Source organism: Naasia sp. SYSU D00948 (assembly GCF_017916515.1).
Classification (GTDB): Bacteria; Actinomycetota; Actinomycetes; order Actinomycetales; family Microbacteriaceae; genus Naasia.
On record NZ_JAFMTA010000001.1, the window covers coordinates 1,182,512 to 1,238,189 of the forward strand.

Annotated in this window: 55 protein-coding genes and 2 tRNA genes (2 of these 57 cut by a window edge); 22 read left to right on the forward strand and 35 right to left on the reverse strand. The window is 70.4% G+C overall.

Annotation, left to right across the window (positions count from 1 at the left end):
* The 5 genes from J3P30_RS05645 to J3P30_RS05665 all read right to left on the reverse strand — a co-directional run.
* On the reverse strand, positions 1-773 hold the 5' portion of the coding sequence (locus J3P30_RS05645; RefSeq protein WP_210479971.1) for a metal ABC transporter solute-binding protein, Zn/Mn family. The gene continues 190 nt to the left of window position 1, outside the view; 773 of the gene's 963 nt are visible here — the first part of the coding sequence; the start codon lies at positions 771-773; its stop codon lies beyond the left edge, outside the window.
* 74 nt (positions 774-847) lie between these two features.
* Positions 848-2,146, reverse strand: coding sequence for a dihydrolipoamide acetyltransferase family protein (locus J3P30_RS05650; protein WP_210479972.1), 1,299 nt, complete (start codon positions 2,144-2,146; stop codon positions 848-850).
* 11 nt (positions 2,147-2,157) lie between these two features.
* Positions 2,158-3,138: an alpha-ketoacid dehydrogenase subunit beta gene (locus J3P30_RS05655; protein WP_210479973.1), complete on the reverse strand. Its 981-nt coding sequence runs from the start codon at positions 3,136-3,138 to the stop codon at positions 2,158-2,160.
* On the reverse strand, positions 3,135-4,271 hold the full coding sequence (locus J3P30_RS05660) for a thiamine pyrophosphate-dependent dehydrogenase E1 component subunit alpha (RefSeq protein ID WP_210479974.1): 1,137 nt from the start codon (positions 4,269-4,271) through the stop codon (positions 3,135-3,137). The genes J3P30_RS05655 and J3P30_RS05660 overlap by 4 nt, the downstream gene beginning before the upstream one ends.
* Before the next feature lie 68 nt (positions 4,272-4,339).
* Entirely contained in the window at positions 4,340-5,446 is a 1,107-nt protein-coding gene (locus J3P30_RS05665) for a histidinol-phosphate transaminase (RefSeq protein ID WP_307807410.1), read from the reverse strand.
* A 49-nt stretch (positions 5,447-5,495) separates the two neighbouring features.
* Between J3P30_RS05665 and J3P30_RS05670 the strand changes: the two genes are divergently transcribed.
* Positions 5,496-5,894, forward strand: a complete 399-nt coding sequence (locus J3P30_RS05670) for a phage holin family protein (RefSeq protein ID WP_210479976.1) — start codon at positions 5,496-5,498, stop codon at positions 5,892-5,894.
* Between the two features lie 20 nt (positions 5,895-5,914).
* On the opposite strand, the gene J3P30_RS05675 is transcribed toward J3P30_RS05670, so the two are convergent.
* On the reverse strand, positions 5,915-7,240 hold the full coding sequence (locus J3P30_RS05675; protein ID WP_210479977.1) for an alpha/beta fold hydrolase: 1,326 nt from the start codon (positions 7,238-7,240) through the stop codon (positions 5,915-5,917).
* Complete coding sequence (locus J3P30_RS05680; RefSeq protein ID WP_210479978.1) at positions 7,237-7,443, reverse strand: hypothetical protein; 207 nt, start codon at positions 7,441-7,443, stop codon at positions 7,237-7,239. Before J3P30_RS05680 ends, J3P30_RS05675 begins: the two co-directional genes overlap by 4 nt.
* A gap of 142 nt (positions 7,444-7,585) precedes the next feature.
* Here J3P30_RS05680 and purB point away from each other — a divergent pair, with 142 nt between their 5' ends.
* Complete coding sequence (gene purB, locus J3P30_RS05685) at positions 7,586-8,971, forward strand: adenylosuccinate lyase (protein WP_210479979.1); 1,386 nt, start codon at positions 7,586-7,588, stop codon at positions 8,969-8,971.
* On the opposite strand, the gene J3P30_RS05690 is transcribed toward purB, so the two are convergent.
* From J3P30_RS05690 to J3P30_RS05725, 8 genes are all read right to left on the reverse strand, one after another.
* Positions 8,968-9,216, reverse strand: coding sequence for a hypothetical protein (locus J3P30_RS05690; RefSeq protein WP_210479980.1), 249 nt, complete (start codon positions 9,214-9,216; stop codon positions 8,968-8,970). The genes purB and J3P30_RS05690 overlap by 4 nt on opposite strands.
* The gene (locus J3P30_RS05695; protein WP_210479981.1) at positions 9,213-9,809 is read right to left on the reverse strand and encodes a hypothetical protein; all 597 of its coding nucleotides are present in this window, start codon (positions 9,807-9,809) and stop codon (positions 9,213-9,215) included. The genes J3P30_RS05690 and J3P30_RS05695 overlap by 4 nt, the downstream gene beginning before the upstream one ends.
* 205 nt (positions 9,810-10,014) lie before the next feature.
* Complete coding sequence (gene dnaB / locus J3P30_RS05700) at positions 10,015-11,388, reverse strand: replicative DNA helicase (protein ID WP_210479982.1); 1,374 nt, start codon at positions 11,386-11,388, stop codon at positions 10,015-10,017.
* A gap of 377 nt (positions 11,389-11,765) precedes the next feature.
* Positions 11,766-12,218: a 50S ribosomal protein L9 gene (gene rplI / locus J3P30_RS05705; protein ID WP_210479983.1), complete on the reverse strand. Its 453-nt coding sequence runs from the start codon at positions 12,216-12,218 to the stop codon at positions 11,766-11,768.
* 8 nt (positions 12,219-12,226) lie between these two features.
* Positions 12,227-12,484, reverse strand: coding sequence for a 30S ribosomal protein S18 (rpsR, locus tag J3P30_RS05710; RefSeq protein ID WP_210479984.1), 258 nt, complete (start codon positions 12,482-12,484; stop codon positions 12,227-12,229).
* A gap of 53 nt (positions 12,485-12,537) precedes the next feature.
* On the reverse strand, positions 12,538-13,035 hold the full coding sequence (locus tag J3P30_RS05715; RefSeq protein ID WP_210479985.1) for a single-stranded DNA-binding protein: 498 nt from the start codon (positions 13,033-13,035) through the stop codon (positions 12,538-12,540).
* Positions 13,036-13,037: 2 nt separating this feature from the next.
* A complete protein-coding gene (rpsF, locus tag J3P30_RS05720) occupies positions 13,038-13,358 on the reverse strand; it encodes a 30S ribosomal protein S6 (RefSeq protein ID WP_246853049.1) in 321 nt (106 codons plus the stop codon).
* 161 nt (positions 13,359-13,519) lie between these two features.
* On the reverse strand, positions 13,520-14,959 hold the full coding sequence (locus tag J3P30_RS05725; protein ID WP_210479987.1) for a CCA tRNA nucleotidyltransferase: 1,440 nt from the start codon (positions 14,957-14,959) through the stop codon (positions 13,520-13,522).
* Positions 14,960-15,057: 98 nt separating this feature from the next.
* On the opposite strand from J3P30_RS05725, the gene J3P30_RS05730 reads away from it, so the two are divergent.
* The 6 genes from J3P30_RS05730 (at position 15,058) to J3P30_RS05755 (ending at position 22,599) form a co-directional block, all read left to right on the forward strand.
* A complete protein-coding gene (locus J3P30_RS05730) occupies positions 15,058-17,103 on the forward strand; it encodes a DUF6049 family protein (RefSeq protein ID WP_210479988.1) in 2,046 nt (681 codons plus the stop codon).
* A complete protein-coding gene (gene murJ, locus J3P30_RS05735) occupies positions 17,100-18,689 on the forward strand; it encodes a murein biosynthesis integral membrane protein MurJ (RefSeq protein WP_210479989.1) in 1,590 nt (529 codons plus the stop codon). The genes J3P30_RS05730 and murJ overlap by 4 nt, the downstream gene beginning before the upstream one ends.
* A gap of 94 nt (positions 18,690-18,783) precedes the next feature.
* The gene (gene trxB, locus J3P30_RS05740; RefSeq protein ID WP_210479990.1) at positions 18,784-19,806 is read left to right on the forward strand and encodes a thioredoxin-disulfide reductase; all 1,023 of its coding nucleotides are present in this window, start codon (positions 18,784-18,786) and stop codon (positions 19,804-19,806) included.
* A 65-nt stretch (positions 19,807-19,871) separates the two neighbouring features.
* Positions 19,872-20,198 carry a thioredoxin gene (gene trxA / locus J3P30_RS05745; protein WP_210479991.1) on the forward strand — a complete coding sequence of 109 codons (327 nt, stop codon included), beginning with the start codon at positions 19,872-19,874 and terminating at the stop codon, positions 20,196-20,198.
* 106 nt (positions 20,199-20,304) lie between these two features.
* Positions 20,305-21,618 carry a PLP-dependent aminotransferase family protein gene (locus J3P30_RS05750; protein ID WP_210479992.1) on the forward strand — a complete coding sequence of 438 codons (1,314 nt, stop codon included), beginning with the start codon at positions 20,305-20,307 and terminating at the stop codon, positions 21,616-21,618.
* A 15-nt stretch (positions 21,619-21,633) separates the two neighbouring features.
* The gene (locus J3P30_RS05755) at positions 21,634-22,599 is read left to right on the forward strand and encodes a D-alanine--D-alanine ligase (protein ID WP_210479993.1); all 966 of its coding nucleotides are present in this window, start codon (positions 21,634-21,636) and stop codon (positions 22,597-22,599) included.
* 697 nt (positions 22,600-23,296) lie between these two features.
* On the opposite strand, the gene J3P30_RS05760 is transcribed toward J3P30_RS05755, so the two are convergent.
* The 8 genes from J3P30_RS05760 to rpmH are packed head-to-tail and all read right to left on the reverse strand — an operon-like array spanning position 23,297 to position 28,099.
* Positions 23,297-24,241, reverse strand: a complete 945-nt coding sequence (locus J3P30_RS05760; RefSeq protein ID WP_210479994.1) for a ParB/RepB/Spo0J family partition protein — start codon at positions 24,239-24,241, stop codon at positions 23,297-23,299.
* Positions 24,241-25,143, reverse strand: coding sequence for a ParA family protein (locus J3P30_RS05765; protein ID WP_307807411.1), 903 nt, complete (start codon positions 25,141-25,143; stop codon positions 24,241-24,243). The genes J3P30_RS05760 and J3P30_RS05765 overlap by 1 nt, the downstream gene beginning before the upstream one ends.
* Positions 25,144-25,202: 59 nt before the next feature.
* A complete protein-coding gene (gene rsmG, locus J3P30_RS05770; RefSeq protein ID WP_210479995.1) occupies positions 25,203-25,838 on the reverse strand; it encodes a 16S rRNA (guanine(527)-N(7))-methyltransferase RsmG in 636 nt (211 codons plus the stop codon).
* Positions 25,838-26,317 (reverse strand): R3H domain-containing nucleic acid-binding protein, encoded by a 480-nt coding sequence (locus tag J3P30_RS05775; protein ID WP_307807412.1) that lies wholly within the window; start codon positions 26,315-26,317, stop codon positions 25,838-25,840. Before J3P30_RS05775 ends, rsmG begins: the two co-directional genes overlap by 1 nt.
* A complete protein-coding gene (yidC, locus tag J3P30_RS05780; protein ID WP_307807413.1) occupies positions 26,314-27,294 on the reverse strand; it encodes a membrane protein insertase YidC in 981 nt (326 codons plus the stop codon). Before yidC ends, J3P30_RS05775 begins: the two co-directional genes overlap by 4 nt.
* Positions 27,295-27,298: 4 nt before the next feature.
* Positions 27,299-27,634 (reverse strand): membrane protein insertion efficiency factor YidD, encoded by a 336-nt coding sequence (yidD, locus tag J3P30_RS05785; protein ID WP_210479997.1) that lies wholly within the window; start codon positions 27,632-27,634, stop codon positions 27,299-27,301.
* Positions 27,634-27,960, reverse strand: a complete 327-nt coding sequence (gene rnpA / locus J3P30_RS05790; RefSeq protein WP_210479998.1) for a ribonuclease P protein component — start codon at positions 27,958-27,960, stop codon at positions 27,634-27,636. The genes yidD and rnpA overlap by 1 nt, the downstream gene beginning before the upstream one ends.
* 1 nt (position 27,961) lies before the next feature.
* Positions 27,962-28,099 (reverse strand): 50S ribosomal protein L34, encoded by a 138-nt coding sequence (gene rpmH, locus J3P30_RS05795; RefSeq protein WP_210479999.1) that lies wholly within the window; start codon positions 28,097-28,099, stop codon positions 27,962-27,964.
* 299 nt (positions 28,100-28,398) lie between these two features.
* Here rpmH and dnaA point away from each other — a divergent pair, with 299 nt between their 5' ends.
* The 10 genes from dnaA (at position 28,399) to J3P30_RS05845 (ending at position 40,350) form a co-directional block, all read left to right on the forward strand.
* Positions 28,399-29,814, forward strand: a complete 1,416-nt coding sequence (dnaA, locus tag J3P30_RS05800; RefSeq protein ID WP_210480000.1) for a chromosomal replication initiator protein DnaA — start codon at positions 28,399-28,401, stop codon at positions 29,812-29,814.
* A gap of 1,279 nt (positions 29,815-31,093) precedes the next feature.
* Positions 31,094-32,242: a DNA polymerase III subunit beta gene (gene dnaN / locus J3P30_RS05805; RefSeq protein WP_210480001.1), complete on the forward strand. Its 1,149-nt coding sequence runs from the start codon at positions 31,094-31,096 to the stop codon at positions 32,240-32,242.
* A 13-nt stretch (positions 32,243-32,255) separates the two neighbouring features.
* Entirely contained in the window at positions 32,256-33,149 is an 894-nt protein-coding gene (gene gnd, locus J3P30_RS05810; protein ID WP_210480002.1) for a phosphogluconate dehydrogenase (NAD(+)-dependent, decarboxylating), read from the forward strand.
* A 12-nt stretch (positions 33,150-33,161) separates the two neighbouring features.
* On the forward strand, positions 33,162-34,328 hold the full coding sequence (gene recF / locus J3P30_RS05815; RefSeq protein ID WP_210480003.1) for a DNA replication/repair protein RecF: 1,167 nt from the start codon (positions 33,162-33,164) through the stop codon (positions 34,326-34,328).
* Entirely contained in the window at positions 34,325-34,828 is a 504-nt protein-coding gene (locus J3P30_RS05820) for a DUF721 domain-containing protein (protein ID WP_210480004.1), read from the forward strand. The genes recF and J3P30_RS05820 overlap by 4 nt, the downstream gene beginning before the upstream one ends.
* A 105-nt stretch (positions 34,829-34,933) precedes the next feature.
* Complete coding sequence (gene gyrB / locus J3P30_RS05825; protein ID WP_210480005.1) at positions 34,934-36,946, forward strand: DNA topoisomerase (ATP-hydrolyzing) subunit B; 2,013 nt, start codon at positions 34,934-34,936, stop codon at positions 36,944-36,946.
* Positions 36,947-37,052: 106 nt separating this feature from the next.
* On the forward strand, positions 37,053-39,575 hold the full coding sequence (gene gyrA / locus J3P30_RS05830; protein ID WP_210480006.1) for a DNA gyrase subunit A: 2,523 nt from the start codon (positions 37,053-37,055) through the stop codon (positions 39,573-39,575).
* Positions 39,568-39,993, forward strand: a complete 426-nt coding sequence (locus J3P30_RS05835) for a DUF3566 domain-containing protein (protein WP_210480007.1) — start codon at positions 39,568-39,570, stop codon at positions 39,991-39,993. Before gyrA ends, J3P30_RS05835 begins: the two co-directional genes overlap by 8 nt.
* A 61-nt stretch (positions 39,994-40,054) precedes the next feature.
* Positions 40,055-40,128 (forward strand) — tRNA-Ile (locus J3P30_RS05840).
* 146 nt (positions 40,129-40,274) lie between these two features.
* Positions 40,275-40,350: transfer RNA gene (locus tag J3P30_RS05845), tRNA-Ala, on the forward strand.
* 72 nt (positions 40,351-40,422) lie between these two features.
* Here the strand turns inward: J3P30_RS05845 and J3P30_RS05850 are convergent.
* The 4 genes from J3P30_RS05850 to J3P30_RS05865 form a co-directional block, all read right to left on the reverse strand.
* Positions 40,423-41,253, reverse strand: coding sequence for an ABC transporter permease (locus J3P30_RS05850; RefSeq protein ID WP_210480008.1), 831 nt, complete (start codon positions 41,251-41,253; stop codon positions 40,423-40,425).
* Entirely contained in the window at positions 41,240-42,184 is a 945-nt protein-coding gene (locus J3P30_RS05855) for an ABC transporter ATP-binding protein (protein ID WP_210480009.1), read from the reverse strand. The genes J3P30_RS05850 and J3P30_RS05855 overlap by 14 nt, the downstream gene beginning before the upstream one ends.
* On the reverse strand, positions 42,181-43,212 hold the full coding sequence (locus J3P30_RS05860; RefSeq protein WP_210480010.1) for a sigma-E factor regulatory protein RseB domain-containing protein: 1,032 nt from the start codon (positions 43,210-43,212) through the stop codon (positions 42,181-42,183). Before J3P30_RS05860 ends, J3P30_RS05855 begins: the two co-directional genes overlap by 4 nt.
* 111 nt (positions 43,213-43,323) lie before the next feature.
* A complete protein-coding gene (locus J3P30_RS05865; RefSeq protein ID WP_210480011.1) occupies positions 43,324-43,935 on the reverse strand; it encodes a hypothetical protein in 612 nt (203 codons plus the stop codon).
* 100 nt (positions 43,936-44,035) lie between these two features.
* Between J3P30_RS05865 and J3P30_RS05870 the strand changes: the two genes are divergently transcribed.
* The 3 genes from J3P30_RS05870 (at position 44,036) to J3P30_RS05880 (ending at position 46,272) form a co-directional block, all read left to right on the forward strand.
* Positions 44,036-44,572, forward strand: coding sequence for a peptidylprolyl isomerase (locus J3P30_RS05870; RefSeq protein ID WP_210480012.1), 537 nt, complete (start codon positions 44,036-44,038; stop codon positions 44,570-44,572).
* Positions 44,569-45,282 (forward strand): rhomboid family intramembrane serine protease, encoded by a 714-nt coding sequence (locus J3P30_RS05875; RefSeq protein WP_210480013.1) that lies wholly within the window; start codon positions 44,569-44,571, stop codon positions 45,280-45,282. Before J3P30_RS05870 ends, J3P30_RS05875 begins: the two co-directional genes overlap by 4 nt.
* Before the next feature lie 114 nt (positions 45,283-45,396).
* Positions 45,397-46,272 carry a hypothetical protein gene (locus J3P30_RS05880; RefSeq protein ID WP_210480014.1) on the forward strand — a complete coding sequence of 292 codons (876 nt, stop codon included), beginning with the start codon at positions 45,397-45,399 and terminating at the stop codon, positions 46,270-46,272.
* 7 nt (positions 46,273-46,279) lie between these two features.
* On the opposite strand, the gene J3P30_RS05885 is transcribed toward J3P30_RS05880, so the two are convergent.
* Positions 46,280-46,516 (reverse strand): cell division protein CrgA, encoded by a 237-nt coding sequence (locus tag J3P30_RS05885; RefSeq protein ID WP_210480015.1) that lies wholly within the window; start codon positions 46,514-46,516, stop codon positions 46,280-46,282.
* Between the two features lie 74 nt (positions 46,517-46,590).
* On the opposite strand from J3P30_RS05885, the gene J3P30_RS05890 reads away from it, so the two are divergent.
* A complete protein-coding gene (locus J3P30_RS05890) occupies positions 46,591-47,235 on the forward strand; it encodes an aminodeoxychorismate/anthranilate synthase component II (protein WP_210480016.1) in 645 nt (214 codons plus the stop codon).
* Between the two features lie 55 nt (positions 47,236-47,290).
* Here the strand turns inward: J3P30_RS05890 and pknB are convergent, their stop codons facing one another.
* The 7 genes in view from pknB to J3P30_RS05925 are tightly spaced (at most 9 nt apart) and all read right to left on the reverse strand, a layout consistent with a single transcriptional unit that may run on beyond the window.
* Positions 47,291-49,048, reverse strand: coding sequence for a Stk1 family PASTA domain-containing Ser/Thr kinase (gene pknB / locus J3P30_RS05895; protein WP_246852718.1), 1,758 nt, complete (start codon positions 49,046-49,048; stop codon positions 47,291-47,293).
* A complete protein-coding gene (locus J3P30_RS05900; RefSeq protein ID WP_210480017.1) occupies positions 49,045-50,844 on the reverse strand; it encodes a serine/threonine-protein kinase in 1,800 nt (599 codons plus the stop codon). Before J3P30_RS05900 ends, pknB begins: the two co-directional genes overlap by 4 nt.
* Positions 50,841-52,295 (reverse strand): penicillin-binding protein 2, encoded by a 1,455-nt coding sequence (locus J3P30_RS05905; protein ID WP_210480018.1) that lies wholly within the window; start codon positions 52,293-52,295, stop codon positions 50,841-50,843. Before J3P30_RS05905 ends, J3P30_RS05900 begins: the two co-directional genes overlap by 4 nt.
* Positions 52,292-53,677, reverse strand: a complete 1,386-nt coding sequence (locus J3P30_RS05910) for an FtsW/RodA/SpoVE family cell cycle protein (protein ID WP_246852719.1) — start codon at positions 53,675-53,677, stop codon at positions 52,292-52,294. The genes J3P30_RS05905 and J3P30_RS05910 overlap by 4 nt, the downstream gene beginning before the upstream one ends.
* Positions 53,674-54,930 carry a Stp1/IreP family PP2C-type Ser/Thr phosphatase gene (locus tag J3P30_RS05915; protein ID WP_210480019.1) on the reverse strand — a complete coding sequence of 419 codons (1,257 nt, stop codon included), beginning with the start codon at positions 54,928-54,930 and terminating at the stop codon, positions 53,674-53,676. The genes J3P30_RS05910 and J3P30_RS05915 overlap by 4 nt, the downstream gene beginning before the upstream one ends.
* Before the next feature lie 9 nt (positions 54,931-54,939).
* Positions 54,940-55,479, reverse strand: a complete 540-nt coding sequence (locus J3P30_RS05920; protein WP_210480020.1) for an FHA domain-containing protein — start codon at positions 55,477-55,479, stop codon at positions 54,940-54,942.
* Positions 55,476-55,678, reverse strand: the 3' portion of a protein-coding gene (locus J3P30_RS05925; RefSeq protein WP_210480021.1) for a DUF3662 and FHA domain-containing protein. 505 nt of this gene lie beyond the right edge of the window; 203 of the gene's 708 nt are visible here — the last part of the coding sequence; the start codon falls outside the window, past its right edge; the stop codon is at positions 55,476-55,478. The genes J3P30_RS05920 and J3P30_RS05925 overlap by 4 nt, the downstream gene beginning before the upstream one ends.

Sequence of the window (55,678 nt, forward strand, 5' to 3'; positions counted from 1 at the left end):
GCGAGCGCGGTCAGGACATCCTGGAGGACGGCCGGGGCGACGTCGCTGCCCTCCTCGACCGCCTCGGAGAACTCGGCGGGCGTCGCATCGGTGAAGCCGGCCGCGGACAGCAGCCACAGCGGGACGGGCTCGGTCACGAGCGCGGACATCCCCTCGGCCTGCGTGTGCAGGTCGCCGAGCTGCGCCTCGATCGCCGCGAGGGCGGCCCGGAAGCCGGCGAGGTTCTCGGCGTAGGCGCCCTTCCCCGCGGGGTCGAGGCGGCTCAGCTCCTCGGCGACGGCCTCCGCGACGGCACCCGCGGTGCCGAGGTCGTACCAGACGTGCTCGTTGAACCCCTCGATGTGCTCGTGCTCGTCCGCGTGCGCCTCGCCCTCGTCGTGCTCCTCGCCTTCGTGCTCCTCCTCGGGAGCGAGCCCCGACAGCTCCACGGCGCTGATCACGACGGGCTCGGCGCCGGACGCGTCGAGCAGGGTGTGGAGGAACGGGTCGTAGCCGCCGCCGTTCTCGACGACGAGGTCGGCACGCGAGACGGCGAGCTGATCGCGAGCGGTCGCCTCGTACTCGTGCGGGTCCTTGTCGGGACTGTCGATGATCGCGGTCACCTCGACGCGGTCGCCCGCGACGGCCTGGGCCACGGACGCCCACACATCGGTCGACGCCACCAGCGAGATCCCCTCGTCGCTCGTCGCCGCCGGAGCTGCGCAGCCGGTGAGTGCCGCGACGAGGGCGGACACGGTCAGGGCGGGCACCGCGCGGGCGGGCAGGAGTTTCACGGGCGTTCCTCTCGGGCACGGCTCTCTGCCGCGCCGACGACGCTACCCGCTATTGATAATCGTTGTCAAAAGCCTCAATCGAGGAGCAGCGCCGGCTCCTCGAGCACACTCGCCACGTCCGCGACGAACCGGCTGGCGACATCGCCGTCCACGACCCGGTGGTCGAAGCTCGCCCCGACCGTCGTGACCTGACGGGGGAGCACCTCGCCGTCCACGACCCAGGGGCGCGGCTTGATCGCACCCAGCGCGACGATGGCGACCTCGCCCGGGTTCAGGATCGGGGTTCCCGTGTCGACGCCGAAGCTCCCGATGTTGGTGATCGTGATGGTGCCGTCGGCCATGTCCGCCGGGGTCGTCTTGCCCTCGCGGGCCGTCAGCGTCAGCTGCTCGAGCGCGGTCGCGAGCTGCAGGAGCGACATGTCCTGCGCCTCCTTGACGTTCGGCACGATCAGCCCGCGCGGGGTCGCCGCCGCGATGCCCAGGTTCACGAAGTGGTGGACGATGATCTCGTCGTCGGTCCAGGTGCTGTTGACCGTGGGGTTGCGGCGGACCGCCCAGATGATCGCCTTCGCCATGATGAGCAGCGGCGAGACCCGCACACCGGCGAAGTCGGGCGACGCCTTCAGGCGCTTGATGAACTCCATGGTGCGGCTGGCGTCCACGTCGACGAACACGGAAACATGCGGCGCGGAGAATGCGCTCGTCACCATCGCGGTCGCGATGGCCTTCCGGACGCCCTTGACCGGGATCCGGTCCTCGCGCAGCTGCGGCCACTCCGGGGTCTGGATGTTGCGGAACACGCTGGCCTGCTGGGCGTGGCGCAGGACGTCGTCCCTGGTGACCTCGCCCCGCTCGCCGGTCGCGGTCACGGTCGAGAGGTCGACCTCCAGCTCCTTGGCGAGCTTCCGCACGGGAGGCTTGGCGAGCACGCTCGTCCCCTGCGGCGGCGCGGGCGGGGCCTTGCGGGGTCGCCGGCCGTTGCGGCGCGTGACCGCGTGACCGCCCGTGCCGTAGCCGACGAGCACGCTGCCGGCCTCCGGGACGTCGTCCTCGTTGCCCTCGGTCACCGTCGCCTCGACGCCCACCGCGGCCTGCGCGGGCGTCGACAGCGGGGCCGCGAGCCGGTGCTCTCCGGCCGAGGACACCGTGATGATCGGGGTCCCCACCTCGACGGTGTCGCCCTCGGCGACCAGCAGCTCGCCGACGACGCCCGCGTAGGGCGAGGGGAGTTCCACGAGTGACTTCGCCGTCTCGATCTCGACGATCACCTGGTTGATCTCGACCTCGTCGCCGGGCGCGACCTTCCAGGAGACGATCTCGGCCTCGGTCAGGCCTTCGCCGACATCCGGAAGCGTGAACTTGGCCGTGCTCATCGGTCGTCCTCCTAGTAGTCCAGGGCTCGGTCGACCGCGTCGAGCACGCGATCGGCGTCGGGTAGGTAGACCGACTCCAGTTTCGCGGGCGGGAAGGGCGTGTCGAAGCCGGACACCCGGAGCACGGGCGCCTGCAGGGCGTAGAACGCCCGCTCGGCGACGGTCGCCGCGATCTCGGACCCCAGGCTCGCGAAGCCCGGCGCCTCCTGCGCGACGATGAGCCGGCCCGTCTTCTCGACCGAGCGCAGGATCGGTCCGTAGTCGATGGGGGAGAGCGAGCGGAGGTCGAGCACCTCCAGGCTCGTGCCCTCGGTCGCCGCGACCTCGGCGGCCTGGAGGAGGACGCTCACCATCGCGCCGTGCCCGATGACGGTGGCGTCCGTGCCGCCCCGCGCGACCCGCGTGGTGTGCAGCGGAGTGGCCGGCGCCTCGAGGTCCACCTGGCCCTTCGGCCAGTAGCGGCTCTTGGGCTCGAAGAACATGACCGGATCGTCCGACGCGATCGCCTGCTGGATCATCCAGTAGGCGTCGTTGGGGGTGCTCGGCGAGACGAGGCGCAGCCCGGGGGTGTGCGCGAAGTAGGCCTCGGGGCTCTCCTGGTGGTGCTCGACCGCGCCGATGTGCCCGCCGTAGGGGACGCGGATCACGATCGGGAAGCGGGCCGAGCCCTCATGGCGGGCGGTGAGCTTGGCGAGCTGGGACGTGATCTGGTCGAACGCCGGGTAGATGAATCCGTCGAACTGGATCTCGCAGACGGACCGGTACCCGCGCATGGCGAGGCCGATGGCGGTGCCGACGATGCCGGACTCGGCGAGCGGCGTGTCCATCACCCGGTTCTCGCCGAACCGCGCGGCGAGGCCCTCGGTCACGCGGAACACGCCGCCGAGCGCGCCGATGTCCTCGCCCATGAGGAGGACGCGGTCGTCGTCCTCGAGCGCCTTCGCGAGTCCCTGGTTCAGGGCCTTGGCCATCGTCCAGGTCGTGGCGGTCATCGCGCCTCCCCGAAGCCCGCCTCGTACGCGGCGAGCCACTGCTTCTGCTCGCGGACCACGGGGTGGTCCTCGGCGTAGACGTTGTCGAAGATCAGGCCGACGTCGACCGTGCCAAGGGCGAGGGTCCGGCGGCGCAGGTCGGCCGCGAGGTCCATCGCCTCCTGGTCCACCGACCGGAACCAGTCGCCGTCGGCGAGGTCTCGCTGCTCGAGATGGTGCCGGTAGCGCAGGATCGGGTCGCGCGCCTCCCAGTAGGCGAGCTCCTCCGCCTCCCGGTAGCGGGTCGGATCGTCGGAGGTGGTGTGGGCACCGATCCGGTAGGTGATGGCCTCGATGAAGCCCGGTCCTCGCCCGGCACGGGCGTCATCGAGCTGCTTCGCGGTCACCGCGTAGCTCGCGAGGACGTCGTTGCCGTCGACGCGGGTGGAGCGGAGGCCGAAGCCGGCCGCGCGGTCCACGAGCGGCGTGCGGGACTGGCGGCTGACCGGCACCGAGATGGCCCAGTGGTTGTTCTGGAGGAAGAAGACCTGGGGCGTCTGGTAGCTCGCCGCCCAGATCATCGCCTCGTTGGTGTCGCCCTGCGAGGTGGCGCCGTCGCCGAAGTACACGAGGGCGGCCTCGGCCTCCTCGGGCGACCCGGTGCCGCTCTTGCCGTCCAGCGCGATGCCCATGGCATAGCCGGTCGCGTGCAGCGTCTGAGACCCGATGACGAGGGTGTAGAGGTGGAAGTTGCCGACCTCCTCAGGGACCCAGCCCCCGTGGGTGAGGCCGCGGAGCATCCGGATGATGTCGAGCAGGTCGAGCCCGCGGATCATCCCGACGGCGTGCTCGCGATATGCGGGGAAGATGCTGTCCTGGGGGCGAGCAGCATGACCGGAGCCGACCTGGGCCGCCTCCTGGCCGTGGCTCGGCACCCAGAGGGCGAGCTGGCCCTGGCGCTGCAGGTGCCCCGCCTCGGCGTCGGCGCGGCGGATGACGACCATGTCGCGGTAGAAGCGCCGGAGGAGGTCCTCGTCCACGCGCTCGAGATAGGGGAGGAACTCCTCCGCCGCCGCGTTCGGCTCGTACCGCCCCTCCGGGGAGATGATCTGCACCGAGACGGCGTCGTCCGGAGTTTCGGGCACAGTTCCCATCCGATCCTTCGTGTCGTCGTGCGCACGGCCGAGGCGCTGCGGGGCGAAGTCGGGTTCCGGCACCGGGCCTAACCTACCCGCAGCGCCGGAGAGCCCTCGGGGAGGATGCGCACAATCTCGCTCGCGGCGGTTAGGAGCTTGTCCACCGACTCCGCCTCGCCGATCGAGACCCGGATCCCCTCGGGAGGGAAGGCCCGCGCGCTGATGCCCGCCTCGTGCAGGAGGTCGGCGGCCTCCGCGGTGGCGTCGCCGAGCGGGAGCCAGACGAAGTTGCCCTGGGAGCGGGGAACCGCGAGACCCGCCGCGGCCAGGCCCGCCGCCACGGCCTCCCGCCGCTCGACGATGGTGTCGACGCGGGACCGCAGCTCGTCCTCGGCGTCCAGCGATGCGTCGCCCGCGGCGAGCGCCACGGCGGTCACCGACAGCGGGATGGCCGCGGCACGCGCCGCGTCGAGCAGGGGCACGGGTCCGATGGCGTAGCCGAGCCGCAGTCCGGCGAGGCCCCACGCCTTCGAGAAGGTGCGGAGAACCACGAGGTTGGGGTGCCGTCCCAGCAGCCGCGCGCCGTCGGCGGCGTCCGGATCGCGGACGAACTCCGCGTACGCCTCGTCGAGGAGGACGAGGACGTCCTGCGGCACGGCGGCGAGGAAGCGGTCGAGCTCCTCCGAGCTGACGACGCAGCCGGTCGGGTTGTTGGGCGAGCACACGAGGACAACCCGGGTCCGGTCGCTGACCGCCGCCGCCATGGCGTCGAGGTCGTGCCGGCCGTCGGCCAGCAGCGGGACGCGCCTGCTGGTCGCGCCCGCCACGGTGACGAGGCCCGGGTACGCCTCGAAGGAGCGCCACGCGTAGAGCACCTCGTCGCCCGGGCCCGCTGCCGCGGCGATGAACTGGGACAGCAGGGACACCGAGCCCGCCCCGACGTGGACCTCGTCCGCGCTCACTCCGAACCGCTCGGCGAGCCGGGCTCGCAGTCCGGCGGCCGCCGCGTCCGGATACCGGTTGAGCTCCGCGGCACGTGCGACGGCATCGAGCACGCCGGGCAGGGGAGCGAAGGGGTTCTCGTTCGAGGAGAGCTTGTAGCCCCCTTCGACCGCAGGGCGGCCCTGCCGGTAGACGGGCAGCGCGACGATCTCCGGCCGGAGCCGGACGGGCGTGCGGGGGGCGTCGGTCACGGCCGCCCATTCTATTTCGCGCCCCCGAGGGGGATGCCATAGTGGTCCGATGCGCAGGTTCGTGGTCACCGTCGTCGGCAACGCCATCGCGCTGTGGCTCACCACGCTGATCGTCGCCGGGATCGGCGTGACGCCCTACCGCAACGACGACGTCGTCGCGACCGTCCTGACCTATCTGCTCCTCGGACTCCTCTGGGGACTCGTCAACGGGATCCTGGGCACGGCGATCCGGATCGTGGCGTTCCCCCTGTACATCCTGACGCTCGGGCTGCTCGCGCTGATCGTCAACGGCCTCCTCTTCCTCCTGGTGGCGTGGATCAGCGACCTGCTCGGCTTCGGGCTGCACGTCGACGGCTTCTGGTGGGGCGTGCTCGCCGCTCTCGTCATGGCGATCATCAACTGGGCGCTCGGGCTCGTCCTGCGGCCCCTCGCGGGCGCCAAGGACTGAGCACCACCTCGACCCGCTCCTCACCGGATCCGCTCGGCGCGCCAGGCACTCGAGCGTCCCGTCCCCGCCGTGGGGAAGAGTCCGAGGATGTCGGATCGCACCCGGGACACCCGCGACTCCTCGCTCCGGTCGGCGAGCGCGAGGGTCGACCGGTACTCGGAGAGCTCGTGTCCCGGGACGGCGCGCTCCGACGGCGGCGGCCGTCCGTCGTACAGCGACCGGGTGACGACGACGCGCGAGCCGGCCGCGACCGGTCCGGCGAGCGCCGGAACGAGGTCCTCGGCGTGCTCGACCGCGAGGACCGGAACGTCCTCCGGCGGCGGTATCGCGCCGCCGGGCGACCCGACGGTGACCATGCCCGCGACCCGGAACTCCCCGGACTCCGCGAGCCGAGCGGCGATGAGCCCGCCCTGGGAGTACCCCACGAGCACGACGGGATCCCCGGGCCTCGCGCCGGACGCGCGGAGCGCCGCGACGGCCGCCTCCTGGGACTGCGCGGGAGCGCCGCCCATCGCGGCGACGTTGGATGCCATGTCCCAGGGCTCCTCGCGCGGCACCAGTCCGTGCTCGAGCGTGCCCCCGAGGTAGAGCGCGTACACCGGGCCCTCCTCTCCGTCGAAGCGCTCGACCCGGAGCTGCGGGTCGCCCTCCCGCGGAGGAGGGATCCGGGCCCCGAGCTCGGCGAGGGTGCCGGGCGGCGGAACCTCCGTGACGCCCTCTCGGCGCAGCCGGAGCGGGCCCGCCGGCACCGGACCCGGCAGCGCGCCGAGCAGCACGCGGGCCAGCCGCTCGCGCCCGAACAGCCCGGTGGTGCGGTCATCGGCGACCACAGCCGCCATCCAGGGAAGCCGGACCGCTCCGCGCACGGCGTCGTCGACCGCGCCCGCCGCGAGCCGCAGCGCGGCCACGACGCGAGGGTCGGACAGCCGCGCACGGTGCTGGGCGAGGATCGGCGCCGCCCCCGGCGCGCCCAGAGCCAGCCAGCCGGCGACGCCGAGCACGACCGGCGCCGGCACCAGCGCCAGGGCGACCGGCGCGACCGTCCCGGCCCAGTAGGCGCCGTGCCCGATGGCGGTCTCCACGCTCCTCTCGATGCCCGCCTCGGCCACCGAGTACGCGTCGAGCGCCGCCCGCAGCAGCACCGAGACGAGCCACAGGCGGTCCGCCACCCGGTCGAGCTCGAGGGCGAGGATGCGCAGCTCGTGATCCTGGGCAGCGGTGTAGAGCGAGCGGGCGATCTCCTGGAGCTCGGCCGCGAGCACGCGCGCGCGGGCGGCAGCCACGAGCAGGTCCTCGCCGGCCACCGTCACGTCGCCCCCGCCGGACACGACCAGCACGTCGCTCATGGCTGGTGCGGTATGTACGCGGCGAGGCGCGCCCGCAGCCGCTCGCAGTCCTCGCTCAGTGCCGAGATCGACGCCCGGTAGAGCCCGGCGGCGGGCGAGCGCCAGCCGACCTCGGCCAGCGCGGCGACCCGGCCGGGGAGGCCGAGGAGGGCGAATCCCGCCTCGTCCGCTGCCGCCCTATCCACCGCCTGCTCGGGTGTCACGGAGCGAGGATCGTCTCGGCACGACCCGCGAGAGGACTCACGAGGGGCTCCCGCGGACGCCGCCCGCCTCCGGTCGCCTGGGGAGGGTGGTCCAGAATGGACGACGGCGCCGCGAGGGCGCCGCACGACACGGAACGGAACCATGACCTCCCTCCCGCAGCAGCCCCTCAGCCCCCTCGACGGCCGGTACAGCGCGGCGATGGGGGAGCTCTCCCAGCACCTGTCCGAGGCCGGCCTGAACCGTGCCCGGGTCCTCGTCGAGGTCGAGTGGCTGCTGTACCTCACCGACCACGGCATGTTCGGCACCGCACCGCTTCCCGCCGAGCAGGCGCAGAAGCTGCGGGATGTGGTGACCGAGTTCGGCGCCGAGCAGGTGGAGGAGTTGGCCGGTTTCGAGGCCCGCACCCGCCACGACGTCAAGGCCGTCGAGTACTTCCTCCGCCGCCGGCTCGACGACCTCGGCCTCGGGGCGATCGCGGAGCTGACGCACTTCGCCGCCACGAGCGAGGACATCAACAATCTCGCCTACGCCCTCACGGTGCGCGAGGCCGTGACGACCGTCTGGCGGCCGCGGCTGGAGACCGTCGTCGACACGCTCCGCGAGATGGCGCTCGAGCATCGGGCCGTGCCGATGCTCGCCCGCACGCACGGGCAGCCGGCCACCCCGACGACGATGGGCCGGGAGCTCGCCGTCTTCGTCGCGCGCCTCGACCGGCTCATCGCGAAGCTCGACCGAGCCGAGTACCTGGGCAAGTTCAACGGGGCGACCGGGACCTACGCGGCCCACCTCGTCGCGGGTCCGGACGCCGACTGGCAGCGGGTCTCCCGCGAGTTCGTCACCTCGCTCGGGCTCACCTGGAATCCGCTCACCACGCAGATCGAATCGCACGACTGGCAGGCCGAGCTGTACGACCTCGTGGTCCACATCGGGCGGGTCCTGCACAACCTCTGCACCGACATCTGGACGTACATCTCGCTCGGCTACTTCCGGCAGATCCCGGTCCCGGGTGCAACCGGATCCTCGACCATGCCGCACAAGGTGAATCCGATCCGGTTCGAGAACGCGGAGGCCAACCTCGAGCTGTCCGCGGCGGTGCTCGGCGCCCTGTCCGCGACCCTCGTGACCTCGCGCCTGCAGCGCGATCTGACCGACTCGAGCAGCCAGCGCAACATCGGGGTCGGACTCGGCCACTCCCTGCTCGCGCTCGACAACATCGCGCGCGGCCTCGGCGAGCTCGCCCTCGATCCCGATCGGCTGGCCGAGGACCTCGACGGGAACTGGGAGGTGCTCGCCGAGGCCGTGCAGACGGTGATCCGCGCCGAAGTGGCGGCCGGCCGCAGCTCGATCGCCAACCCGTACGAGCTGCTGAAGGAGCTGACGCGGGGGCGTCGCCTCGACGCCGCGGGGCTGCGCGACTTCGTCGCCGGACTCGACCTGCCCGAGGACGCCAAGGCCCGACTCGCCGCCCTCACCCCCGCGAGCTACACGGGTCTCGCCGCGGAGCTGACGGGACTGGTCGCCCGCTAGGGTCTGCCGTCGGGATTCGAGTCCGTGCCGCCCGCGGGCGGCGCCTTCGGGTCCCCGGCGACCAGGGCGAGCATCGCGAACGCGACCAGCGACACGATGAAGGCGACGCCCAGGAAGATCACCGCGAGCCCGATGTCCCGGGCCGTGATCAGCACCACGAGCCCCGCGAACAGGCCGACGGCCAGGGAGAGCCCGATCAGCTCCGCGGGCCGGAACCGTTCGCGTCGCGACGGCTTGGCGTTCATGCTCGGCTGACCTCCTCGGCATCGGGAGCGGATGCTCCATTCGGTCCCGACCACAGCAGCGACAGCGCCGCGATGATCAGGTAGACGCCGGCGACCGCCCCGTACGCCCCCACCAGACCCACGGTGACGACGGGATTGCCCGCCGCCACGAGCACGGTCACCGCGAGGACCAGGGTGACGATCCCGAGGACGACGCGGTCCCGGGCCTCCGCTCCCGCGTCCGCGCGCCGCAGCCCGAGCAGCAGCTCGAGGAGCCCGGAGGCCGCCGCTGACAGCGCGACGGCCGGGACGAGGGCCTCCGCCGCAGCGCCCGGCGAGACGGCGAGGAGGGCGCCCGCGAGCACGCCGGTCGCGATGCCGACGACCCCGGCTGCGAGCGTGAGTGCGGCACCGATCTGCGTCGACGCCGAGCGAGAGGCCGTCGTGGCGAGCAGGAGACCCTGCAGGAAGGCGAACGCCCCGTACACCGCCATCCCGAACACCGGGTTGTGGTCGGCGGAGAAGGTGATGACGAGCGCGAGGACGGCGGCGAGGATGCCCCGCACGAGGAGCACGGCCCAGTAGCCGCGCCCGTCGTTCCGCTCGCGAGTCACTGCCGCCTCCGTCTTGCGGCCACCCCTCGGCGGCCCTGACCACCCTATTCCACCGGGAAGGGCGCTCCCTGGGGGGACGGCGAGGGCCGCGACCCCGTTCCTCGGCCTGCGCGCACCCACCGAGATGCCACGTGATGTCCCCATACCGGCCGAGTGAGAGCACCAGGTGGCACTTCGACGGGCCGGCGGCTCCGCGAGGAACCGGTCAGTGCCCGGGCGGCAGGTCGACGAAGCGCGAGTAGTGGCCGTGGAAGCCCACCGTGACGGTCCGGGTGGGGCCGTTGCGGTGCTTGGCGACGATGAGGTCCGCCTCACCGGCGCGGGGGCTGTCCTTGTCGTACGCCGCCTCCCGGTGGAGGAGGATCACCATGTCGGCGTCCTGCTCGATCGAGCCCGACTCACGCAGGTCCGAGATCGCCGGCAGCTTGTCCGCGCGCTGCTCGGGTCCGCGGTTCAGCTGCGACAGCGCGATGACCGGGACCTGCAGCTCCTTCGCGAGCAGCTTGAGCGCACGCGAGAACTCGGAGACCTCCTGCTGGCGGCTCTCGACCCGCTTGCCCGAGGTCATCAGCTGGAGGTAGTCGATCACGACGAGCTTGAGGCCGACCTTCTGCTTCAGCCGCCGGCACTTCGCGCGGATCTCCACGAGCGTCATGTTCGGGCTGTCGTCGATGTACAGCGGGGCGTCGTTGATGCGGCCACGCGTCTGGGCGAGCTTCGTCCAGTCGTCCGCCTGCAGCGTGCCCTTGCGCATGTGCTGGAGCGGGATCGCCGCCTCGGCCGACATGAGGCGCATGGCGATCTCGCTGCGGCCCATCTCGAGTGAGAAGAAGACGGACGGCAGATTGTGCTTGATGGAGGCCGCGCGCGCGAAGTCGAGGGCGAGGGTCGACTTCCCCATCGCCGGACGGGCGGCCACGACGATCATCTGACCCGGGTGCAGGCCGTTGGTGAGGTCGTCCATCTCGCTGAAGCCGGTGGGCACGCCGGTCATCGTGCCGTCCTTGCCCTGCGCGGCCTCGATCTCGTCGATGGCGACCGTCACGGCGTCGGTGAGCGGGACGTAGTCCTCGGCCTCCTTCTCGCGCGTGACGGCGTAGATCTCCGCCTGCGCGGTGTTCACCAGGTCGGTCACCTCGCCCTCGCTGGCGTAGCCCATCTGGACGATGCGCGTGCCGGCCTCCACCAGACGGCGCAGCACGGCGCGCTCGGCGACGATCTCCGCGTAGAAGCCCGCGTTCGCGGCCGTTGGGACGATGCTCGTCAGCGTGTGGAGGTAGTCGGCGCCGCCGGCGCGAGCCAGGTCGCCCGTCTTGGTGAGCTGGTCCGTGACCGTGATGACGTCTGTGGGCTCGCCGTGGGCGTAGAGGTCGAGGATCGCGTCGAAGATGACCTCGTGCTTCGGCACGTAGAAGTCGACGCCCTTGACCGCCTCGAGCACGTCCGCGACGGCGTCCTTGCTCAGCAGCATGCCGCCGAGCGCGCTCTGCTCGGCCAGCAGGTCGTGCGGGGGAGTCCGCTCGGAGCCCCGGCCGTCCCCGCGGGTGTCGGTTGCGAGCCCCAGATGAGCGATCGACATGTGTTCCTCCCCGACGCGTGCCGTGCATGACGCACCCAGTGAAGCGGATGCCCCCGACACCGGAACCCCCCGTTCCGGCACTCCTCGACGCTACAGTCAGGCGGCGTTTCCACGGTGTGCACAGAACTGTGGAGAAGATGCGGGAAAGGGGGATCGCGGTGTGCAGAGACTGTGGGAAGCGGCGGCGTGTCTCCGCGACGGGCGGCCCTGATTCAGGCCCTGACCGGCGCTTTTCCTCCTACAGCGTGAGCCTGGGGAAAAGTGCGCTCAAGGAGAAGTCGAAGGTTGGCGGCGTCCCTGGTCTGTGTACAACCCTGTGGGAACACGACAAGCGGCGGCGCAGGAGAACCTGCGCCGCCGCTTGAGGAAGGGTGCTGCTACTTGGCCGCGACCACATTCAGGGTGATCGTTGCCACGACGTCCTCCCGGAGCCGGACGGTGGCCTCGTGCGACCCCGTCGACCGGATCGACGACGGCAGCTCGATCTTGCGCTTGTCCAGCTCGCCGAGGCCCGCCGCCGAGACCGCGGAGGCCACGTCGGAGGTCTTGACGGAGCCGAAGAGGCGTCCGCCCGAGCCGGCCTTGACGGAAAGGGTCACGGCCGAGGCCTCGAGCCGCTGCTTGAGCTGCTGGGCCTCCTCGGCCGTGGCGAGCTCGCGGGCCGCGCGGGCGGCCTTGATCGACTCGATCTGCTTCTCGCCGCCGCGGCTCCACTGGACTGCGAGGCCCGAGGGGACGAGATAGTTGCGCGCGTAGCCCGGCTTGACGTCGACGACGTCACCGGGAGCGCCGAGGCCGGTGACCTCGTGGGTGAGGATGAGCTTCGACATCGGTACTCCTAGCGTCCGGACCCGGCGTACGGAAGCAGGGCCATCTCACGGGCGTTCTTCACGGCCCGCGCGATGAGGCGCTGCTCCTGCACCGAGACTCCGGTGATGCGGCGGGCGCGGATCTTGCCGCGCTCGGAGATGAACTTGCGGAGCGTCGCGACGTCCTTGTAGTCGATGACGCCGACCTTGATCGCCTTCGCGGGAGCGGCGGTCTTGCCGCCCTTCACGCGAGGCTTGCGGCTGTCGCCGCGGGACTTCCCAGCCATGCGGAATTCCTAACTGTGAAAAGAAGAGGGGAGGGGGAGGACGACGGTCCGGATCAGAACGGGGTGTCGTCGTCGTAGGAGCCGGGCGTGTTCCACACGTCCGCGCCCGACGAGGCGGGAGCGCTGGGCGCCCACGGCTCGTCCGCGCCCGAGCTGACGCCGCGGCCGCCGCCCCCGCCGCCGCCACCCGACGTGCGGGTGACCTGCGCGGTCGCGTAGCGCAGCGAGGGGCCGATCTCGTCGACCTCCAGCTCGATCGAGGTGCGGCGCTCGCCCTCCTTCGTCTCGTAGGAGCGCTGCTTCAGCCGTCCCGTCGCGATGACCCGGGAGCCCTTGCTCAGCGAGCCGGCGACGTGCTCGGCGAAGTCGCGCCACACGGACGCCCGGAGGAACAGCGCTTCGCCGTCCTTCCAGTCGTTCGACTGACGGTCGAAGGTGCGGGGGGTGGAGGCGATCGTGAAGTTCGCCACCGCGAGGCCGTTCTGCGTGTAGCGCAGCTCGGGGTCGGCGGTCAGGTTGCCGACCACCGTGATGATGGTCTCGCCGGCCACGCTCAGCGCCCGTTCGCGGGCTGCTCGGCGGCAGCCGCGGCGGCTCGGGCCACGGCCTCCTCCGCGCGCAGGACCTTCGTGCGGAGCACGGCCTCCGAGAGGCTGAGCTGGCGGTCGAGCTCCTTGGCGGCCTCGGCGGTCGAGGTGAGGTTCACGACGGCGTAGATGCCCTCGCTCTTCTTGTTGATCTCGTAGGCCAGGCGGCGACGGCCCCAGATGTCGACGTTGTCGATGGTCCCGCCGGCGGTGCGGATCACGCCGAGGAACTTGTCGAGGCTCGGGGCGACCGTGCGCTCGTCGATCTCCGGGTCGAGGATGACCATGAGTTCGTATTTGTGCGTCACTGACCCACCTCCTTCGGACTAGAACGGCTGCAGGCTCTCTGCAGCAGGAGGGTGTGTGCACGTCCGCGCCGGAGCTGAGGCGGATGCCCTCGCGTCGAGGCGGACAGCTGTACCGCGCTGACGCGGACAACCGCAGTAGCTTAGCTGGCTCCCTGGTTCTCGGGCAAGGCGGACCACCATTCGCGCAGCCGGCGCGTGGCCTCCTCCTCCCCGAGCGGTCCCTCGTCCAGCCGCAGCTCGAGCAGGTGCTTGTAGGCACGGCCGACGACGGGCCCGGGACGCACGCCGAGGATCGCCATGATCTGCTCGCCGTCGAGGTCCGGGCGGATCGCGGCGAGCTCCTCCTGCTCCTCGAGCTCGGCGATCCGGCGCTCGATGTCGTCGTACGCGGCCGCCAGCCGCTCCGCCTTGCGCCGGTTGCGGGTCGTCACGTCTGCGCGGGTGAGGATGTGCAGCTGCTCGAGCTGGTCGCCCGCGTCGCGCGCGTACCGGCGCACCGCCGAGTCCGTCCAGGCGCCCTCGGTGTAGCCGAAGAACCGCTGATGCAGCTCGATGAGCTTCGCCGTGCGATCGATCGTGTCGTTGTCGAAGCGCAGCGCGCGGAGGCGCTTGCGGGCGAGCTTCGCGCCGACGACGTCGTGGTGGTGGAAGGTGACGGCCCCGCCGCGCTCGAACCGGCGGGTGGCGGGCTTGCCGATGTCGTGCAGGAGGGCGGCGAGCCGCAGGACCAGGTCCGGCTCGTGGTCGCGCCGGCGCTCCAGCTCGATCGTCTGCTCGAGCACCGTCAGAGAGTGCTCGTAGACGTCCTTGTGCCGATGCTCGGCGTCGACCGTGAGGCGGAGGGCCGGCAGCTCCGGGAGGATCAGGTCCGCGATGCCGGAGGCGACCAGGAGCTCGAGTCCCGGCCGCGGCGCGGGCGCGAGGAGGAGCCGGGCGATCTCCTCCTTCATCCGCTCGGGCGAGACGATGCCGAGACGGTCGGCGAGGCGCCCCATGGCCGCCCGGGTCTCCTCCTCCACCGCGAAGCCGAGCTGGGCGGCGAAGCGTGCCGCTCGGAGCATGCGCAGCGGATCCTCCGAGAACGAGACCTCGGGCGCCTGCGGAGTGCGAAGCCGGCGCCCGAGCAGATCCTCGATGCCGCCCGTGGGATCGACGAGGACCCGGGCCGGCAGGCGCAGAGCCATCGCGTTCACCGTGAAGTCGCGGCGGACGAGATCCTCCTCGAGGGTGTCCCCGAAACGGACCTCGGGCTTCCGGGAGTCCGGGGTGTAGGCGTCCGACCGATAGGTGGTGATCTCGACCTTCTCGCCCGAGACGCGCGCGCCGATGGTCCCGAAGGCCCGGCCGACGTCCCACCGGGCGGAGGAGATGGGCGTGACGATCTCGAGGATCCGCTCGGGACGTGCGTCCGTCGTGAAGTCCAGGTCCAGGGCCGGCCGGGAGAGGAAGGCGTCGCGGACGGGCCCGCCCACGAGGGCGAGCTCCGCGCCCGCCGCCTCGAACGCGGCGGCCAGCCGGGCCACCGGGGGAGAGGTCGCGATGGCCGTGAGGCGGTCGAGAGCGGCCGCCGCGCTGTCCATGGGCATCCATGCTAGTTGCCGGGGAGCGCGGTACCCCACCGCCTAGACTCGCTGTCCATGGGAGGGTGGAGGTCGGCCGGCGCCCCCGACGGTCCGGCGTGAGGCGCGCGCTCCTTCCCGCGCTCGCTGTGGCCCTCGCGGCATCCGCTCTGCCCCTCCCCCCGGCGTCCGCCGCGACCGAGGACGAGCCGGTCCTCTCCCTCACCCTCGCGTCGGCCACGGGAGTGGTCGCACCGGGCGCCGACCTCGTCGTGTCCGGCACGGTGACGAACCTGGGGACTGCGGCCACCGGCACCGGGACCGTGACGGTCGGACTCACCGCCCAGGACGCCGAGCGCGCCGAGATCCAGGCGGGCCTTTCGGATCCCGCGTCGGTGGAGAGCCGTCCGGTCGCGACGCTCGCCCTCCCGTCGCTTCCCGCCGGCGCCTCCGCGCCCGTCGCCCTCACCGTTCCGGCGGCCGACGTCTCCGCCGCGCTCTCGCGGGCGGACTGGGGCGCGCTCCTGCTCACGGGCCGGGCCGAGCTCGGCGGGACTCCCGTCGCGCACTCCTCGTCCGGGTTCGTGTGGAGCGACGGAGACGCTCCCGCTCCGCTCCGCGTCGTCACGATCGTGCCCTTCACGACCCCCGGCGACACGGAGGGACTGCTCGACGCCGAGACGCTGAACGCCTACCTCTCGGCGGACGGCGTGCTGCGCGCGAAGCTGGACGCCGTCCGGGGTACCCCTGCCGCGATCGCCCTCGACCCGCGCATCCTCGCGTCCATCCGGGCGCTCGGCACCGACGCTCCGCCGAGCGCCGTCATCTGGCTCGCGGACCTTCGGGCGGCCGGCAACGTCATATTCCCGCTGAGCTATGCGGACTCCGACCTCAGTCTCCAACGCGCGGCCGGAGCACCCGCCGTGCTGTCTCCCGGCTCGTTCGAGTCGTCCCTCGACCCCGACGACTTCGCAGCGGGCGCCGTGGCGGAGGCCACTCCTCCTTCCACCGCGCCCCCTGCCGCTCCGACCCCGTCACCGTCGCCCACCGAGGGCGCCGGGACCCTCCCCACCGCGGAGGACCTGCTCCGCTGGGACTACACGTTCGGCGATGTCGCATGGCCGACGACGGTCCGGCCGGGCGACCTGCCGTTCCTGACCGCCGCCGGCTACACCCGCGCGCTCGTCCCGAGCTCCTCGCTCGCCGACCCGCCGTCCCCGCTGCCCGCTACCGCCACCATCGAGGGCAGCTCCGCTCTCATCGTCGACTCCGTGCTCTCCGATGCGGTGTCCGAGGCCGCCGCCGCGACCTCCGAGGCCGCCGGACGAGCCGCATTCGGCGATGCCACCGCCCTCCTCGCCGCGACGGCCGACGAGGCGGACACCGAGACCACCGTCATCGTCGGCATGGACCGGGGCTGGCCGAGCAGCACCGCCTCGACGGCGGCCGCCCTCGCCGCGCTGCGTGCCCTGCCCTGGGCGGCGCCCGCCGCCCTGGACGCCGTGACCGGGACAGGACCCGACCTCGCGATCCGCGGGGACCAGCCGGCGGACCCGCGCGTCCCCGCCGCGTCGCTGCTGATCCAGGACGACGCGGCGATCGGCCAGTTCGCGAGCGTGCTGGAGCGCCCCGAGCTGCTCACGGGACGGGAGCGGCTGCGCCTGCTCGCCGTGCTCTCCGCCCAGTGGCTCGAGTTCCCGCAGGCCTGGCAGACGGCGGCGAACGACCTCCACGCCCGCTTCGACGCCATCCTGCACTCCGTCACGATCACTCAGACGAGCCTGCTCGTGCTGAGTCCGGACATCGACGTCCCCGTCTACGTCCAGAACGACCTCGACTTCCCGGTGCGAATCGTCCTCACCGGGCGCCCCAGCAACGCCCGGCTCCTCGTGGAGAACGCCGAGGCCGTCATCGACCCCGGCACCAGTCAGCGGGTCGGGCTCCCGGCTCGATCCATCGCGAACGGCCGCGTCACCCTCGCCGTCACGGCCTCCAGCCCTACGGGCATCCCGGTCGGCGACACCGCGTTCATCACCGTCGACGTGCAGGCGGAGTGGGAGGCGGTCGGCACCGCGGTGGTCATCGGGCTCGTGGCCGCGCTGTTCGGCTTCGGCCTCTGGCGCAGCATCCGACGGCGACGGCGAGCGTCCAGGACGGCCGAGTGAGCGGGATCGGGCGCGCCAGCGCGCTGCTCGCCTCCGGAACGGTGGTCTCGCGGATCCTCGGCTTCGTCAAGGCCGTCGTCATCGCCGAGGCCATCGGCGTGGTCGGCAGCACCAGCGGAGACGCGTATGCCGTTTCGACCATAGTTCCGAACAGCATCTACGCGATCATCGGCGGCGGGCTGCTCAGCGCGATCCTGGTGCCCCAGATCGTGCGGGCGAGCGCCGCTCCGGACGGCGGCAACGCGTACATCAGCAAGCTCGTGACCCTGGGCCTCACGGGCTTCGCCCTGATCGCCGCCGCCGCGACGCTCGCGGCCCCGCTCCTCGTGTCGCTCTACTCGTCGAACCGTCTGGACATCGGTCTCGCCACCGCCTTCGCCTTCTGGTCGCTGCCGCAGGTGTTCTTCCTCGGCATGTACGCGCTGCTCGGCGAGGTGCTGAACGCGCGGAGGGCGTTCGGCCCGTTCACCTGGGCACCCGTCGCGAACAACGTCGTCGGCATCGCGGCGATCCTGCTCTTCGTCGCGATCTTCGGCTCCGACCAGCATCGGACGGGCGCCGACTGGTCTCCGGCGATGATCGCCCTGTTTGCCGGCGGCGGCACGCTGGGCATCGCGGCGCAGGCGCTCCTCCTCGTCCTCTTCTGGCGCCGCGTGGGGCTGCGCTACCGGCCGGACTTCCGCTGGCGCGGGGTGGGCCTCGGCACCGCGGGCAAGGCCGCGGGATGGACCTTCGCGATGCTCGTCGCGAGCCAGCTCGCCGGGCTCGTGCAGACCAACGTGGCGAGCCTCGCGAGCGGCCAGGGGGCCAGCGTCCTCACGCTCAACAACGCCTGGCTCATCTTCATGCTCCCGCACTCGGTCATCACGGTCTCGCTCGTCACGGCGTTCTACACGCGCATGAGCCAGCACGCCGCGGATTCGAACGACACGGGCCTGAAGTCGGACATCTCGGTCGCCCTGCGCTCGGTCGCGCTGGCGATGGTGCTCGCGACCGCCGTGCTGATGGTCGTCGCGCTGCCCTTCGGCCGTGTCTTCAACCCCGGGTTCGGTGACGTCCAGCAGATGGCCGCCGTGATCATCGCCTACGTCCTCGGGCTCGTGCCGTTCTGCCTGCTCTTCGTCGTGCAGCGCTCCTTCTACGCGCTCGCGGACACGCGCACGCCCTTCCTCTTCACCACTGTGCAGATCGCCCTGGTGACCGGGGGAGTGCTGCTCTGCGCACTGCTGCCCGCCCGCTCCATCGCGGTCGGCATTGCGGCGGTGGTCTCCGCGGCCGGCACGGTCCAGCTCCTGCTCGCCGCCTTGCTCCTGCGCCGGCGCCTCGGCCCCGGGGCGGGGAAGGGGCTCGGACGCTCGCTGCTGCTCGACCTGATCGCGGCGGTTCCGGCCGGCGCCGCCGGATGGGGTCTCCTCGTCCTGCTCGGCGGAACCTCCGACGGCGGATTCGCGGTATCCGGGATCCTGCCCGCTGTCGCGTCCATCGCCCTGATCGGAGCGGCGATGAGCGCCGTCTACGGCGGTGCGCTGCTGCTGTTCCGCTCGCCGGACCTCGCCCCGCTGGTGTCCCGGCTGACGCGGCGCTGAGCCTCCCGGCCCTGGAATAGGCCGCGGCTAGGATGTGTTGACCCGGGAGCGGCGGCTGACAGGCCGGCGCCGGAGACAGCCGAGGAGCGTCGCAGTGCGTCAGATGATCATCATCGGGTCGGGTCCCGCGGGCTACACCGCGGCCATCTACGCGGCCCGCGCCGAGCTGAAGCCGCTGCTTCTCGCGAGCTCCGTCGAAGCGGGCGGTGAGCTGATGAACACCACCGACGTGGAGAACTTCCCGGGCTTCCCCGAGAGCATCATGGGTCCGGATCTCATGGACCGGATGCGTCTGCAGGCCGAGCGGTTCGGCACCGAGGTCGTCTACGACGACGTGACCGAGGTCGACCTCACCGGCGACGTCAAGCGCGTGACCACCGGCAACGGCGACGTCTACGAGGCGCTCTCGGTGATCGTCGCGACGGGGTCCGCCTACCGCAAGCTCGGCCTCCCCGACGAGGATCGCCTCAGCGGCTACGGGGTGTCCTGGTGCGCGACCTGCGACGGTGCGTTCTTCCGCAAGCGCGTCATCGCCGTGGTCGGCGGTGGCGACTCCGCGATGGAGGAGGCGACCTTCCTGACGCGGTTCGCGGACAAGGTCTACGTCATCCACCGGCGCGACACCCTGCGGGCCTCGAAGATCATGCAGCAGCGCGCGTTCGAGAACCCGAAGATCGAGTTCGTCTGGAACAGCCAGGTCGTGGGGATCGCGGGCGAGACGGCCGTCGAGGGCGTCACCCTGCAAGACACCGTCACGGGTGAGCAGCGCGAGCTCGAGGTCACCGGGCTGTTCATCGCCGTGGGCAACGACCCCCGCGTGCACCTGTTCCACGGTCAGCTCGACCTCACGCCGGAGGGCACTCTCGCCGTCGAGGGGCGCACCTCGCGCACCAACCTCCCCGGGGTGTTCGCGGCCGGCGACGTCATCGACCCGACCTACCGCCAGGCGGTCACCGCAGCCGCGTCCGGCACCGTCGCCGCGCTCGACGCCGAGCACTACCTCGCCTCCCTCCCGGAGGAGCTCCTCGCGCCCGCCAAGGGCGCCGCGGAGGAGGGCAGCGCTCCCGTCGCCGGCAGCACCGTCAACCCGGACGGCGAGCTGGTCGCCCAGCCCTGAGGCGATCGGGCCGAAACCCCGCCAGTACACTCACACTGGCGTTCGTTCCCAAGGAGGATCAGTACATGGCCAATCTCAAGGATGTCACCGACGCGACGTTCCAGCAGGACGTGCTCGACTCGGACAAGCCCGTTCTCGTGGACTTCTGGGCCGAGTGGTGCGCTCCCTGCCGCGCGGTCGGCCCCGTCCTCGAGAAGATCGCCGAGGAGAACGGCGACAAGATCGAGATCGTGAAGCTCAACGTGGACGACAACCCGGAGACCGCGGCGAAGTACCACATCACCTCCATCCCGGCGATGAAGGTCTACCGCGGCGGCGAGGTCGTCAAGTCGGTCATCGGCGCGAAGCCCAAGCCTGCACTCGAGTCCGAGCTGGCAGCATTCCTCGCCTGACCGACGGACTCTTCTTTTCGGGACCCGCTCGGCTCAGCCGGGCGGGTCCTTCCTTTTGTCGTCACTAGTGTTGAACAGCGGGATCCGGCCGCGGAAGAAGGAATCAGTGTCACAGGCCCACGGCAACGGCAACAACCTCGACCCCTGGTACGAGCTCTACGCGGAGCGCACGTCGGGTCTGTCCGCATCCGAGGTTCGCGCACTGTTCGCCGTCGCCTCCCGGCCCGAGGTGGTCTCCCTCGCCGGCGGCATGCCGTACGTGTCCGCATTACCGGATGACCTGATCAGGACCGCATTCGACACCGTAATGACCGAGCGCGGGGACGCCGCTTTGCAGTACGGGTCGGGCCAGGGCATGCCGGCGCTGCGCGAGCACATCCTCGAGGTCATGGCCGAGGAGGGGATCCGGGCGAGCGTGGACGACGTCGTGACCACGACCGGATCGCAGCAGGCCATCGACCTCGTGTCCAAGCTCTTCCTCGATCCCGGCGACGTCGTCCTAGCCGAGGCGCCGAGCTATGTGGGCGCCATCGGCGTCTTCCGCTCCTACCAGGCACGCACCGTGCACGTCGCCATGGACGACGACGGCCTCATCCCCGAGGCCCTCCGCGAGGCGATCGCCCGCGAGCGAGGAGCCGGCCGCACGATCAAGTTCCTCTACACCGTGCCGGACTTCCACAACCCGGCCGGCGTGACCCTCAGCGGCCCCAGGAGGGCCGAGATCCTCGAGATCTGCCGCAGCAGCGGCATCCTCGTGGTCGAGGACAACCCCTACGGCCTCCTCTACTTCGACGGCCCGCCTCCGCCTCCCCTCCGCACGCTCGACGAGGACGGAGTGGTGTACCTCGGGTCGTTCTCGAAGACGCTCGCTCCCGGGTTCCGGGTCGGCTGGGCGCTCGCACCGCACGCGATCCGCGAGAAGCTCGTCCTCGCGGCGGAGTCCGCGATCCTCTCGCCGAGCTCGTTCTCCCAGTACGTCGTGAACCAGTACCTCGAGACGGCGGACTGGCGGGCTCAGATCGCGACCTTCCGAGGGGTGTACCGCGAGCGGCGGGACGCGATGCTGTCCTCGCTCGCCGAACATCTGCCCGAGCTGAGCTGGACGCACCCGAACGGCGGCTTCTACGTCTGGGTGACCCTGCCTCCCGAGCTCGACGCGAAGCAGATGCTGCCTCGTGCCGTGACGGAGCTCGTCGCCTACACGCCGGGCACCGCGTTCTTCGCCGACGGCACCGGCCAGGACCGCATGAGGCTGTCCTACTGCCACCCGACGCCCGCCAACATCCGTCTGGGGATCCGGCGGCTGGCCACCGTCGTGGGCGGCGAGCTGGACCTCCTGGAGCAGTTCTCCGGTACGGGTCCACTGCGCGCCGCACGCGCCGACCGGCACGTCAGCGCGCCGCCCCCCGACCTCGGCTAGTCCCGAAAGGACGTCATGACCAGCGTTTCTCCTTCCGTCCTCGTTCTGGCCGGCGGCATCTCGCACGAACGCGAGGTGTCCCTCCGTTCCGGTCGGCGCGTCGCGGATGCGCTGCTCGAGCGCGGCTGGAACGTCACCGTGCGGGAACCGGACGGTCAACTGCTTCCGTCACTGCGTGAGGGGTCGTGGGACGTGGTGTGGCCGGCGCTGCACGGCGCCAGCGGCGAGGACGGTGCGCTGCTGGCGCTGCTCGAAGCGACCGGAGCCAGCTTCGTCGGATCCGACTACCGCGCCGCACGACTGGCTTGGGACAAACCAGTGGCGAAGACCATCGTCGCCAACGCCGGGGGAGTGACTCCGCGTGGTTTCGCTCTCTCGCGCGACACGTTCCGTGAGCTCGGTGCTCCGGCCGTCCTCGAGACCGTGCGGTCCGCCTTCCCGTTCCCCCTCGTCGTGAAGCCCACGCGGGGCGGGTCGGCCCAGGGTGTCACGATCGTCCGCGAGACGGATGCGCTGCCGCGCGCGATGGTCGACGCGTACACGTACGGCGACGATGTGCTGGTCGAGCACCACATCTCGGGCACGGAGATCGCCGTCGCTGTCGTCGACCTCGGCGACGGTCCCATCGCCCTGCCCGCCGTCGAGATCGTGCCGGTGTCCGGGGAGTACGACTTCGCTGCGCGCTACAACGCCGGCGAGACCCGCTTCTTCGCTCCCGCCCGCATCAGTGAGCACGCCGCTGCGTCAGCGGCCGAGCTGGCTCTCTTGGCACACCGCGCGCTCGGACTCCGTCACCTGTCCCGCGTCGACATGATCGTCGATGCCGAGGACCGGGCCTGGTTCCTCGAGGCGAACGTGCTCCCCGGTCTCACCGAGACGTCGCTGCTCCCGCTCGGCGTCTCCGCGCACGGCTCGGGCCTCGGTGAGGTCTACGAGGCGATCGCGCGCACTGCGATGTCCGCGGTGGGGCAGGACGCCTGACCGGGCCGCGGACCCCTGTTTCACGTGAAACAACGAGTGCCGTGACTCGCGTCCCGTCCGCTGCCCTGGCGTAGCCGGTACGACGCCAACGGCAGTCGCAAAGGAACGGCAGCACGGCGCAGTCGACCACCTCTCTCAGCCTTCGGCGGGCCAGTCGTCGCCCACGTCAGGCGGTATCCACCTACCCCGATCAGGAGAGGCAGCGCGGATCAGGGAAATCCGGCCGTTTCGCAGACGGATCAGGGAGACGCGCCGCAACGGAGCGGACCGCTCCTGATCCCTGCAGGAGGCGGAGCTGAACCGAGCGGGCGCCTGGACGTCCGTGACCGGCGCCGCGACTCGAACTGTGTGTGGCCCAGCAGGCGCACCGGCCGTGCGAGCGCCGCGCGCGGCAACAGAGGGCGCCTGTGCTGAGGCTCGTCGGCGTCCGGCACGCATCAGGTCGTGCGCGCCCTGCTCATTAGCTGCTACGCCGGGGGCGAGGTGCCTCGCCGGGTCGAAGACCACTCCGGTGCTCGCGCTGCTACGCACTTCCGGGACGGCCAAGCGAGAGCGGTCAGAATCTGCCTTGTTGAATCCTGGATCCCGCGTCCGAGACGCACGCGTCCGGTCGACAATCCGGCTGTCCGGCTCGGGTGCTCCGGCTCGCTACAGCGGCGACACCGGCCACTGTTTCACGTGAAACAGCGGCACAACGTCAAGCGCCGGCGAATCCCTCGTCGCCCAGCTTGCCCAGGATGCGGTTCAGGTCCCCGATGGTCGCGAAATCGATGACGATCTGTCCGCGCCGGGCACCGAGCGTGACCTTGACGCGGGTGTCGAGCCGGTCGCCGAGGCGCTCCGCGATCTCCGCGAGCTGCTCCTGGCGTCGCCCTGAGGCCGCGGTCGCGCGCTTGGGCCGGGCTGCCTGGCTGACGACGGACTCCGCCGCCCGTACGGACAGGTCTTCGTTCACGATCTTGTCCGCGAGGCGCTGCATCTCCTCCTCGTCCTCCAGGGAGAGGATCGCGCGGGCATGACCCGCGCTGAGGACACCGGACGCGACACGGTTCGCGACCGGCTGGGGGAGCTTGAGGAGCCGGATCGTGTTGCTGATCTGGGGACGCGACCGTCCGATCCGCGACGCGAGCTGTTCGTGGGTGATCCCGAAGTCCGAGAGCAGCTGCTGGTAGGCCGACGCCTCCTCCAGGGGGTTCAGCTGCGACCGGTTGAGGTTCTCCAGGAGCGCGTTCTGCAGCATCGCATCGTCCGACGTCTCCTTGACGACTGCGGGTATCGTCGCGAGTCCCGCTCTCTTGCTGGCGCGGAGCCGCCGCTCGCCCATGACGAGCTCGTACCTCGCAGTGCCGCCCTCCGGGGCGGGCCGCACGACGATGGGCTGCAGGACGCCGTTCTCGCGGATCGACACCACGAGCTCGTCGAGCGCCTCCTGGTCGAACTCCTTGCGCGGCTGGTGCGGGTTCGGGACGATCTCGTCCACCGGGATGCTGGCGAGGCGAGCACCCGGAACCTCGACAAGGCTGTCCTGCGGGGCCTGCTCGGGGAAGAACACGTCGACCGGGCGCGGTCCGCTGCTCTCGTCGGCAACAGGAATCAGGGCTCCGATGCCCCGTCCGAGTCCGGTCCTCTTGGGCGTCGCCATCATTCTCCTCGTCGTGCGATCTCAGCGGCCGCCTCGAGGTACGAGAGCGACCCGGGGGAGTTGGTGTCGTAGGTGATCACGCTCTGTCCGTAGCTCGGCGCCTCGGAGATCCGCACGGATCGCGGGATGACGGTGCCGAGCGTCTCCGCAGGGAAGTGCTCCCGGACATCCTGCGCGACCTGCTGGGCGAGGTTGGTGCGGCCATCGAACATGGTCAGGAGGATCGTCGACACGCGCAGCTTCGGATTGAGGTGGCGCTCGATGAGCTCGATGTTCCGCAGCAGCTGGCTCAGGCCCTCGAGCGCGTAGTACTCGCACTGGATCGGGATGAGCACCTCCCGGGCTGCGACGAACGCATTGATCGTGAGCAGTCCGAGCGACGGCGGGCAATCGATGAAGACGTAGTCGTAGCGGGGAGAGGCGGTGCTCAGGAACTCGGTGAGCGCGCTGCGCAGACGCTGCTCCCGTGCGACCAGGGACACCAACTCGATCTCTGCGCCCGCGAGGTGGATGGTCGCCGGGACGCAGTAGAGCTCGGGGAACTCCGGGCTCTGCTGCACGACCTCCGCCATGGGCGTCTCGCCCACGATCACGTCGTAGACGCTCGGCGTCTCCGCCCGGTGCTCGACGCCGAGAGCGGTCGACGCGTTGCCCTGAGGATCGAGATCGATGACGAGGACGCGGGCGCCGTGACGCGCGAGTGCCGCCGACAGGTTCACGGCCGTCGTCGTCTTGCCGACGCCACCCTTCTGGTTGGCGACGGTGAAGATCCGGGTTTCGGTCGGCTTCGGCAGCCGCGTGACCTCGACCGCGTGGCGGCGGCGCGTCAGATCGGCGATCTCTCGCGCCAGGGGAGTGGTGCTGTCGAAGTCCGCCGGCGCGGGAGCGTTGTGATGTTTCACGTGGAACCTTCCGAGAGGAAAGACCGGGAGGGCCAGGGAGAGGCGGCGGATCGCCGGGTTCAGCTCACTGTAGCCCGGAAGACCCGCGTCCCCTCGGTCGCCATACCGGTGCCGAGTTCATCGACTCGAACATTGCTGAGCCGCCATTTCGCGATGACCTTCTCGGCCTTCCGCGCCTCGTCCTGGACAGCGGCGCCCTTGAGCAGCAGGAGCTCGCCGCCCGGGCGCACGAGCCGCGCGGTGAGAGGGATGAGCTTGCTCAGGGCCCCGACCGCTCGCGCGGTGACCTGGTCGAAGGCCCGCGGGTACGGCGCTTCCTCCGCGCGTGCGCGGACGACCTCGACGTTCGACAGGCCAAGGCGGTCCCGCTGCTCCTCGAGCCAGGCGACGCGGCGCTCCATCGGCTCGATCAGCACGAGACGGACGTCGGGGCGGGCGATGGCGAGGGGGATGCCCGGGAGACCGGCACCGCTTCCCACGTCGGCGACGGATCCGGTGAGAAGGGGAGCGAGGAGCGCGGAGTTCACGACGTGGCGGGTCCAGAGCCGCGGCAGCTCCAGCGGACCGATCAGGCCCAGCTCCTCGCCCCGATTCCCGAGGTCAGCTGCATAGGAGCGGGCGAGCTCGAGGCGATCACCGAAGAGCTCCGCGGCGACCGGGGGCTCCGGCTCGACGGATGTTTCACGTGGAACCATCAGCCGCGCGTGAGAACCGTGTGCCGGTCCCGGCCCTCTCCCTCGGACTGCGACACGAGCCCGCGCTCCGCGGCGAGGTCGTGCACCAGCTTGCGCTCGTAGGAGGACATCGGCTCGAACTCGTACCGGCTCGCGCCCTTCTCGAGCGCCGCCAGCGCCGCGTCGACGCGCTGAGCCAGCTCGCGCTGCCGCACCGCCCGGCTCCCGCCGACGTCGACGATGAGGCGTGAGAACTCGCCGGTCTTCGCCTGAACCGCGAGGCGTGTCAGCTCCTGGAGGGCTGCGACCGCGTCGGGGCTCGTCAGGACGCGCAGGTTGCTGTCCGACGAGGCCGTCACCGAGAGCTGGGTGCGCTCACCGTCGGACTCGATGTCGATGTCCCCGTCGAGGTCGCAAATGTCGAGGAGCTCCTCGATGTAGTCCGCGGCGATGTCGCCCTCGTCCTGAGTGGAGGGCACTGCTGCTCCTGCGTCGGTCACGACTTGCTCCCGGATTTCTTCGCTCGATTCTTGCTCACCGGCTGCTGACGCTGGCCGGCCGGCCGCTTCGTGGCGACTGCGGACGGCGACTCAGCGGCGGTCTGCGCCTCGAGGTTCAGCTTGCCCTTCTTCGCAAGGCGCGCCTCGCGGGCCTTCGCGGCCTCGCTGCCGGGAGTCGGCATGTTGCGGATGACGATCGACTGCTGGACGGCGGTCCAGATGTTCGAGGTGAGCCAGTAGAACATGACGCCGAGCGGGAACGCGACGCCGGACACCGCGAAGACCAGCGGAAGGATGTAGAGAAGGATCTTCTGCTGGCGGAACATGGGGCTGTTCTTCGCCTCGGGCGACATGTTCTTCGCCATGATCTGCAGCTGCGTGTAGAACTGCGAGGCGGTCATCAGGACGACCATCGCCGCGGCGATCCCCATCACGGCGCCGTTGAAGCCCTGCCCCGCGGTCCACAGGTTGAACTCGTTGATGAACGTGCCACGGAGGGGAGCGCCGAAGAGCTCGGCGTTGGCGAACGAGTCGGCGAGATCCCTGGTGAGCAGCCCGACGCCGGCCTTGTCGTGCTGCGCGTCGTTGAGCACGGAGAAGAGGCCGAAGAAGATCGGCATCTGGATCAGCAGCGGGAGGCAGGAGCTGAACGGGCTGGTGCCGTGCCGCCGGTAGAGCTCCATGGTCTCGCGCGACATCGCCTCCCGCGAGAACTGGTCGCGCTTGCCGCGGTACTTGTCCTGGATCTTCTTGAGCTGCGGCGCGACCTCCAGCATCTTCCGCTGGCTCTTGATCTGGCGCACGAAGAGCGGGATCAGGGCGGCGCGGACGACGAGCACCAGGCCGACGATGGAGAGCACCCAGGTGACCCCGGAGTCGGGGTGCAGGCCGACGGCGTCCCAGAGCGCGTGGAAGGCGACCAGGATGAGCTCGATCGCCCACTTGATCGGCCAGAGGATTATGCTGAAAATGTCCACCTGGTCAGGCCTTTCCATTCACGGCAAGAACGCTCGCGCCCCCGGAGGGGAGCGGCACGACGAAACCCGCGCGAGTCACCCGGTAGCGTCGCACGCGGCGCCTGGGCACATCGTCCACGCCGCCCTTCGACCACGGGTTGCAGCGGAGGATGCGGGCGGCCGTCATCGCCGCACCGACCACCACGCCGTGCTCCTGGACGGCCTCGAGACCGTAGCGCGAGCAGGACGGGTAGTAGCGGCAGACCTCACCGTAGAGAGGGGAGATGACGGCGCGGTACGCGATGAGGAGGGCGACCACCGCATTGCGGGGGAGCAGGAGCAGCGCGGAGAGGGCGTACATCAGCGGGCCAGAACGGCGGACTCGACCTCGGCCCGCAGCTCGTCCCAGTCGGCGGACGCCGCGGAGGGCAGCGCTCGGATGACCACGGCCCGTGCCGGGGCATCCGGCAGCACCGAATAGCAGGCCGCCTTGAGCCGCCGGCGGACGCGGTTCCGCTCGACCGCTCCACCCAGAGCCTTGCTGACGATGAAGCCGAAGCGCGGGACACTGCCGGGCGCGAGCTTGTCGAGATACGCGATCGTGGCGCGCCCGGAGACGCGGCGGCCCCGCCGCACGATGCGACGGTAGTCGGCCCCGCTCACGACGCGATGGGCCCGCGCGAGCAACCTACGCCGAGAGCTCGGTGCGCCCCTTGCGGCGACGGGCCGCAAGGATGGCGCGGCCGGCGCGGGTGCGCATGCGCGTACGGAAGCCGTGCGTCTTGGCGCGACGACGGTTGTTCGGCTGGAAGGTTCGCTTGCTCATGGATGTACTCCGAAAGAAGATGGGCGGCGGCGACGGCCGCTGTCCCACGGCTCGCTCGCCGCGGGCAACTGGTTAAAAATACGCGTCCGAGCGGCAGGGGTCAAACGGCGGCAAGCCTGGGGATAACCCGGCGCGCCGGAGGCCCGTCGATATTCTGAACGGGGGATTTGATCCAACCCCCGCTGGAGATTACGGTGAGCAACCAGCCGCCCGGCCACCCGACACCGCTCGCGGCTTCCCTTCCGATCTTGACAGGAGCACGGACGTTTCGTCCTGCTCCGGAAGCTTGCTGAGGCGCCATGGCAGAGGTCGCATCCCAGACCCGACAGATCTGGGCCGACGTGCTCTCGGCCCTCGGTGGGGACGAGCGGATCACGCCTCAGCTGCGCGGCTTCCTGGGACTCGTGGAGCCCAAGGGCGTCATGGCGGGCACCATGTACCTCGAGGTGCCGAACGACTTCACCCGCGGCATGCTCGAGCAGCGGATGCGCCAGCCTCTGCTCGGCGCGATCGGCTCGCTGGACCCCTCTCTGGAGATCGCGAACTTCGCCGTGGTCGTGAATCCCGAGATCGAGGACACCCCGGTGGCGGTGACGTCGGAGTCCCTGCCGGCGGAGCCCTATGTAGAGGCTCCTGTCGCGCCGGTGACCGAGCTGCCCGGCGCCGGGCGGGGCGAGAGCCGCCTCAACCCGAAGTACAGCTTCGACAACTTCGTCATCGGCGCCTCCAACCGCTTCGCCCACGCCGCGGCCGTCGCCGTCGCCGAGACGCCGGCCAAGGCCTACAACCCCCTCTTCATCTACGGGGAGTCCGGCCTCGGCAAGACCCACCTCCTGCACGCGATCGGCCACTACGCCGTCAGCCTCTATCCCGGCATCCGTGTGCGCTACGTGAGCTCCGAGGAGTTCACCAATGACTTCATCAACTCGATCGCCCAGAACCGCTCCTCTCTGTTCCAGGCGCGCTACCGGGACATCGACATCCTGCTGATCGACGACATCCAGTTCCTCCAGGGGAAGGATTCGACGCAGGAGGCGTTCTTCCACACCTTCAACACGCTCCACGACCACAACAAGCAGGTGGTCATCACGAGCGACCTGCAGCCGAAGCTGCTGACGGGGTTCGAGGACCGGATGCGCTCCCGCTTCGAGTGGGGCCTCATCACCGACGTGCAGGCGCCGGACCTCGAGACGCGCATCGCGATCCTGCGCAAGCGCGCGCAGAACGAGAAGCTCCAGGTGCCGGACGACATCCTCGAGTTCATGGCGTCCAAGGTGTCGAGCAACATCCGGGAGCTCGAGGGGACGCTCATCCGGGTGACGGCGTTCGCGAGCCTCAACCGCACCCCGGTGGACATGGCGCTCGTGCAGACGGTCCTGAAGGACCTGATCACGCTCGACGAGGACAACGTCATCGCGCCGGTCGACATCATCAACCACACCGCGGACTACTTCAAGCTGAGCGTCGACGACCTCTACGGCTCCTCCCGGTCCCAGGCGATCGCCACGGCACGGCAGATCGCGATGTACCTCTGCCGCGAGCTCACGAACCTGTCACTCCCGAAGATCGGCCAGCTGTTCGGCAACCGGGACCACACGACCGTCATGTACGCGAACAAGAAGATCAGCGAGCTCATGAAGGAGCGCCGCTCGATCTACAACCAGGTCACCGAGCTCACGAGCCGGATCAAGCAGAACCACCGCTACTCCCGCTGACCCGCCGGCGTCCGTCTGACGGCCGCCCCGCGTTCCTTCCACCGTGCTCACACGGAGGGAGCGCGGTGCACGGGGATCCCGCACCGGCGCAGCGAGTGACACCGAGGGCTCCCCGAACCACCGAGGGCGACCTGTGCACGAGGTGCGCTCGGCGGTGCGGCCCGCACTCGGTGGTACTGGGCGCGCTCGGCAGTTCGGAGCGCACTCAGCGCGCGGCAGCCAGCAGCGCGTCCGGGTGCCGCAGGCGCAGCCGAAGCCGGCGACCAACGTCACCGAGGGCGACCTGTAGCGCCGAGCGCACCCCCCAGCACCGAGGGCGCCTCGTACACGGGTCGCACTCGGTGTTCCGAGGCGCGCTCGGGGCCATCCGATGCACCGGCGCGGGATCCAGCGCTGAGCATTGCAGAAGCACCGAGAGGCCGGTCGGACGCCTCCGCAGCGCACCCGCCCCAGTGAGCGTCCCAGCCGCCCTGTGAGGGCCTATGCCGGCACACGACTACACCCTGTGGTTCGGACGGTCCTCGCCCTCCTGCGGACCGCGAAGGGCCGTGCGAGACGCCTCGGACGGCGAAGTCCACAAGAGGACGACGGTTTCACGAACTTCCCCAAGCGCCGACGACGCAGCGCCGGTCCCCAGGCCCGACCGCGGCGATCCACACCGCGCGAGCACCGCCGTCCCCGCTTGGGACTTTGGTCCCTTGCCCCGTTGCGGCACTCCTCACCACCGAGTTCCGCATGTTTCCGGGCATCGGCGGTCCAGTTGTCCACTTCTCCACAGGCTTATCCCCCTATTAACAACTCCCGCGCCCCCGTTTCGTGCGGAACTCCCCCGTGGGCAGGTCGGCTTTCCACGGCGAGTTATCCACCCGTTCTCCACACCTGTGGGCAGATCCGAGGGGGAGCGGGATGTGCACATAGCCGATCGGGCATGGGTTCTGCACACTGTGTGGGGAATCTGTGGACAGTTCGGGGACGACACACCCCTCGGCTGGGGATGGAAGGTCAGAACTTGTGAGACAAGGGGTTGCGAGGGCCGACCGCCACTCACGCTCGTCCGCATGGCCCCCACACGGGTCACACATCTTGCACGCGTGTAGTTCCCGCTCGGAACCTGGGCTCGGCGGGGTTACTCACACCATCCACACCCGTTAAGAGTGTTAAAGAATCTCTTCTTGTTCTTCTCCTCCGACAACCTCTGAGGGGACGGGGCAGGAGCGGCCTGCGGGCCTCCGGAGGCACCGATAGCATTTGACGGACTGAAAACAGACAGGGGACATCCGTGAGGTTTCAAGCGAACAGGGACGTGTTCAGCGAGGCCGTGTCCTTTGCCGTCAAGCTCCTCCCGCAGCGGACGACCCTGCCGATCCTGTCCGGCGTCCTCCTCGAGGCCCAGGAGTCGGGTCTGACCCTGTCGTCGTTCGACTACGAGGTGTCCGCGCGGACGGAGATCGCCGCAGAGGTCGCCGAGCCGGGTCGCGCGCTCGTCTCCGGGCGCCTGCTGGCCGACATCGCGAGCCGGCTGCCCGCATCCGCGCCGGTCGAGGTGTACTCCGAGGACTCCCGCATCGTCGTCCGCGCCGGGTCCGCGCGCTTCACGCTGCTGAGCATGCCCGTGGAGGAGTACCCGAACCTGCCGGCCGTCGGCACCCCGACCGGGAGCGTCCCCGCCGACGCGTTCTCGACCGCTGTCGCACAGGTGGCCGTCGCCGCGTCGCGGGACGACGTCACCCCCGTCATCACCGGGGTGCAGCTCGAGATCTCGGACCACAGCCTGAGCCTCGTGGCCACCGACCGCTACCGCGTCGCTGTGCGGGGCATCCCATGGGAGCCGGCGGGCGACGAGCAGCCGACGGTCACCGCCCTCGTGCCGGCGCGCACGCTGCAGGAGATCGGCCGAACCTTCGGCAACAGCGGGACGATCACGATCTCGATCACCGGGACCGAGGACCGCGAGCTCATCGCATTCAGCTCCGAGAAGCGCACGGTGACGTCGCTGCTCATCAAGGGCAACTTCCCGCCGGTGAAGCGCCTGTTCCCCGAGAACGTCGAGAACTACGCGGTCATCAACACCGCCGAGCTCGTGGAGGCCACCCGCCGCGTGCAGCTCGTCCTGGAGCGCGAGGCGGCGCTGCGCTACAGCTTCGACCTGGACGGCCTCACCCTCGAGGCGATCGGCTCGGAGCAGGCCCAGGCGTCCGAGAGCATCGAGGCCCTGCTCAACGGGAACGACACCGTCGTCTCGCTGAAGCCCCAGTTCCTGCTCGACGGCCTAGGCGCGGTGCACTCGGAGTTCGTCCGGATCGCGTTCACGAAGACCGAGAACCCCAACAAGCCGGGGCCGGTCCTGATCACGAGCCAGTCGAGCAAGGACAAGGCGGCGTCGGACGACTACCGCTACCTGCTGCAGCCCAACCTGCTGCTGCGCTGATTCGGAGGTCCCCATGAAGATCGGTCTCGTCGGCCTCGGCCGCATGGGCAACAACATGCGCGCCAGGCTCCGCAACGCCGGGATCGACGTCGTGGGCTACGACACGCGACCCGACGTCTCGGACGTCGCCACGCTCGCCGACCTCGCCGCCGCCCTCGACGGTCCGCGCATCGTGTGGGTGATGGTGCCGGCCGGGCAGATCACCGACGCGGTCATCAAGGACCTCGTCGACGTGCTCTCCGCGGGTGACCTCGTCATCGAGGGCGGCAACTCGAAGTTCACGGACGACTTCCTGCACGAGGCGCAGCTCGCCGAGAAGGGGATCGCCTACGTCGACTGCGGCGTCTCCGGCGGCGTCTGGGGACTCCAGAACGGCTACGGCCTGATGGTCGGCGGCTCCGAGGAGAACATCGCCCGCGCCATGCCCGTCTTCGACGCGCTGCGTCCGGAGGGTCCGCGCGAGGAGGGCTTCGTCCACGTCGGCCCCGTCGGCGCCGGGCACTACGCGAAGATGGTGCACAACGGCGTCGAGTACGCCCTCATGCAGGCCTACGCCGAGGGTTTCGAGCTCATGGGGGCCCGCAAGGACCTCATCCACGACCTCCCCGGCACGTTCCGGGCCTGGCAGCGCGGCACCGTCGTGCGCTCCTGGCTGCTCGAGCTGCTCGTCCGCGCGCTGGACCAGGACCCCGAGCTCTCCGAGATCGACGGATACGTCGGCGACTCCGGCGAGGGACGGTGGACGATCGAGGACGCCCTGAACCACTCGGTGCCGGTGCCGACGATCTCCGCGTCGATCTTCGCGCGCTTCGTGTCGCGCCAGGACGACTCCCCGGCGATGAAGGCCGTCGCGGCACTGCGCCAGCAGTTCGGCGGCCACGCCGTCAAGCGCGCCGCCGACGGCTGAGCCGCGGGGTCGATGCACGTACGGCGCCTGAACCTCGTCGACTTCCGCAACTACGAGAACGCCGACCTCCTCCTCGAGGACGGGGTCAACGTGCTCGTGGGGAGCAACGGGCAGGGCAAGACGAACCTGGTCGAAGCGCTCGGGTACCTGAGCACTCTGGGCTCCCATCGCGTCTCGAGTGACGTCGCCCTCGTCCGGCGGGGAGCAACGAGCGCCATCGTCCGCGCGCTGCTCGGACACGGCGGCCGCGATATCCTCGTCGAGCTGCAGATCAACGCATCGGCGGCGAACAAGGCGCAGGTCGGCCGGTCGCCCGCGAAGGTCCGCGACCTCCCGCGCTACTTCTCGAGCGTCCTGTTCGCTCCGGAGGACATGGCGCTCGTCCGAGGCGACCCCTCCGGCCGCCGGCGCTTCGCCGACGAGCTGCTGGTGCTGCGCGCGCCTCGGCTCGCCGGCGTGCTCGCCGACTACGACCGTGCCCTGCGGCAGCGCAACACCCTCTTGAAGACGGCGCGGGCGACCGGCGCCAAGGCGCTGTCCACCCTGGACCTGTGGGACGAGCGTCTCGTCGAGTTCGGATCGCAGATCGTCGCCGCCCGGCTCGGCCTGGTCGACGATCTGCGGCCGCACGTCGCGGCGGCGTACCGGGCGATCGTCGACGCGGATCACGGACCCAAGCTGGCCTCGCAGCTGAGCATCCTGTCCCAGCACCCGGACGCCGACGAGGAGGGCACCGAGCGCGCGGACGTCGTCCTCTCGCTCGACGAGATCCGGAGCCGCTTCGCCGCAGCCCTCGCCGCCGCGCGCCCCCGCGAGCTCGAGCGCGCCCTGACCCTCGTCGGCCCACACCGGGACGACATCGTGTTCGAGCTGAACGGACTCCCGGCCCGCGGGTACGCGAGCCACGGGGAGTCCTGGTCGTTCGCCCTGTCGCTCAAGCTCGCGTCGGCCGAGCTCCTGCGGGCGGAGGCGAGCTCCGGGGACCCGGTCCTCATCCTCGACGACGTGTTCGCCGAGCTGGACGCACCCAGGCGTCGGCGGCTCGCGGCCGCGATCCAGAGCTACGAGCAGGTCCTCATCACGTCGGCGGTCGCCGAGGACGTTCCCGAGCAGCTGCACGGCACCATGGTCCGCATCCAGGCGGGCCGCATCCTGGATTCGACGGGAACGGACGGATGACGAGCGGCGACGACGGGGTCCGCGAGGAGGCACGCTCGGTCTACCTGCGTCTCCGCGCGGCGTTCGGCGGTGCCGCCGCACCCCGCAGCACGGCCCGCCGCCGGCGCGCGCAGGTCGAGGGGGAGTCGCAGCCGTTCGGCGCAGGCCGCGATCCGGCCACGCTGGGGGAGATGCTGTCGGGGCTCACCTCGACCATGGGCTGGGACACCGCGCTGTCCCAGTCGGAGCTGATCGCGGCCTGGCAGGAGATCGCCGGCCCGGAGACGGCCGCGCACTCCGAGCCGACGGGTGTGGAGGACGGCCTTTTGCGCGTGAAGTGCGACTCCACCGCGTGGGCGACGCAGCTTCGTCTCATGCGCACGGAGATCCTCACGCGCATCGCTCAACGCTTCCCCGAGGCGGGCATCCAGAACATCGCGTTCTCGGGACCGGGTACCCCCAACTGGAAACGTGGCCCCAGATCGGTTCCAGGGCGCGGTCCGCGCGATACCTACGGCTGAGCGGGCAAATCTGGTCAACCTCGCCCGGAACGCGCCTGTGCGGGCCGTTCTCGGCTGCCGCGATTTGGTAGGATCGAGGTTCGACCGGCAGGAGCCAGGACCTTTATGACGACAGACACGACAGAGCCGATGTCCGACGACTCATACGGCGCCAGCGCCATCCAGGTGCTCGAGGGTCTCGAAGCGGTACGCAAGCGTCCCGGCATGTACATCGGCTCGACGGGTCCTCGCGGTCTCCACCACCTCGTCTACGAGATCGTCGATAACTCGGTGGACGAGGCGCTCGCCGGCTACTGCGACGACATCAAGGTCTTCATCCGGCGCGACGGCGGCATCACCGTGATCGACAACGGGCGCGGGATCCCGGTGGACATCCACCCTGTGGAGAAGCGGTCCACGGTCGAGGTCGTCCTCACGGTCCTGCACGCGGGCGGGAAGTTCGGCGGAGGCGGATACGCCGTCTCCGGCGGTCTGCACGGCGTCGGCAGCTCCGTGGTGAATGCGCTCTCCACCCGACTCGACGTCGAGGTCCGGCGCCAGGGCCACGTGTGGCGGCAGAGCTTCCGGTCCGGGGTTCCGACCGCGCCGCTCGAGAAGGGCGAGCCGTCGGACGAGACCGGCACGACGATCACCTTCTGGCCGAACGACGAGATCTTCGAGACCGTCGAGTTCGACTACGAGACCCTGCGGACGCGCTTCCAGCAGATGGCGTTCCTCAACAAGGGGCTGCGCATCACGCTCATCGACGAGAGGCGAGCTGCCGCGGACGATTCGGACCCCGACCAGGGGATCACGGAGGAGTCGGAGACCGAGCCGCTGTCGCACGTCTTCTACTACGAGAACGGACTCGTGGACTACGTGCAGTACCTCAACTCCACGAAGCGCGCCGAGATCGTGAACCCGGACATCATCTCCTTCGAGTCCGAGGACAAGGAGCGCCGGATCTCGCTCGAGGTCGCGATGCAGTGGACGACGGGCTACACCGAGAGCGTCCACACCTACGCGAACACCATCAACACGCACGAGGGCGGAACCCACGAGGAGGGCTTCCGCGCCGCGCTGACGAGCCTGGTGAACCGCTACGCGCGCGAGAAGGGCATCCTCAAGGACAAGGACGACAACCTCTCGGGCGACGACGTCCGCGAGGGACTCACGGCCGTCATCTCCGTCAAGCTCGGGGAGCCGCAGTTCGAGGGCCAGACCAAGACGAAGCTCGGCAACACCGAGGCGAAGGCGTTCGTGCAGCGCGTCGCCGGCGACCAGCTCGGCGACTGGTTCGAGCGCAATCCGGGCCAGGCGAAGGAGATCATCCGCAAGGCGATCCAGGCCGCCACCGCCCGCATCGCCGCCCGGAAGGCGCGCGAGACCGCCCGCCGCAAGGGCCTGCTCGAGGGCGGCGGCATGCCGGGCAAGCTCAAGGACTGCCAGAGCAAGGACCCGACGAAGTCGGAGATCTTCCTCGTCGAGGGCGACTCGGCCGGCGGCTCAGCCGGCACCGGCCGCGACCCGATCCACCAGGCGATCCTTCCCCTGCGCGGGAAGATCCTGAACGTCGAGAAGGCGCGGCTCGACCGCGCCCTCGCCAACGCCGAGGTGCAGTCGATGATCACCGCATTCGGCACCGGCATCGGTGAGGACTTCAACGCCGAGAAGGCGCGCTATCACAAGATCATCCTCATGGCCGACGCGGACGTCGACGGTCAGCACATCACGACGCTGCTGCTCACGCTGCTGTTCCGCTACATGCGGGGCCTCATCGAGATGGGCTACGTCTACCTCGCGCAGCCGCCGCTCTACCGGCTCAAGTGGACGAACGCCCCGCACGACTACGTGTACAGCGACCGCGAGCGGGACGCGCTGCTCGAGGACGGCATGAAGCAGGGCAAGCGCATCCCCAAGGAGAACGGGATCCAGCGCTACAAGGGCCTCGGCGAGATGGACTACAAGGAGCTGTGGGAGACGACCATGGATCCCGAGACCAGGACCCTCCGCCAGGTGACGGTCGAGGATGCCGCGGCGGCCGACGAGATCTTCGCGACGCTGATGGGCGAGGACGTCGAGTCCCGCCGCAGCTTCATCCAGCGCAACGCCAAGGACGTCCGCTTCCTGGACATCTAGCGCCCTTGGGGGTGGTGAAGGAGGCGCCGCAGGCGCCGTCCCGAAACCACCGGCGTGCCCGAACGGCTGGGACACCAGAACTCCCCGAACGACAAGAACGGACGACATGACGGACAAGATCGAGCAGGTCGACCTCCAGCTCGAGATGCAGAGGTCCTACCTCGACTACGCAATGAGCGTGATCGTGGGTCGCGCCCTGCCGGACGTGCGGGACGGCCTGAAGCCGGTGCACCGCCGCGTCGTGTACGCGATGTTCGACGGCGGCTACCGTCCCGACCGGGCGTTCAGCAAGTGCGCCCGCGTCGTCGGCGAGGTGATGGGCCAGTACCACCCGCACGGCGACAGCGCGATCTACGACGCCCTCGTCCGCCTCGTGCAGCCCTGGAGCCTCCGCTATCCGCTGGCGTTGGGTCAGGGCAACTTCGGCTCGCCGGGCAACGACGGCGCCGCCGCCTCGCGGTACACCGAGACCAAGATGGCGCCGCTCGCACTCGAGATGGTGCGGGACATCGACGAGGAGACCGTCGACTTCCAGGACAACTACGACGGCCGGACCCAGGAGCCCGTCGTCCTGCCGAGCCGCTTCCCGAACCTGCTCGTCAACGGATCCGTCGGCATCGCGGTCGGCATGGCCACCAACATCCCGCCGCACAACCTCCGCGAGGTCGCGGACGGCGCGCAGTGGCTGCTGGAGCACCCGGACGCGACGCGGGAGGAGCTGCTCGCCGCGCTGCTGCAGCGGATCAAGGGACCCGACTTCCCGACCGGCGCGCAGATCCTCGGCACGAGCGGCATCGAGGACGCCTACCGCACCGGACGCGGCTCGATCACGATGCGCGCCGTCGTCAACGTCGAGGAGATTCAGGGCCGGACCTGCCTCGTCGTCACGGAGCTGCCCTACCAGGTCAACCCGGACAACCTCGCCATCAAGATCGCCGAGCTCGTCAAGGACGGCAAGATCGCGGGCATCGCGGACATCCGCGACGAGAGCTCGGGCCGCACCGGACAGCGCCTCGTCATCGTGCTCAAGCGCGACGCGGTCGCGAAGGTCGTCCTCAACAATCTGTACAAGCACACGCAGCTGCAGGAGAACTTCGGCGCGAACATGCTCGCGATCGTCGACGGGGTGCCGCGCACCCTGCCGATCGACGGGTTCATCTCGCTGTGGGTCGACCACCAGCTCGACGTCATCGTCCGGCGCACCCGGTTCCGCCTCCGGAAGGCCGAGGCGGACGCGCACATCCTGCGCGGGTACCTCAAGGCGCTCGACATGCTCGACGAGGTCATCGCGCTCATCCGCCGGTCGCCCACGGTCGACGACGCGCGCCAGGGCCTCATCGAGCTGCTCGAGGTCGACGAGGTGCAGGCCACCGCGATCCTCGGCCTCCAGCTCCGCCGGCTCGCCGCGCTCGAGCGCCAGAAGATCATCGACGAGGCGGCCGAGCTCGAGCGCATGATCGCGGATTACAAGGACATCCTCGCCACGCCGTCGCGCCAGCGGCAGATCGTGAGCGACGAGCTCGCCACGATCGTCGAGCGGTTCGCCGACGAGCGCCGCACCGAGATCCTCCTCGGCTACGGCGGCGGGATGAGCGTCGAGGACCTCATCCCCGAGGAGGAGATGGTCGTCACCATCACCCGCGGCGGCTACATCAAGCGCACCCGGAGCGACAACTACCGCAGCCAGCACCGCGGCGGCCGCGGAGTGAGGGGCGCGCAGCTGCGCGCGGACGACGTCGTCGACCACTTCTTCGTGACCACGACGCACCACTGGCTGCTGTTCTTCACGAACAAGGGCCGCGTCTACCGCGCGAAGGCGTACGAGGTGCAGGAGGGCGGCCGCGACGCGAAGGGCCAGCACGTCGCCAACCTGCTCGCGCTGCAGCCCGACGAGGAGATCGCAGAAGTCCTCGACATCCGCGACTACAGCGTCGCGAAGTACCTGGTGCTCACGACGCGTCAGGGCATCATCAAGAAGACCGCCCTCACCGAGTACGACACGAACCGCAGCGGCGGCATCATCGCGATCAACGTCCGCGAGGGCGACGAGCTCGTGTCGGCGCTGCTCGTGGACGAGGACTCGGACATCCTGCTCGTCTCCCGCAAGGGCATGTCGATCCGGTTCACCGCCTCGGACGAGGCGCTGCGGCCGATGGGACGCAGCACGTCGGGTGTCATCGGCATGCACTTCCGCGAGGACGACGAGCTCCTGGCGGCGTCGGTGCTCAACGGCAACTCGGCCCACGCGTACGTGTTCGTCGTCACCGAGGGCGGCTACGCCAAGCGGACCGCCGTGGACCAGTACCGGGTGCAGAACCGCGGGGGCATCGGCATCAAGGTCGCCAAGCTCGAGGAGTCGCGCGGCGATCTCGCGGGCGCGCTCATCGTGGAGGAGGGCGACGAGGTGCTCGCCGTCCTCGCGAGCGGCAAGGTCGTCCGCTCGGCGGTCTCCGAGGTCCCGGCCAAGGGACGTGACACCATGGGTGTCGTCTTCGCCCGATTCGGCGACGAGGACAAAATCATCGCGGTCGCGAAGAACAGTGAACGTAATCTAGACGCGGGCGCGCCGGCAGAGGACGTCGAGCCCGCGGACGCCGAAGCCGGGAAGGGCGAGTCAGGGGATGAGTAGTGTCGCGGAGAAGCTTGCCCGGAAGACGACGCGGCCGGTGAGCGGCGGCGGTGGGGGAGCGACCAAGCAGGTTCGCCTCAAGCTCGTCTACATCGACTTCTGGTCGGCGGTGAAGCTCTCCTTCCTCGTCTGGATCGCGCTCGGCGTCGTGCTGATCGTCGGCACGTTCCTGATCTGGATGGTGCTCGCGCAGACCGGCATCTTCGACCGCCTGAGCGCCCTGTTCGGCGAGGTGTCCGGTGACACCACGTTCAGCCTGACCCAGACCTTCGGCCTGCCCCAGGTGCTCGGGTTCGCGCTCGTCATCGCGATCCTCAACGTGATCGTCGGGACCGCGCTCGGCGCCATCGCGGCCATGCTGTACAACCTGAGCGTCCGGCTCAGCGGCGGTCTCCTGGTGGGCTTCACCAACCAGTAGGCGGCGACGGCCGATTCGCCCGAACCCCGCTCGTGGGGTAAAGTCGGTACGGCCGAAAAACGGGGCTATAGCTCAGGCGGTTAGAGCGCTTCGCTGATAACGAAGAGGTCCCAGGTTCAAGTCCTGGTAGCCCCACAGCGCCTATCGGCGCGCCGCCGCTCCTGCGGCGCGCGTCGTGGGCAGTCCGGCCGGCCCGACGCGGCGGCCCGGCCTCCCGACCCAGCAGAATGCTGCGTTCGGTTGGCGGGTTGCGGTGCACGGGTACAGTTGCGACAGAGGCCGGGGACGTAGCTCAATTGGCAGAGCACCTGCTTTGCAAGCAGGGGGTTAGGGGTTCGATTCCCCTCGTCTCCACCATGCAGAGGTGTCGTCCCGCCGGACGGCACCTCTTCGTGGTTGTGGCCCCCGGTCGCCAACGCGGGTCGCCGCCTAGCTGAGGATGTCCTTCGTCGCGAACCGGCCGTACGCCGCGGCCCCGAAGAGGGCGACGTAGCCGAGCTGCAGGAGCGCGTTGTCCTGGAACGAGTCCCACACGATCGGGTCGCGCAGGAAGTCGCCGAAGCCGAACCAGTAGTGGCTGAACAGCCAAGGGTGCAGCCAGTCGAGCTGAGGCAGGGAATCGAGGATCTGCGAGGCCGCCGCCAGCACGATGGTCGCCGCCATCGCCCCCACCGGCACGGTCGTCAGCGTCGACAGGAAGAGCCCGATCGCGCTGAGGCCGAGCAGCGACAGCGCGACGTAGGCGACGAGGAGCGCAGCGCGCACGGCGAGGCCGCCGGCGTCGATCGTGTCGCCGGAGAGCAGGGTGACCGGGCGAATCGGGAACAGCGCAGCCCCCACGGCGAGCCCGGTGATCATGACCGTGAGCGGTGCCGCCACGGCGAACACCGCGGCGCCGGCGTACTTCACGAGCAGCACGCGGACGCGGCTGGCGGGAGCGACCAGGAGATAGCGCAGGGTCCCGAGGCTCGCCTCGCCGGCGATCGTGTCGCCCGCGACCACCCCGATCGTGAGGGGCAGGAAGATCGGCACCGAGACGGTGAGCGCGGTGAACGCCACGAAGAGCCCGTTCTCGCTGATCGCGGCGAGGAAGGCGGGCCCGCGGCCCGCGCCCGGCCGGAGCTTCACCGCGATGGCGATGAGCACCGGGACGAGGGCGAGGGCGGCGAGCATCGCCCAGGTCCTGCGGCGCCGGAACAGCACGGCGATCTCGGAGCCCAGGAAGGCGAGCGTGCGTGCGCGCGTCTCAACCTGCGACATCGAAGCCCTCCCCGGTGAGCGCGACGAAGCGGTCCTCGAGGCTCTCGCCCTCGACGGCGATCCCGCGCACCCGGACGCCGGCATTCACGAGAGCCGCCGTCACCGTCTCGGGCGCCCTGTCCTCCGGCAGGGGCGCGATGACGTGCTCGCCCTCGGGCTCCGGAGAGAGGCCGAGCTCCGCGAGGGCGCGCAGCGCCCGCCCGGTGTCCGGAGTGCGCACCCGGACCCGCGCGGATCCCTGGCGGCGCAGCTCCTCGAGCATGCCCTGAGCCACCAGCCTCCCGGCGCTCATGACGGCGATGTGGTCGCAGAGCTGCTCGACCTCCGCGAGGAGGTGGCTGGAGACGAAGACGGTCGTCCCCTCGTCGGCGAGGGCGCGCAGGAGATGGCGGATCTCGCGCGTTCCCTGCGGGTCGAGCCCGTTCGTCGGCTCGTCCAGGATCAGCAGCTCGCGGGGGCTGAGGAGCGCGTTCGCGATTCCCAGCCGCTGCTTCATGCCCAGGGAGTACGCGTGCACCTTCTTCTCCGCCGCCGCGGACAGCCCGACGCGCTCGAGTGCCTCGGCGACCCGCTGTGAGCGGGTGGCGGCAGGAGCGCGACCGTCCGCGGCGTCGTAGCGCGTCAGGTTGGCGCGCCCCGAGAGGAACGGCGCGAACGCCGGGCCCTCGACGAGGGCTCCGACCCGGGGGAGGACGGACGCCAGGGCACGGGGGATCGGCTCGCCGAGCATCGCGATCTCGCCGCCACCGGGCGAGGCCAGCCCGAGGAGCATCCGGATCGTGGTGGTCTTGCCCGAGCCGTTCGGCCCGAGGAAGCCGAACAGGGCTCCGCGAGGCACGAGCAGGTCGACGCCGTCGACCGCGCGCCGCTGTCCGAAGGTCTTGGTGAGTCCCGTCGTCCGGATGGCCGGCTCGGCCTCCGCCGGCGTCACCGGGCGGCGGCCTGGAGGGCCTCGAGGGGGACGGCTCCGGCGAGAGCGCGGCCGTCGGAGGTCAGGAGCACCGTCACGAGCGTGGTCTGGAGCGCTCGGCCCTCCGGAACCGCGGTCGTGAGCTGTTCGAGGAGGGTGCGCTGCTCGTAGTCGGCCGCGCCCAGCACGTCGGCGGGGAGCTCGACCACGGTGTCCCACCCGCTCCCGGTCACGACGACGTCCGGCATCCCGTACGCGTAATGGCTGCGGCCGAAACCCCCTCCGATCTCCTCGACAGTCGCGCCCTCGGGCGGCGTGAAGGCGAACACGTCCGGAGCGGGCACGCCGAAGTCGATGTCGGTGAAGGCGAGCGTGAAGGCGTCCTGCTCCTGGCCCTGGGGATCGACGGAGACCTTCAGGGGGAGCCCGGTCTCCGCGTCGACGGACACCGTCACGTCGCCGATCAGGGTCTCCGCGCTTCTCGGGGTCAGCACGAGGTCGTAGACGTCGCGTCCCGCGACGCGATCGCCGCTGTCGACGGTGACCTCCGTCGAGGAGTCGATGCGGTCGAGGAACGACTGCGCGAGCTCGGCAGGGGTGGGAACGCTGCCCGGAGCCCGGTCATGCGCCGGCAGCGTCAGGTGTGCCGCCTCGTTCTCCTGGGAGTCGTAGAGCCACACGTCGCTCCCGTTGCGGATGACGTCCCGCTCGGCGAGGCGGTCGAGGACCTGGACGCGCTGGCCGCCGGCTCCGTCGGAGTAGACGCGAGCCGTGTGGGAGGCGGTGAGGAGCTCGACGATCGACGACGACGAGCGGACCCCACCGCCCACGCCGCTCGTCGGGAGCTCAGGCAGCCCGAGCTCGGAGCTCTGGTCGATCGTGCCGGAGAAGGCGGTGTCGGAGCCGCCGGCGATGAGTTCGAGGATCTCTCCGGGTGCCCTGTCCGGCAGCCCGGAGTCCGAACCGGCGATGGCGGGCACAGCGACCGCGCCGGCGGCCACGAGAACCGCGACTCCCGCCGTGGGCAGCCAGTGCAGGGCATTGCGCATGTGACGACCTCGCCTTTCCAGGTGGCGCTGATGCTACGCCCCCCGACCAGGAAGATCCCGGGAAGAACGAAGGGCCCCGGCGATGCCGAGGCCCTTCAGTCGTCTGTCCGGTCAGTCCGCGACAGTCGGAGGAACATCCGTCGGAGGAACATCCGCCGGGTTCGTGGTACCCGTGGCCTCGGGCTCGTCGTCCGCGATCCACAGGTCGTCGTCGGCACGGAAGGTCTGCCATGCGGCGTAGCCGATGCCGGCCAGCGCCACCGCCCCGATCCCGACGAGGGCGAAGGTGCCGGCCCCCGGGCCGGTCTTCTTCGGCGGCTCAGGGGCCTTGGCGAGCGAAGCCGAGAACGTCTTGAGCTTGTTCTGCAGGGCCTCGCTGTCGAACCGGGAGCTCAGGGCCTTCGACATCTGCAGCACGGAGAGGGCGGACGCGGCCACCCCGGTGAGCGCGGGAAGCACTTCCCCGACGACCTTCGCGCGCGCCCCGGTCGCCGCCGTCCGGCCCACGAGGAGCCCCCGGTCCACGCTGGGCTTGAGGCGCGTCTCGTAGGTCGACAGCACGCGGGGAACGACCTGCTCCTGGTTGAGGAGGGTCGCCTGCTTGCGGGCCTGACGGAGCAGGGTCGACGCGTGCTCGAGCACAGCCTGCTGCTCCTGCCACAGCCCCTCGGCGTTGCTGCGCAGCTTGCGCAGTTCCCTCTTGCGCTTGCGGGAGAGCTTCATGTCCTGCCTCCTAATGGGTCGATCGCGGGTTTCTCCATCTTGCCACCATGACTCCTGGGAGCGCCCCGGGTGATTTTCCCCGGCGGAATAGGATCGGAGCATGATCCAGCACACCGCTGTCGCGACTCTCCACACCACCCAGGGCGACATCCGAGTCAACCTGTTCGGGAACCAGGCGCCGAAGACGGTGCGCAACTTCATCGGCCTCGCCACGGGTGAGACCGAGTGGACGGATCCCCGCACCGGGAAGAAGGGCTCGGGCCCGCTCTACACGAACGTTCCCTTCCACCGCATCATCCCGGGCTTCATGATCCAGGGCGGCGACCCGACCGGGACCGGCATGGGCGGCCCCGGCTACGAGTTCGACGACGAGATCTCGCCCGACCTCGACTTCACCCAGCCCTACATCCTCGCCATGGCGAACGCCGGCAAGCGCGGCGGACGGGGGACCAACGGCTCCCAGTTCTTCATCACCACGGGCGCGACGACCTGGCTGCAGGGCGCGCACACCATCTTCGGTGTCGTGGCGGACGACGAGTCGCGGGCGGTCGTCGACAAGCTCGGCTCCGTGCCCACCGATCGTCGCGACCGGCCGGTGGAGGAGCAGGTCCTCACCGGCGTCACCATCGAACGGTGAGCTTCCTCCGCGGGCCCCGCGGAAACGCATGGCGGCGTCTCCGCACCACGGTGGCGCCGTCGGTCACCTATGTGATCATCACGATCACCCTGCTGGTGTTCCTCGTCCAGCTCCTGCCGGGCTCGCCGGTCACGGACGCGCTCCTGTACGCGCCCGCGTACTCCCTGCCGGCATCGGGCTTTCCGTTCGAGCCGTGGCGGATGCTCACGGTGGCGCTCGTGCACTCGCCGGGGCTGCTGCTGCACATCCTCTTCAACATGCTCGCGCTGTGGATGTTCGGGCAGCAGCTGGAGTCGGCGGTGGGAGCCTGGCGGTTCCTCGTCATCTACGTGCTCTCGACCCTGGGCGGCTCCATCGCGGTCCTCTATCTGGGGAGTCCGTTCCAGGGAGTCGTGGGCGCGTCGGGAGCGGTCTTCGGGCTCCTCGGCGCCTTCTTCATCGTCGCGCGGAAGCTCGGCGCCAACACCGCCGGGATCGTGATCCTCATCGCGCTCAACCTCGGGATCGGGTTCTTCTTCCGCTCGATCTCCTGGCAGGCGCACGTCGGCGGGCTGCTCGCGGGCATGCTCGTGGCCTTCGTGATCGTCGAGACGCGCCGTCGTGCCCAGCAGCGGCGCCAGTACGCGCTCCTCGGCGGCGTCACCGCTCTGCTGCTGCTCGCGGCGCTGCTGCCGGCCCTTGTACCCGGGATCGCGGGAAGGATCGGCTAGTTATCCACAGCGATTCCACACTGTGCAGAACTACACAGCTGTAATTGCCGAGTGACCAGCCGATTTCTTCCACCTTGTACCCCGGACGGGGACTGACGGAGAGGACGACCGCCAATGCCGAATCTCGGCCTGCTGTTCGATGTCGACGGGCCGCTCGCGAGCCCCATCACGAGGACGGTCGCGATCCCCGAGATCCTGGCCGATCTCGTCGCGCTCACGGCCGCCGGAGTGCCGATCGCCTTCATCACCGGCCGGTCCGACGCCTTCGTCCGCGAGCAGCTGCTGGGACCGCTGCACGCGGCCGGACTGCCCGATGCGCTGAGCGGCGAGCGGGCCAGGATGTTCGGCGTCTTCGAGAAGGGCGCCGCGTGGGCGCCGATCACCGCGGACGGGCTCGGCGACCTCACCGTGGACGAGCAGCTCGCGCTTCCGGAGCCGGTCGTCCGCGGCGTCCGGGAGCTGGTGGAGCAGCGGTTCGCCGACACCATGTTCTTCGACGACACCAAGCGCGCGATGGTCTCGGTGGAGCAGCGCACCGACGTCCCCTCCGACCGCTATCACGCGGCCCAGGCGCAGTTCAACGAGGCCGTCTTCGCGCTCGCCGCGGACGCCGGCATCGGCATCCGGTGGGACGACCGCGCCGTCCCCGACGAGCGGGGGGAGACGCCCTACCGGATCGACCCGACGATCATCTCCACCGACGTCGAGTCGGTGCTGCTCGACAAGGACCGCGGCGCCCAGCGGGCGGTCGAGTACTTCGAGGAGCTCGGCGAGCTGCCGAGGCGCTGGCGCACCATCGGGGACTCACGGAGCGACTACAAGATGGCCGACTATCTCGACGGGGCGGGCTTCGAGGTCGCGCACGTCGACGTGCGGCCGAGCGACGGGGTGCTCGACAAGCCGTACCAGGTCATCACGATCGGCGACGCCATCCACGACGAGGCGGGAGCGCGGTTCCTCGCGCACTGGGTGCACGAGCTGAAGGCGTGAGGAGCGGCTAGCGCCAGCGAGTCGTCATCAGGAACCCGATGAACGCGATCCCGAATCCGATGAGGATGTTCCAGCTCTGCAGGTCCGGAATGGGCAGCGTGCCCTGGCTCACGTAGAAGACGATGATCCAGGCGAGCCCCACCAGCATGAAGCCGAACATGACCGGCTTGAACCAGACGGGGTTCGGCGCCTCGCCGCCGCGCTCGTCGGCGCGCGGCTCGTCTCGGACGCGGGGTCGTGCCATGCGGGGAAGTCTAGCAAGCGGTGCCGGGCTCACCTGACGCGGCCGCGCCACCGAAGTGGGAGACTGTACTGGCCATGACGCGGATTCTCGTGATCGACAACTACGACAGCTTCGTCTACACGCTCGACGGCTACCTCAAGCAGCTCGGCGCCGAGACGGAGGTCGTTCGCAACGACGCCATCGCCGAGGAGGAGCTGGCGGACCGCCTGGACGACTACGACGGCGTCCTCCTCTCGCCGGGTCCGGGCAAGCCGGCGGACGCGGGCGTCTCGGTGCCTGCTGTCGGCGTGGCGCTCGAGCGCGGGAAGCCGCTCCTCGGGGTGTGCCTCGGTCACCAGGCCATCGCCGAGAGCTTCGGCGCGGTGGTGACGAACGCCGAGGAGCTCATGCACGGCAAGACGTCGGCCATCGAGCACGACGGCAGCTCCTTCTACGCCGGCGTTCCGCAGCCCTTCACCGCGACCCGGTACCACTCCCTCGCCGTCGTCGACGGCACCGTGCCCGCCGACCTCGTGGTCACGTCCCGCACGGTGGGCGGCGTGATCATGGGTCTCCGCCACGTCGAGGCGCCGGTGTACGGCGTCCAGTTCCACCCGGAATCCGTCCTCACGGAGGGCGGCTACCGGATGCTCGGCAACTGGCTCGGCGTCGTGGGCCTGCAGGAGGCGCCCGAGCTCGCGAAGAGCCTCCACCCTCTGCTGTCGGCCCGGCACGCCTGAGCCGGAGCTCTGCGCCTGAGCCGGCGCTGCAGGGCGGAGCCCAGCCGGAGAGGGCCTACTCCTCGGCCGGCTCCTCGATGGGCAGGTTGCAGTAGGTGAGCGTCACCACGGAGCCCTGCGGCACGGTCCCGGGCGCCAGCGACTGGGTGAGGACCAGGTCGGAGGACTCCGTGCAGTTCGTGGTCGCCTCGATGCTGACCCGCAGCAGGAGCTCGGGACCCTCGAGGAGGGAGCGGGCCTGCGCGATCGGGATGTTCCGGACGTCGGGCATCTCCACGCTGCCGTCGGAGACCACGACGTTGACGGTCGTCCCCTCGGGCACCTGCGTCCCGACGGCGGGGTCGGTGCGGAGGACGGAGCCCTCCGGGACCGTGGGGGAGTGCTCCCGGGTGATCGCCCCGACGACGAACTTCGACTTGCCGAGGAGCTCGACCGCCGCTCCCTGATCGAGGCCCACCACGCTCGGCACGGTGGACTGCGTGGGGCCGCTGGAGACCCAGACGTCGATCGTCGTGTCCGGGGACACGATCGTGCCGGGACCCGGGTCCGTGCGGATCACCTGGTCGATGGCGTAGAGGTTGCTGGGCTCGGTGCGCTTGACCGCCTGGATCTGCAGCTTCTCGAGCTGGGCGACGGCGTCGTTGTAGGCCTGCCCCGTCAGCACCGGCACCTCGCGGGACACGGTGGGCAGCGCCTGATTGGGCGTGAGGGTGAACACCCAGATGACGACCGAGACGACGATCACCGCGACGCTGAGGATGCCGGCCCAGATCCAGACGGCCGGTGGGCGGGTCTGGGTCCGCACGAGGGTGTCGTCGTCCATCGCCAGCTGCTTGAGCGCCGGGTTCGCGGCGATGGGGTCGGCGGGCTCGGGCGCGAACAGGCCCGCGGACGCGTCCGGCGCGGGATGGCGGCGGGTGGGCACCTGCCCCGCGGCCGCCGTGGCCACGTCCTCGCGGAACTCCGCGGCGCTCTGGTAGCGGGCCAGGCGGTCCTTGGTGAGGGCCTGGAGCGTGACGGCGTCCAGGGCCGGGGAGACCTTCGGGTTGAACGAGCTCGGCGTGGGCGGCGTCTCGCTCACGTGCTGGTAGGCCACCGAGACCGCGGTGTCGCCGCGGAACGGCGGACGCCCGGTGAGCATCTCGAAGAGGACGACGCCGGTCGAGTAGAGGTCGGTCCGCGCGTCCACCGTCTCGCCGCGCGCCTGCTCAGGGGAGAAGTACTGGGCGGTGCCGAGGATGGCGGTCGTCTGCGCGACCGTCGCCGAGGAGTCGGAGATGGCGCGCGCGATGCCGAAGTCCATCACCTTCACCTGGCCGGTGCGGGTGATCATGATGTTGCCCGGCTTGATGTCCCGGTGGACGACGCCGGCGCGGTGGGAGTACTCGAGCGCGGTCAGGATCCCGTCCACGATGTGGATGGCCTCGGCGGGCTCGAGCGGACCCATCGCGATGATGTCCTTGAGGAGCTTCCCGTCCACGTACTCCATGACGATGAACGGCTGCGGCGTCTCCACCCCGTGGGCGTCGCGGACGATCTCCTCGCCCGCGTCGAAGACCCGGACGATCGTGGGGTGGGCCATGCGCGCCGCGGACTGCGCCTCCTGGCGGAAGCGCGTGCGGAACGCGGGGTCGTTCGCGAGCGACGACTTCAGCAGCTTGATGGCCACCGTCCGCCCGAGGCGGGTGTCCGTGCCGAGGTGGACGTCGGCCATGCCGCCCCGCCCGAGCAGGGATCCGATCTGGTACCGCCCGGCGAGCATCCGCCGGGTGTCGGCCCCCGGCCGGGTGGTGGGTCCGGTCGAGGTCGTCATTGCCCGTTGCCCGTGCCCTGTCCCTGGCCCTCGCCGTTGTCGTCGTCCTCGGATTCCGGCGGGGCGACCGCGATCGCGAGGTTGCCGGACGGGTCCGAGTTCCGCGAGCCGCAGTAGGCGACGTAGTTGACGGTGATCTCGCCAGGACCGGTCGGAGCGGTGATGACGTTGTAGTTCGTCTGCCCGGCGCCCAGCGAGAAGCTGCCGTTGCTCGCGGGATCGGCCCCCGCGATGTTGATCGTGTATCCGCTCAGGGACGTGCCGGCCGGGCAGGACGTGTAGGCGGGCCAGCTCACGTTGATCCCCGTCGCCCCGGACGGCACCGGCGCCGAGGGGGACTGCAGCGTCGGCGTGGCCGGGGCGGGGATCGGCGCGAGCGCTCCGAAGTAGGTGACGGTCACGGTGGTGCCGGGCTGCAGGTTCCCCTCGGGGTTGAGGTCGTAGACGATGCCGACCTCCTCCTCGCTCTCCGCGGCGTTGCCCCGGACGGCGTTGACGCTGAGACCCAGGGCCTCGAGCTCCGCGATGACGTCGTCGATGGGGCGGTCGAGGTAGTCCGCGCGGTCGACGGGGACGGTGTCCGGCGTCGGTGTCGTCGTCGGAGTGGTGGACGGGGTCACGCTCGGCGTCACGGACCCGGTCGGGCTCGTGGTCACGGGTGCGCCGCCACGGGGATTCAGGAGCAGTCCGAGGAGCACGCCGACGAGCGCGAGCGTCAGCAGGGCGACGAGCACGATGAGCGGGATCGTCCAGGGGTTCCGCTTGCGCTCCTCCTCCTGGTCGACGGCGACCGCGCCCGTCGCCGCCCCCACGGCGCCCGCGGCGCCGAGTCCGAGACCCGCGGCGGGGAGCACGGTCGTGGCCGCGGAGGTCGAGGGGCCCGGGGCCGGAAGCAGCTGGGTGGCCGCCTCCGTCGGGGGAAGGACGGACGCCCCGTGCGGCAGGATCCCGGGCACGGCGGCCGCAGCGGCGTGGATGTCGCCGCGGCGGAGCGCCTGCGCCGCCCGGGCGAGGTTCGCGGCCGAGGCCGGCCGGTCGGAGGGGCTCTTCGCGATGCAGGACATCACGAGGTTGCGCACCGGCTGAGGGATGCTCGGCGGCAGGTCCGGCGGCGTCTCGTTGATCTGCGCCATCGCGATCGCGACCTGCGACTCCCCGGTGAAGGGGCGCCGTCCCGCCAGGCACTCGTAGGCGACGATGCCGAGCGAGTAGATGTCGGTCGCCGGCGACGCCGGGTGGCCGCTCGCCTGCTCGGGCGAGAGGTACTGGACGGTGCCCATGACCTGACCGGTCGCGGTGAGCGGCACCTGGTCGGCGATCCGGGCGATGCCGAAGTCGGTGATCTTGACCCGCCCGTCGGGCGTGATCAGGAGGTTGCCGGGCTTGATGTCCCGGTGCACGAGACCCGCGGCGTGCGCCGCCTGGAGCGCCGACGCGGTCTGGGCGACGATGTCGAGGACGCGATCGGTCGGCAGGTGGTGCTCGCGCTCGAGGATCGAGGAGAGCGCCTCGCCGGGCACGAGCTCCATGACGAGGTAGGCGCTGCCCTCCTCCTCGCCGTAGTCGTAGACGTTGGCGATGCCCTCGTGGTTCACGAGGGCGGCGTGGCGCGCCTCGGCCCGGAAGCGCTCGAGGAACCCGGGGTCTCCGAGGTACTCGTCCTTGAGGATCTTGATGGCGACGGTGCGGCCGATGACGCGGTCGGTCGCCTCCCACACCTCGCCCATGCCGCCGATCGCGACACGGGAGGAGAGCTGGTAGCGACCGCCGAAGGTGACGCCAGGGACCGGCCTCATCTGTTCAGCACCGCCTCAAACACCTGCCTCGCGATGGGCGCGGCGACCAGATTCCCGAATCCGGTCTGACCGAGCCCTCCCCCGTTCTCCACCACCACGGCGACGGCGATCTGCGGGTCGTCCGCCGGAGCGAACCCTGTGAACCACAGCGTGTACGGGTCGTCCCCGCCGTTCTGCGCAGTCCCCGTCTTCCCCGCCACGCTGACCCCGTCCATTCTTGCATTGCTCGCGGCGCCGTTCTCCACGTTCTGGACCATCATCTGGGTCACCGTTGCGGAGGTGTTATCACTGATCGGCGTCGAGAGGACCTCGGGCGAGAACTCCTCCCGCGGAGTGAGATCCGGCGCGAGGATCCGCTCCACCAGGTTCGGCCTCATCACGTCGCCGCCGTTCGCGACGCCCGCCGACACCATCGCCATCTGCAGCGGGGTCGCGCGCACCTCGTACTGCCCGAAGGAGGAGAGCGCGACCTGCGCGTCGTCGAGGCCGCGCGGGAACTTGCTCGGCGTGACGCGCATCGGGACCCGCAGCTCCTGGCCGAAGCCGAACGCGGTCGCCATGTCCGCGATCCTCCCCTCGCCGAGCTGCAGCCCGAGCTCGGCGAAGATCGTGTTGCAGGAGAGCCGGAGACCCGTCGCGAGGGTCGCGGTCTCGCCGGGGCCGCACGGGCCGCCGTTCGCGTTCGTCACGACCGCGGTGCTGCCGGGCAGCGGGAAGCTGCTCGGGTTGGGGAACTCGCTCTCCGGCGTGAAGGCCCCGCTCTCGATCGCGGCCGCCGACATGAGCACCTTGAACGTCGATCCCGGCGGGTTGAGCGTGCCCCGGATCGTGCGGTTCTGCAGCGGCTCGGCCGGGTCGTCCACGAGCGCCTGGTACGCGGCGTCCGCTGCGGCCCCGTCGTGCACGGCGAGGAGGTTCGGATCGAACCCGGGCTTCGACACCATGGCGAGGATGCGGCCCGTCGAGGGCTCGAGGGCGACGACCGCGCCCTGCAGATCGCCGAGCGCGTCGTAGGCGGCCTGCTGCGCGACCGGGTCGAGAGTGAGCTCGACCGAGTCGCCCTGCTGGGTCTCGCCGGTGAAGATCCGGCCGATGCGATCGAAGAACTGCGCGTTGCCGGTACCGCTCAGCTGGTCGTTGAGCGCGCCCTCGATGCCCGTGGGCTCGCCGCCGATCGTGAGGTAGCCCGTGACCGAGGAGTACAGGTCGCCCTGCGGATAGGTGCGCAGGTACTTGTAGACGTCGTCGCTCGGCACCGACTCCGCGATCGGCTGCCCCTGCACGAGGATCGAGCCGCGCTGCGCGGAGTAGCTCTCGTAGAGCGTCCGCACGTTGCGGCTGTCCGCCCGCAGGTTGTCCGCCTGGAAGACCTGGATGACCGACGTGGAGCCGAAGAGCACCACGAACATGAGCACGACGAGCGCGCTGATGCGCTTCAGTTCCCGGTTCATACGACGAGCCTCGGCTGGGCGCGGACCGCGTCCGAGATGCGGAGCAGCAGGGCGGCGATGATCCAGTTCGCGACGAGGGACGATCCGCCCGCCGCGAGGAACGGAGTGGTCAGGCCCGTCAGCGGGATGACCCGGGTGACCCCGCCGATGACGATGAAGCACTGGAGCGCGATCACGAACGACAGGCCCACCGCGAGGAGCTTGCCGAAGTCGTCCTGACCGGCGAACCCGATCCGGAAGCCGCGCGAGACGAGCAGCAGGTAGAGGGACAGGATCGCGAAGAGGCCGGTGAGACCGAGCTCCTCGCCGAGCGTCGCGATGATGTAGTCGCTCTGGGCCACGGGGGTGACCTCGGGCATTCCCGCGCCGAGCCCGGTGCCGAGGACGCCGCCGTTGGCGAGGCCGAACAGCCCCTGCACCAGCTGGAAGGAGCCGCCGTCCCGGTTGTAGATGTCCGGGTTGAAGGCGTCGAGCCAGTTGGTGAGGCGCCCGTTCACGTAGTCGAGCGTCTGGCTGGCTACGAGGGCGCCGCCCACGAAGAGCAGGAGACCGAGCAGGATCCAGCTGAACCGGCCGGTGGCCACGTAGATCATGACGAGGAACAGCCCGAAGTAGAGCAGGCCGGTGCCGAGGTCGCGCTGGAACACGATGACCGCCATGGCCACGGCCCAGACGACGAGGATCGGGCCCAGGTCCCGAGCGCGGGGGAGCTGCAGGCCCAGCACCCGCCGACCGACCATCGAGAGGGAATCACGCCGGGTGACGAGGTAGCCGGCGAAGAACACGGCGAGGGCGATCTTCGCGATCTCCCCCGGCTGGAAGGAGAACGGGCCGATGCCGATCCAGACCCGCGCCCCGTTGATCGTCTGGCCGATGCCGGGGAGCATCGGCAGCAGCAGGAGGAGCACCGCGACGAGCATCGCGAGGTAGGTGTAGCGCTGCAGGATCCTGTGGTTGCGGACGAGGACGAGCACCGCGAGGGCGCACACGATGGCGACCGCGGACCACACGATCTGCCGGACGGCGACGGCCTCCCAGCCGTCGTCGCCGTTCGCGACGTCGATCCGGTAGATGCCCGCGATCCCGATGCCGTTGAGGAGTGCCGCGATGGGCAGGATGAACGGGTCGGCCTCGATCGCGGTGAAGCGGAGGACCAGGTGGACGAGCAGGGTGAGGAGCGCCAGGCCCGCGACGAGGACCACGAGCGTGGTCTGGATCGCGCCCAGCGCGCCGAGCTGCACGAGGACGATCGCCGAGGCGTTGATCGCCCACACCACGATCAGCAGACCGAGCTCGAGGTTGCGCAGCCGGCGCGGCATGCGCATGGTTCTGACCTTCTCGGTCCGCCCGCGGGGGATCGCGTCCGTGACCGGCTCGCTCATCCCTGGCTCCTCGTCGAGGCGAGCGACTCCAGGTTCGCGACGATCGCAGCCGCCCGCTCCTCGCTGCGCGCGGTGATGGTCCGCTCCACCCTCTCCTGGTAGTAGGGGGGAAGCTCGGCGACGCGGATGTCGGTGTCCCGGATCACCGCGGACAGCGCGAAGGGCCCCACGGACGCCTGCACCCCCTGGTAGATCGCGACCCGGCCGTCGGATTCCCCGACGTAGTACTGCTCCTGCGTCCAGCGGTAGCCGAGGACCGCCGCGAGCAGTGCGGCGAGCACGACGATGCCGATCCCGACCAGCCAGATGAGCCGGCGGCGCCGCACCCGGCGGCGGTCCTCGGCGAGCAGCCGCTCGAGGTAGTCGTCGTCGGCCTCGAGGTGCGTCTCGCGGTTCGCGGCCGTCGCCTTGAGCGGGTGCAGCAGGAGGGTCGGGAGGCGGAGCCGGCGGCCGCCCTCGACGTCGAACTCGATCGGACCGGCGGCGCTGCCGACGGTCACCGCCTCGGGCGGCGAGTCGGGACCGTCGGGGTCGACGTCGGCCACGATCACCGTGACGTTGTCCGGCGCTCCGTTCTCGAGGGCCTCCCGGACGAGCCGGTCGGCGACGTCCGAGGGCGGCGCGTTGTCCCCGAGGATCGACCGGATGCGGTCCTCGTCGACGTAGCTGCTGAGACCGTCGGAGCACAGCAGCCACCGGTCGCCCTTGACCGTGCCGATGATGCTCGTGTCGATCTCGGGCGCCTGGTCGATGTCGCCGAGCACGCGCATCAGCACGGAGCGGCGGGGATGGACCAGTGCCTCCTCGGCCGTGATCCTGCCGCTGTCGACCAGCCGCTGCACGAACGTGTGGTCCGTCGTGACCTGCGAGAGCTCGCCGTCCCGGTAGAGGTAGATGCGGGAGTCGCCGATGTGCGCGACGGCCATGCTGTCGCCGACCCGGATCATCGCGGACACGGTGGTGCCCATGCCGGTCAGCTCGGGGTGCTCGAACACCGTCTCGGCCAGCAGCTGGTTGGCCGCGACGAGGGCCGACTGCAGCGCGAACTCGGCGTCCTGCGGCGAGGAGTAGCGCGCGGTGTCCGTCTCCGCGATGCGGTTCACCGCGATCGCGGATGCGACGTCGCCGCCCGCATGACCGCCCATCCCGTCGGCGACGACGAAGAGCTGGGCGCCGGCGAAGCCCGAGTCCTGGTTGTTGGAGCGCACCTTGCCGACGTGCGAGACGGCCGCTCCGATCGTTCTGGATACCATCCGCCGCGGCTACCGTCGCAGCTCGAAGGTCGTCTGGCCCACCTTCACCGGGGTGTTCACCGGAACCTTAGCGGGCGTGGTCACCCTATTCCCGTCCAGGAATGTGCCGTTCGTCGAGTCCAGGTCCTGGATGACCCAGTCGTCCCCGAAGAGCAGCAGGCGGGCGTGATGGCTGGACGTGTAGTCGTCGAGGATCTGCAGTCCGGACTCCGACGAGCGCCCGATCGTCAGGGGCTCGCTTCCGAGCGGGATCTCGGCGCCGGCCTTCGGCCCGGAGGTGATGACGAGCCGGCTCGCGGTCCTGGTCGTCGCCATGGGCTTCGAGATGCCCTCGGTCGGCAGGGGCGGTCCGCTCGGGAGCGACTGCACGGCCGGCGGCGTCGGCGGCGCCGAGGGCTGCGGGGCGACGGCGTAGGCCGGCTGCTCCTGGAGCCGCTTGACGCGACTGCCGAAGAGATCGGAGCGCAGCGCGTACACGATCGCGAAGACGAAGGCCCACAGGACGGCCAGGAAGGCGATCCGCAGGATCAGAAGGGTGAGTTCGCTCATCGCCCGCCCCGGACCCCCGGCTCCTCGTGCTGTCCGTCCGAGGACCGGGGCACCACGCGGAACACGATCCGGGTGCGCCCGATCTGCACGACGGAGTCCGGCGGAAGCAGGGCCTTGTCGACGCGCTCGCCGTTGAGGGTGGTGCCGTTCGTGGAGCCGAGGTCGTTGACCTGCGCACGGCTGCCGTCCCACAGAATCT

Coding starts and splice junctions, on each gene's coding strand:
- J3P30_RS05650 (WP_210479972.1), bottom strand. CDS start 2,146: ATGAGCACGGCCAAGTTCACGCTTCCGGATGTCGGCGAAGGCCTGACC.
- J3P30_RS05655 (WP_210479973.1), bottom strand. CDS start 3,138: ATGACCGCCACGACCTGGACGATGGCCAAGGCCCTGAACCAGGGACTC.
- J3P30_RS05660 (WP_210479974.1), bottom strand. CDS start 4,271: ATGGGAACTGTGCCCGAAACTCCGGACGACGCCGTCTCGGTGCAGATC.
- J3P30_RS05670 (WP_210479976.1), top strand. CDS start 5,496: ATGCGCAGGTTCGTGGTCACCGTCGTCGGCAACGCCATCGCGCTGTGG.
- J3P30_RS05675 (WP_210479977.1), bottom strand. CDS start 7,240: ATGAGCGACGTGCTGGTCGTGTCCGGCGGGGGCGACGTGACGGTGGCC.
- purB (WP_210479979.1), top strand. CDS start 7,586: ATGACCTCCCTCCCGCAGCAGCCCCTCAGCCCCCTCGACGGCCGGTAC.
- J3P30_RS05690 (WP_210479980.1), bottom strand. CDS start 9,216: ATGAACGCCAAGCCGTCGCGACGCGAACGGTTCCGGCCCGCGGAGCTG.
- dnaB (WP_210479982.1), bottom strand. CDS start 11,388: ATGTCGATCGCTCATCTGGGGCTCGCAACCGACACCCGCGGGGACGGC.
- rplI (WP_210479983.1), bottom strand. CDS start 12,218: ATGTCGAAGCTCATCCTCACCCACGAGGTCACCGGCCTCGGCGCTCCC.
- rpsR (WP_210479984.1), bottom strand. CDS start 12,484: ATGGCTGGGAAGTCCCGCGGCGACAGCCGCAAGCCTCGCGTGAAGGGC.
- rpsF (WP_246853049.1), bottom strand. CDS start 13,358: ATGGTCATCCTCGACCCGGAGATCGACGAGCGCACGGTCGCCCCGAGC.
- J3P30_RS05725 (WP_210479987.1), bottom strand. CDS start 14,959: ATGGACAGCGCGGCGGCCGCTCTCGACCGCCTCACGGCCATCGCGACC.
- trxA (WP_210479991.1), top strand. CDS start 19,872: ATGGCCAATCTCAAGGATGTCACCGACGCGACGTTCCAGCAGGACGTG.
- J3P30_RS05755 (WP_210479993.1), top strand. CDS start 21,634: ATGACCAGCGTTTCTCCTTCCGTCCTCGTTCTGGCCGGCGGCATCTCG.
- J3P30_RS05760 (WP_210479994.1), bottom strand. CDS start 24,241: ATGGCGACGCCCAAGAGGACCGGACTCGGACGGGGCATCGGAGCCCTG.
- rsmG (WP_210479995.1), bottom strand. CDS start 25,838: ATGGTTCCACGTGAAACATCCGTCGAGCCGGAGCCCCCGGTCGCCGCG.
- yidD (WP_210479997.1), bottom strand. CDS start 27,634: ATGTACGCCCTCTCCGCGCTGCTCCTGCTCCCCCGCAATGCGGTGGTC.
- rpmH (WP_210479999.1), bottom strand. CDS start 28,099: ATGAGCAAGCGAACCTTCCAGCCGAACAACCGTCGTCGCGCCAAGACG.
- dnaA (WP_210480000.1), top strand. CDS start 28,399: ATGGCAGAGGTCGCATCCCAGACCCGACAGATCTGGGCCGACGTGCTC.
- gnd (WP_210480002.1), top strand. CDS start 32,256: ATGAAGATCGGTCTCGTCGGCCTCGGCCGCATGGGCAACAACATGCGC.
- recF (WP_210480003.1), top strand. CDS start 33,162: ATGCACGTACGGCGCCTGAACCTCGTCGACTTCCGCAACTACGAGAAC.
- J3P30_RS05820 (WP_210480004.1), top strand. CDS start 34,325: ATGACGAGCGGCGACGACGGGGTCCGCGAGGAGGCACGCTCGGTCTAC.
- gyrB (WP_210480005.1), top strand. CDS start 34,934: ATGACGACAGACACGACAGAGCCGATGTCCGACGACTCATACGGCGCC.
- gyrA (WP_210480006.1), top strand. CDS start 37,053: ATGACGGACAAGATCGAGCAGGTCGACCTCCAGCTCGAGATGCAGAGG.
- J3P30_RS05835 (WP_210480007.1), top strand. CDS start 39,568: ATGAGTAGTGTCGCGGAGAAGCTTGCCCGGAAGACGACGCGGCCGGTG.
- J3P30_RS05850 (WP_210480008.1), bottom strand. CDS start 41,253: ATGTCGCAGGTTGAGACGCGCGCACGCACGCTCGCCTTCCTGGGCTCC.
- J3P30_RS05860 (WP_210480010.1), bottom strand. CDS start 43,212: ATGCGCAATGCCCTGCACTGGCTGCCCACGGCGGGAGTCGCGGTTCTC.
- J3P30_RS05865 (WP_210480011.1), bottom strand. CDS start 43,935: ATGAAGCTCTCCCGCAAGCGCAAGAGGGAACTGCGCAAGCTGCGCAGC.
- J3P30_RS05870 (WP_210480012.1), top strand. CDS start 44,036: ATGATCCAGCACACCGCTGTCGCGACTCTCCACACCACCCAGGGCGAC.
- J3P30_RS05880 (WP_210480014.1), top strand. CDS start 45,397: ATGCCGAATCTCGGCCTGCTGTTCGATGTCGACGGGCCGCTCGCGAGC.
- J3P30_RS05885 (WP_210480015.1), bottom strand. CDS start 46,516: ATGGCACGACCCCGCGTCCGAGACGAGCCGCGCGCCGACGAGCGCGGC.
- J3P30_RS05890 (WP_210480016.1), top strand. CDS start 46,591: ATGACGCGGATTCTCGTGATCGACAACTACGACAGCTTCGTCTACACG.
- pknB (WP_246852718.1), bottom strand. CDS start 49,048: ATGACGACCTCGACCGGACCCACCACCCGGCCGGGGGCCGACACCCGG.
- J3P30_RS05900 (WP_210480017.1), bottom strand. CDS start 50,844: ATGAGGCCGGTCCCTGGCGTCACCTTCGGCGGTCGCTACCAGCTCTCC.
- J3P30_RS05905 (WP_210480018.1), bottom strand. CDS start 52,295: ATGAACCGGGAACTGAAGCGCATCAGCGCGCTCGTCGTGCTCATGTTC.
- J3P30_RS05910 (WP_246852719.1), bottom strand. CDS start 53,677: ATGAGCGAGCCGGTCACGGACGCGATCCCCCGCGGGCGGACCGAGAAG.
- J3P30_RS05915 (WP_210480019.1), bottom strand. CDS start 54,930: ATGGTATCCAGAACGATCGGAGCGGCCGTCTCGCACGTCGGCAAGGTG.
- J3P30_RS05920 (WP_210480020.1), bottom strand. CDS start 55,479: ATGAGCGAACTCACCCTTCTGATCCTGCGGATCGCCTTCCTGGCCGTC.